A 57,671-nucleotide genomic window follows, 5' to 3' on the forward strand; every position below is an offset into this window, starting at 1 on the left:
TTCGTTTCTTCCTTAGGCTTTACTACTTCTTGGACTTTCGTTTCTTCCTTAGGCTTTACTACTTCTTGGACTTTCGTTTCTTCCTTAGGCTTTACTACCTTTTGTGTTTTCACTTCTTCCTTAGCTTTAACCGTTTTTTGGACTTTTGCTACTTGCTTCGTTTTCTCTTCAGCTTTTTTTTCAACTGGTGCTGTACTTGATAGGAAAGAAACATTTATATAAGCTGTTTTTCCTTTATACTCAAATTGCAGCCATCCGTCTTTTACTTGATGCGTTGATTCAATAACATCATCTTTTTTCAGTCTACCAAGTATTTCTGATTCAGTATTTGCATCAGAACGGACATTTAACAAATTCGCTGTTACATGATACACATCTTTTGTAAACTCTGAACTTACAAACACTTCTTTACCGTTTAAATCAATTTTTGACCATCCATCTTCGGTATTTATTACTTTTAACTCTTGTCCCTCTTTTACCTTTTCAACAACTTTTGATTCCGTTGTCGGTTTTTCACGTACGTTGAGTACATCTGCTGTTACGATCGTTTCTGCGATAGCAGTTGTGGTAAAAGCCCCCAACCCAAAAACAGTTGCTGTTGCTGCTCCAATTACTTTTTTCATATTAGCCTCCATTACGTTTTTTGTATTCTATGAAAAATTTCCATAAAACCAGGAAATTCCACAGCGTATCAAAACATTTGCAACAGTATATTAATACCGCTTAATATACTGTTTTTAAAACTTCCTACTTCAATAGTATCAAATTCTCATTTCTAATTCTATACATTATCAATCTCTTCATCTTCTATAAGCCCTTCATGCCCTTTTGCATACTAAATCGTTGTCGCAATTCCCGCCAAAAATAAACTTACGATTGCTAAAAATTTTGCGCCGACTATAGCACCTCTTAAATGAAACTTATAATCTTTATATCCCTTCATCCCCTCTGTACTAGGAATAACAACAAATTCCGGGGTAATCCAGCAAAAAATTAGCCAATCGATTATAAACAAATCAACTAAATTGAAGATCATTAAAATACCAAAAGTATGTAAATAGGCATCTATATACAATAATTTTTCATGTTTATGTAGTATATATGTAGAAACGAACGGAGTACCGAAAAGAATCGCATGATATGCAATATTAAAGTAGATTGTTTGCTTTTTTTCATAAATCGATTTTGGAAAAACTACCTTTTGAATATCTTTTGGATAATCAGTTAGCGAAAGACGTGGATTATAATATAAAGATCCTAAAATCATTACAGATAGTACAATAGACATGATGACACCAACGTACATCATTTGCTCAAATGGATTCATATACTTCATTCACCCTTTTCTGTAAAAACTATGTTGATTCTTTACTTACTTACACATTATATGCTCATATATAACCAATAATTAACAATCCTCTTTTACACCCAGTCAAAATTCTTGCAATGCAAAAACAATTTTTATAAAGTGAAAGCCTAATTAGTTAAGTTAGGGCTGGTAAAAATTATGAAAATAGAACATATTGCAATTTGGGTAAATGATTTAGAATTCATGCGTACTTTCTATACGAAGTACTTTAATGGTAAAGCAAACTCTTTATATCATAATGAAGCGAAACAATTCGAATCTTATTTTATTACGTTTGAAACTGGAGCAAGGCTTGAACTTATGCGCAAAAAAGGTATTGAAAATGAGCCTAATCTTAATATAACTGGCTATGCACATATGGCGTTTTCAGTAGGCAGTGAGGAACGTGTAAATGAAATTACTACAATCTTAAAAGATGCAGGTTATCCTTTACTAAATGGGCCACGTTTCACTGGAGATGGCTATTACGAAAGTGTAATAAGCGATCCTGAAGGTAATCAAATTGAAATTACGATTTAATGTCTCTTTTTCTTTTCTGAAGAACAATTGAAAATTGGTTCGGAGGAATATTATGCAAAAGGTGTATTTTACTAAATTTGAAGAAACAGATTTCAATTTATATTTTCAACTCGTATCACAAATGAACAAGTAATGGAACAAATTACTGAGCGCACTACTCCGTTAGAGGAAGCGCAAAATGAATTTACAAGTCTGTTAAAACGTAATGAAAACCATCAACTATTCAGCTACTATAAAGTGAAACTTTAATCAGTGGGGGTTTTTTCATCCCCCACTGATTATTAGCCCTCACCAATCGGACTTTTATGGGCAGTTGATTCCCCACCTAAATTCTTTGCTTTCGCTGAATTTTGAGGTGGGGGTCTTACTGCCCATTAAAGCGGGATAAAGTGTATGATTCTATTACAAATGAATATGTTGGTCTTGGACATGTTACGGTAAACGAAGATAATGTTAGAGAAGCTGAAATTGGTTATATGATTTTGCCAGAGCACTGGGGAAAAAGATACGGATTGCCTGGGGAGATTTTGAGTACAATTATTTAACTATATAAAAAAAGAAATGCTACACTTGAACTCAAAGTAGCATTTCTTTACATATTACGCCCTATTCAACCATCGAAAGTATAACTTTCTCAAGTTCTTTTTTAGAAAGCATACTACCATTTATATAGATTTGATATGCATTTTCACCTTCTTTTGCAGGCACCACTATTTTCATAGCTCTTACATTCGATTCTTTATACTCACCGAATGTTACGTCATAGCCATTTAATTTATATTTTTTTATATCTCCAGTAAAATTATGTCCTCTTTTAGATGGTTTATCAAATGGTCTATCAAGAAAATAATCTTTATATTCTCCCTCAACGATTTCTAATTGATGAATTGTAAAACCTAATTCTACATCTGAAGTATGTGGCTCTTTTTTTACATTACACTTTTCATATCTCATCGAAATCAACGGCATTGGTTTGTCTAATGTCGCTTCTGCTTTTACTTCTTCAAATACTAATTGATGTCCAACCGGAATATACGTTGGATGCTTGATTGGAAAACCAGTTATTTTTTCAGCCTGTTCAAATGTATAGGTAAATTGTTGATCTATTCTTTCTTCATATGTATTTAATTGTTCCATTACCTCTATATCTCTCTTTTCTTCATCAGCATTTAGACGATTTGTAGCTGTATATTGTCTCTCACCATTCTCTACGACACTTACTTTCTTATAAAAATGGTACGTTTCCTGTAATAAAGCTACATACTTTTCAAAGTCCTCTTCTGTAAATATACTTTTAGCAATTTCTATACGTTCCATTACTAAATTATAACTATCCTCAGTCATTCCGATATCTTGTCTTGCTTTTTCTGGTGTCCCAACAATTTTATCCATTAATGTGGTACCTGCAAAAGTACCAGTCGGGATTAAAATAGCTGCAGCTACAAAGCCAAGTAATAGCTTTTTCTTCATAGAAGTTTTCTCTTTATTTTTCATCTTTTCGTATTTATAAAAAGAAGCTTGTACTTTATCTTCCAGATTAGGAGAAGGCTCTAGATTCGCTGCCTTTCTTTTCAATTCATTCGTTACATATTTTTCAAAATCCATTTACTTCTCCCTCTCTTATGTCTGGCATATGCTCCATTTCAGCTCTTAATCGTTTTAGCGCAGTATGTAACCGGGATTTCACTGTACCAATAGGGATTTGAAGAAGTGCAGCAATTTCCTCCATACTATATTCATGGAAGTAACGCATAATTATTACTTCACGATGCTTATAAGATAATTTTTGTACAATCTCCACTAATTCATTACGCGTTTCCTTATGTAAAATATCTTCATGCATTACGTAAGAACGATCTTGTTCATACATTTTTTTCTTTTCAAAAATCCGAAACCTTCGCCACGATTTACGACGCCATTCCTGAACTTGCTTCACAACTAGTCCATGTAACCAAAAACGAAATGAACGATTCATATCATAGTTTGTTACCGACTTCCACATTTGTATGTACACTTCATTCACTATATCGTCTACATCTTCGTTTTGACTTCCTACTAAAAATACTACTGTTTTATAAATATCTTTACATGTGTACTCATAAATAACTTGAAAGGCTTCTTGGTCCCCAGACTCCATTTTATACAGCCATTCTTTTAATTGTACTTCATCCAAAATTACGTTCCCCTCTCATAATCTTTCACACTATATTCGCCCGTTTCTCACAAAAGGTTCATTTTACATGGAAATTTATTTATTACAATAAAAATATAAGTTATATTTTTAAGGAAAGGAGGATTTCAAGAATGAATATAGAGGATAAAATTCACGCTGAAAACGTGTTAAAAAATCTCTTCGTAGGAGCGCAAGTTGATGGATTACAATTTGGGATTTCTCCAGCAGCAATAAAGATTCATTTTACAAATTTTCACGATCATGCTCACTATGAGGGGCAATTATATATCAGTATTGAAACAAAATGGTGTTTATTTAATAAAACTCCCCATAAATACCCATCTAATGAAGATGAATATGACGATTATACTGAGGAAGAAGAATATAAGAGAATATTTGAAATGAGAAGACAAAAAATTATAGATATACAACTCGGAATAGAAAGACCTCATTTAATCATTACATTAAGGAATGGGCAAATTATTTTCGTAAATGGTTTTCATGATGATTATGAATGTTGGCAAGCTGGTGTTCAATGTGAAGATTGGCTTGTTGTTGCTGCACCGGGTAATAAAATCTCCACTTGGACTCCCGATGAGTTTCATGAAAAATAGCTAATGGTATATTCATATTAGCTATTTTTCATTTTGAAGACATACTAACAAAGCGTCTCCTTTCCAATTTCCAACTAAACCATCTCCCATGCCCTTCCGTTTCCCCAACCGTTTCACGATATTCGTTTCCGTTAATATAATAATCAATATGAAGATCCCGGTCCCACATGTTGTTATACAGGTGGAATACATCACGTTTTGCGCCGATTTCTTGCACTTGTTTCTCTAACTTACGTTTTACTTGTTCAGGTATTTGATTTGCGACGTGTGTATGGAAAATACAGATTACAGCATCTTCACTTATTTGTTCAATAATAGATGGTAATAGCTCCACCCCGTCTCCTTCTATTAATTGGACAGATTCATTTTTCACTAAAGATGCTGCTTGGTCAAACATTTCAAGTCGTTCTTTATGTTCTGGCCAAATGAGTGCACGTAGCCAAAAATAATCTTCATCACTATGTAAATCATTTACATGCAAATCTAGTCCGATTCTTTCTACGACAGATGGACTTTCTTTTAGAAAATGAGGTACATTCTCCCCTCTTATTTCAGAAGTTAAATGTACATTCGAATTTATATTTCCGTATGTTTCATCTGTTCCGTACGAATAGCTATATTGGTCCCAAAATAGTTGTAATCCAGAACTTGTCCCAATTTCGATTAACGCTAACGGCTTTTTCACTTTATTAAATATGTAGCAGAAACTTGGATATAAGTACGCACATCGCCTTACTTCATTCGTTTGAACGAGTTTCGTTTGTAACAAAGTAATGATATCTTCTCGGTACTTTTTACAAAAGTCTTTAAAATGATCAAACACTTGGTCTAAATTTGTATTCTTATTTTCAACTAAGCTACTATAATACGTTTTTAACTGATGTTCTTTCCCTGCAAGTAATAAATAATGTACGGCGCCTAATAATAAGTTTGGGACTGGTTGGCCTACTAGAGCGTAGGAAGATAGTGTAAGCACTTCCTCATCTTCAGCAATTTGAATTGATAAGTATTCATATAAGTCACTTGACCCTTTACATTCCTTTATTGAAAAATTTCGAAATAAGTTTGCGATTTGTTCTTGTGTACGCATTGGTATCCCTCCTTTTGTTTTTCACAGAATAATCTTACTATTTATAGTGCAAAAATCCCATAAAAAGGTACCCTTTCTACCCACTTTACGATACGTAAGCTTTTTCGAGATAATTTCAAACTGTAATTTTTTTCTATTTACCACCTTAAAAGAGCTTGTTAAATAAGATTTTTAGCGAATAAAACGTTAAATAGTTTAAAATTATCAGATAACACTAGATATTTTAGTCTATTAATTATTATAATAGAGTATGAGATGGTTATATAATTGAGACAAAAAAGGTAAATACCTAGGTGGGGCCTAGGCGGTGTTTTCTTTTTACGGCTTAGATATAGTGAACACCTACTCTTTTTTGCCAATATAGGGGATGGAGAGATTATCATGAGCAACATGCAGCAAAAAACAGACGTTATCTTAATTGGTGCAGGAATTATGAGTGCAACGTTAGGCTCATTACTAAAAGAATTAGCACCTGAATGGGAAATTAAAGTTTTTGAAAAACTCGCAAGTGCCGGGGAAGAAAGCTCTAATGAATGGAATAATGCAGGTACAGGGCATTCTGCGCTATGCGAACTGAACTATACTTCCGAAAAATCTGACGGATCTATAGATATTGGTAAGGCTGTAAAAGTGAATGAGCAATTCCAGCTTTCAAGACAATTTTGGGCATATCTTGTAAAAAGTAAATTAATTCGTAATCCACAAGATTTTATTATGCCTCTACCTCATATGAGTTTAGTACAAGGTGAAAAAAATGTTGAGTTTCTAAAAAACCGTTTTGAAGCGCTTTCAAAAAATCCACTGTTTCAAGGTATGGAATTTTCCGATGCTCCTGAAACATTAAAAAAATGGCTTCCACTCATTATGGAAGGACGTGCACCTAACGAACCAATGGCTGCAACGAAGATTGACTCTGGAACAGATGTGAACTTCGGTGCATTAACACGTATGTTGTTTGATTACTTACAAACTAAGAATGTTGAGCTAAACTACAAACATAGTGTCGAAAATATTAAACGTACGAAGAATGGCTTGTGGGAAGTAAAAGTACACGATATGAATAGTGGTAAAATTGAGCATCATACTGCAAAATTCGTCTTTATTGGCGGCGGTGGCGGTAGCCTACCTCTACTACAAAAGACTGGTATCCCTGAATCAAAACATATCGGTGGCTTCCCAGTAAGTGGACTATTTATGGTATGTAAAAACCAAAAAGTTGTAGAGCAACATCATGCGAAAGTATACGGTAAAGCTAAAGTTGGCGCTCCGCCAATGTCTGTACCTCACCTTGATACGAGATATATAGACAATAAAAAAGCTTTACTATTTGGACCGTTCGCAGGGTTCTCTCCTAAGTTCTTAAAAACTGGCTCAAACCTTGACTTAATTGGTTCTGTAAAACCGAATAACGTCTTAACGATGTTAGCTGCTGGTGTAAAAGAAATGGGACTAACAAAATACTTAATTCAGCAAGTTATGTTATCTCATGAAAAGCGTATGGAAGAATTACGCGAATTCATTCCGAACGCGAAAAGTGAAGATTGGGATATTGTAGTTGCTGGGCAACGTGTGCAAGTAATTAAAGATACTGATGCTGGCGGTAAAGGTACACTTCAATTCGGTACAGAAGTTGTTAGTGCGGCTGATGGATCAATCGCTGCGTTACTAGGTGCTTCACCAGGTGCTTCTACTGCTGTTCACGTCATGCTTGAAGTATTAGAAAAATGTTTCCCAAGCCGCATGGTAGAATGGGAAGGAAAAATAAAAGAAATGATCCCTTCTTACGGCATTTCATTAACTGAAAATCCAAGATTATTCCAAGATCTTCACACTTCGACTGGTCGTACGCTTGGATTAAATGAAAAAGAAACGGTTCATAACTAAAGAAAAAACGTCCGATATATTCGGACGTTTTTTTGTTTATCTGGCGAAAAAGTATTGTGAATGAAATTATATCGACCATTTCTTATATCATATCGACGATTTTTTCAATATATCAACGATTCGACAATGAATATCGACTTACCGACAAAAAAAGACAAATAAATATCAGCTCTCAACTAAAAATTATCCTCATCAATAGAACTCTCCTTACTTTAAAGCTTTCCCCTACCCATAAAGACTTTGTACACTTTTTTCACTTGTATTAACGTTCAGTACGACTCCCATTTCAATATACATCTTGGCCAAAGAAGTAAGGTGGGAGTCAGACTATTAATCAACGGTAATAAATAAAACCCCCACCTATTCAATTTTCAACTGGAATAAACAAAATATACGGCACATATGTTTAAGCATTGGTCAATTGTTGAAAGGGATGACGAGTATGACACAGCTGAACTTTGAAGAGAATTTATTAACTAAAGTAGCTTGGTACTATTATAAAGATCAATTAACACAACAAGAGATCGCTTCACTTCTTCATATTTCTAGAAATAAAGTCGTCCGGTTATTAGATAAGGCACGCAGTGAAGGTATCGTTACATTTCACGTAAAAGGTACTGGTTTGCACTGTTTAAGTATTGAACGTGACCTAATGAAAAAATTCCACTTAAAAGATGCTTTCATAATCCCTACTCCAGTAAACAATTATCACGCTTCTCTCGGAAAAGCTGCTGCACAATATTTAGAAACTCAGCTCCAGCAAGGTGATTTACTCGGAATTGGCTGGGGAGAAACAATTAGCAAAATGCTAGAAAATATTCATTTTGAAAGTTCCATTAATCTTTCAATCGTAACGCTAACTGGCGGAGTAAATCACTATCTCCCGAGAAAACAAAACTATTTACACTACATGCAAGGTGATCTTCATATTATCCCTACGCCGTTTCTAGCATCCACAACCGAAATGGCACAAAGCATTTTATCAGAACCAAGTGTAAAGGATATGCTTCATGTCGCTTCACTTGCTCATACGGCTGTTGTTGGTATTGGAGGATTATCTCAAGACGCTACGATTGTAAAAGAAGAAAAATTAACACTATGTGAGATGACATATATTCGTAGTCAAAACGGGGCGGGCGATATTTTAGGGCAGTTTTATAATACAGATGGGGATTTATTAAAGCTCCCGCATCACAACCGCCTTATTGGTACACCGCTCTCTATCCTTCGCAAAATGAAGCATGTCATTGGTGTTGCTGGAGGTACAGAAAAGATAGATGCAATTTTTGGTGCTTTAAAAGGAAAGTTCATTCATACATTAATTACCGATGAGGAAACGGCTCTCTCCTTATTACGAAAGGATGGTGATTGTTAATGTCTCATTTATTAGCTTTTGATGCTGGTACAGGAAGCATTCGAGCTGTTCTTTTTGATTTACTAGGTAATCAAATTGCGGTCAGTCAAAAAGAATGGATTCATAAAACGGATCCTCGTTACCCAGGTTCTATGAATTTTGATGTCATTGAAAACTGGCAACTTGTACAACAATGTACGAAAGAAGTTCTGCAAAGAAGTAATATACCTCCCTCTTCTATTCAAGCTATTAGCGCTACTAGTATGCGAGAAGGTTTTGTTTTATATGATAAAGCTGGGCAAGAAATATGGGCTTGCGCAAATGTTGATGGGCGCGCATCCGCTGAAGTTAGTGAACTAAAAGAAATTCGGTCACATCTTGAAGAAGATTTATATACAAGATCTGGGCAAACTTTTTCATTAGGTGCTTTACCCCGCCTACTTTGGATTAAAAAACATGAACCAGACGTCTATAGCAATATTCATTCTTTTACGATGTTAAACGATTGGATTTTATATAAATTAAGCGGCGTACTGCAAATCGATGCCTCAAACGGATGTACGTCCGGTATTTTTGACTTACAAAATAGAGTGTGGGATAACGATGTCGCTAAGGAGTGCTGGATAACGTTGCCATTTTCACCAACAGTAAATGAAGCTGGTACCGTTATCGGCAACGTTACAAAAGAGTGTGCAGTATTAACTGGATTACGTGAAGGAATTCCTGTCGTCGCCGGGGGCGGAGATGCTCAAATGGCATCGCTCGGAACAGGAGTCGTGAAGCCTAATCAAACATTAATATGCGGCGGTAGTTTTTGGCAACAAGAAGTGAATATTACAGAGCCGATAACAGATCCACAAGCTGCAATTCGGGTAAATTGTCACGTCGTTCCGAACCTTTGGCAATATGAAACAATCGCCTTTTTTCCAGGTCTTGTTATGCGCTGGTTTCGAGACGCTTTTTGCCAAGAGGAAAAAAAACTTGCTGACAAACTCGGGGTAGATGCTTATGCATTATTAGAAGAACAAGCAAAAGACGTACCTGTCGGTTCACATGGCATTATCCCTACTTTTTCAAACGTTATGAACTATATTTCTTGGCGTCATGCTGCACCTTCTTTTTTAAATTTAAGTTTAGATGCTGACAAATGCGGAAAAAAGGAACTGTTCCGTGCTATTGAGGAAAATGCTGCCTTCGTTACACTTGGTAACTTAAAATTAATAGAAAATCTCACAGGGATATTCCCTTCTGAAGTCATTTTTGCTGGCGGTGCTGCTAAAGGAAAACTATGGCCACAAATTTTATCAGACGTACTCGGTATTCCTGTAAAAGTACCAGTTGTGAAAGAAGCAGCTGCTTTAGGAACTGCGATTGCTGCTGGAGTTGGCGCTGGCATATATTTATCTATGGAAGAAATTGCTGAACAGTTTGTACAGTGGGAGCATACATTTGAACCAGTTACTGAAAATCATGAACTATATAAAGAATTCTATGAAACATGGAAAACTGTGTATGACAGTCAGCTCGCTTTAGCTGATAAAGGGCTCACCTCACATATGTGGATTGCGCCTGGTGCACTGTAACACATTACATAAAGGAGTGAAAAGTATGTTAAAAGCGAATGAAAATGACTTTTCCTATCGCTTCGGTGATAACGGGCCGAAATATTTAATACAAGGTCCGAATATTGATCTTGGCCTTGTTGTCATTCAGCCTGGGCAAGAGTTTCAAAATCACTATCATACAACTTGTGAGGAAGTCTTTTATGCTTTAGAAGGTGAAATTGATTTCTATGTGAATAACGAAAGAGTTCCGATTAAACAAGGCGATGTATTGCAAGTTCGCCCTCATGAATCTCACTATCTTATTAACCATTCTGACAAACCTTTTAAAGCAGTTTTTATTAAGTCACCACATTTACCCAATAAAGATACGGTACAAACGGAAAATCCAACATTAACGAAGGAGTGATTTTAAATGACTTGGGGATTTAAAAATCGATTAAATACAATTTTACCTGATGGCAGAGCGGTTATGTTAGCGATAGATCACGGCTACTTTTTAGGGCCCATTCACGGGCTAGAACAACCACTTGAAACAGTTAAATACTTACTTCCTTATACAGATTCCCTCTTTTTAACGCGCGGTGTACTTAGCTCCTGTATTCCTGAAAACTGCAGCACACCGATGGTTATGCGTGTTTCAGGCGGAGCTACTGTCGTCGGTAAAGATTTAGCGAATGAAACAATTGTTACACCTGTAAAAGAAGCAGTGAAACAAAACGCAATTGGCGTCGGTGTTTCTGTTTTCGTTGGATCAGATTATGAAACACAAACAGTTTCAAATCTCGCAAATGTAGTTTCAGAAGCTCACGATTACGGTCTACCAGTACTCGGCATTACTGCTGTTGCGAAAGAACTGCAAAAACGTGAAGCACGCTTTTTAGCACTCGCTTCCCGCGTATGCGTTGAAATGGGAGCTGACATTATTAAAACGTATTACTGCGAAGGGTTCGAAAAAATTACAAGTACTTGCCCTGCTCCAGTCGTAATCGCTGGTGGACCAAAACTAGATTCAATTGAAGACGCATTAAACATTACGTACAATGCACTGCAAGAAGGCGCAATCGGCGTAGACATGGGCCGAAACATATGGCAATCTGAACATCCTGCTGCCATGATTCAAGCGATTCATGGCATAGTGAAGAATGGATTGAATGTGAAAGAGGCTCTCCAATTATATGAAGATGTAAAAAATTAAAACAAACGACAGACTATTACACTTACATATATACAAAATCAATATTTACTATAAGGAAAAGCCTCTATGTTAGATTACTAAGTAATCTAACATAGAGGCTTTCTTTTTCATTTTTTGTTCTGAATTGGGTCAAATTTCTACAGATCGCGTACGTTCCACACAATCTCACCGCGCTCCCCCCACGTACTGTGATGCCGCTTAAACCCTATCTTTTCTAATACTCGGAAAGACGCCGTATTCCAAGCACCTACAGTAGACCAAAGTCTATGACGATCCGTAGCAATTGCAGCCTCAAGCACAGCTGATGCTGCCTCTGTCGCATAACCCTTGCGATGAGCACTTTGGAACAACTCATATGCAATTTCCGGCTCTTCAAGCGTGGACCGACCGATGATTAAGCCACAGTATCCGATGAAATCCCCTTCTTCTCTCCTACGAATAGTAAGAAGAGAAATACCATTTTCAGTTGCTTTCTTGCGCATTTCGATAAGAGAGCTACGAACCGATTCAATAGTTGGCATGTCCACGCCACGTTCACCAATTAATTTTCTCAGCCAAACCGCATCAGATTCTTCCCACATATTTAGGTCGAGTCGTTCCGTTTTTAGCTGGAATGCCATATCTTTAAATACAGCTGTCATAGCGATAACCTCCTATTCATATCACTGTACTACTTATAATAATTTCGTACTTTACCATATGGGAAACCTGCTTGATTCATACATTATTATTATTATTTTATGCATAATCAATTCCTCTGCAAAATAGACCTTGTTATCAGACTTCATTTTAAATCTACAATATTCGAGTTATGAATGATCTTACATTTAAAAATGTATCGTCCTTTCTTTTTTGTTAAAATAAAGAAAAGGAGGAATGATTATGAAACGCATGACTTTTGAACGCCCTACTGATTATTACGATGAAAAATTATATACTATCGATGAAAAAATTTGTGCACTATTAAAAGAACGGAAAGAACTTTCAGGTAGTGATCCAGGCTTTCCACATGATGAAGCGATTTACAAATGGGCAAAGCAATTCGGTTTTTATCCAGACTATTTAAATTCACTATTCTCTTCCATGATGGACGAAGGTGAATTTAAACCTCGCGTTGAACCAACTACATTCCAAAAACATATACCGGTTTTTAAAACGTATGAACATAACGGTATCATGTATACGGTAACTTTTATTCGGCAATATGCAAATGCTAGTGTAGTTTATTTATATAGTGATTGGGATTCCACTGATGAAGTTTTTAATGAAAATAAGCCTCATAGTTTTTTCCAATTATCAATAGATGATACATATGATTGCTGGCCAGAAGGTGGTGGCGGCACTGATGGACATTTTAGTCATCATTTCGTTATATCTCCTGCCCTTCCTAATAATTTGTCTGGAATAAGCTTACGATTTAAAGAACTTAATATACCGTTTAGGAAAGATCAAGTTGTGCTTGAATTTGAGATTCAGATAGATTAATAAAAAGGCTGTCTCACAAACCCTTTTCCTGACTAAAATTCGTTTGTTTTTACTTTTATGTCCCTTAAAATGATCAAGCCCCTTTCCAAACTGGATAAGGGGCTATATTTACAACATTCAACAATTACTCTTGTTGGTTGCTATTGAATTTTCTTACCATCTTTATAGTCAAGGCAAGACACTTCAATTAACAATCCATTAAACATTGTAAAATAAAAACCGTAACTACTACCTCTCATAGAATACGGTGCCTTTTCTATTTCAATACCTCCAGCTACTAAACGATTATATGCTTGATCAACTTCATTTGAAGTATCCACTAAAAAACCAATATGAAAAGCTTCAGGATACATAACTTCCTTATTCCCCTTAAATGCTTTGGGGTCGCTTAGCACAAGTAGAAATCCACTCTCGTCACTCATCACTACTAGTGCCTTTCCCTTTTGCTCCAAAAATTGAAAATCAAAAAATGCTTCAAAGAAATGTCTCGCTTCTGATAAATCATCGACGCATAGATTCAAATGATTTAACTTCATTCACTCATCTCCTTTTAACCACAGGGTATGTAGACTCATTTTCGTAACACTTAAATATGTAAGGTAAGATTTTCAAGCGTTCCATCTAAGACTATGCTTTATAGTCTAATACTTTTCTCTATGACCTAGAACATTTTTTAATGAATGCAATTACATGAACCATTCAACGTGAAATATTAATGTACTATATAAAATAGCCACATTATTTAATTTTCAAATTATGTAAAACCCACTCAATCAAGAAAATTGCTGAAGAGGTACGTTCTTTCGTAGCACCTAAAAATAGTTTATGAAGTAATACCTCCAATTGAATTGGTTTATTAGGCAACGCTTGAATATACTTTAAAACAGAGCCCGCTGGCGGCGTGGGTTGGTTATTAATAGCCCATATCCCTTCTAACAATGTCCACGTTGACGTATGAACGATGTATGAAGCTTTTAACTCATCATTTGCTTTCAAAGCAGACTGAATTTTAATGAGTGAACTATGCAACCAATGAGAAATACCTTTCACTTTGCCACTAAAAACACGATAGTTTTCAAATTCATAGGTAGCTATCTCCTTTAACCTTTTCAACTCGCCGCTTTTATCAAATAAAATTTCCCCTTCTAAAAATGAGTATAGTTCCATCGGATTGTTTTTAAAGTTTACTAGTATTTGATTAACGCCTGCATACTTATATTCAACTAAAATTTCTTCCCTCGTTTCAGAATGAAACTTCTTCTTTTGTCCGTCTTCTAACAGAATATATAAGTCTAAATCCGAATCAGGATATGCATCACCTCTTGCGACAGATCCGATAAGCATACATCCAGTTATCTTATCTATTGATAAGATTTCAGCTACTATTGTTTGCACTAATTTTTTATGTTGTTCATGTTTAATAGATGTTTGTGCTTCAAACATTTGTAACCTCCAAATATTTTATTATGGGGTTAGTCCTTACCTAAATATATTGTACTTCTCTTACAATCTTCTATACTTATTCAACAATTGTCAGTTCATATACAATTGCGTCTTTACTGCTTTTTGTTTTATCTTGAATTGTAACAATATCTCCAGCTTTTATTTTCGAAGCATTCACTACTTTTACCATCTCAGGCGGAACATATCCTCCATTGTTCTCTTTATTTAGCGGAAACCACTTTACTGATTTATTAGTTGCTTCTAAAATTTTATATTTAATTGTACCATCATACTTTATTTCACCAACAAGATCTTTTACTAATGTAGGTGTATATTTATCCTCTTCTTTTTCCAAAGAAATATGATCACCTATATCTGGGATACCGTTTCTTACAGGTGCCTCCCATTTTGTTGGATTTAAATCATTTAAACTTACTTTCATACTATCTTCTTTATTTGAGCTAGCATCTTTTAGAAATATTTCATTATAATTCTTATCAATAATAATATACTCCTTCTGCTCTACTATTTTTGCACTAGTTTCACGTTTATCTTCCTCATTGTTAGATACTTCTTCTTTCACATTATTATTACTACACGCTGATAATAATGTCGTCGCTAAAGTTGCCATTAGTAATATTTTTTTCACTTCATTTACCTCCATTTATAACGAAACAATAAAACATATATCACATCCATATTTTACTATAAATCAAAAAAAGAGGATATTTGTTTATTACTAAACAAATATCCTCTACCTTTACATATATATTACGACTGTTGATAAGCCGCTTTCGATGATTTTACATAATAAACTGCGTGATCAACGTTAATGATATGATCTGGTTTTGGTTTCCCACGACTCGCTCTATGCCCTGCTAAATGTTCTTCACTTGTTTCCCAGTTTTTCCATGCTTCTTCAGATTCCCAGCGAATCATAACGACAACTTCTTCATCTCCGCGTCTTACTTTTTTCACAAGAACACTTAAGTCGATGAAGCCTTCAAATTTTTCAATAATACCTTCTCCAGTGAAACGTTCTACAACTATATTTGATGTACCTTCTTTTACTGTAAATGTTTTCGTTTCAATAAACATATATTCCACTCCCTCTTTTTAATACGAATACTAGTATTCTTCTATTATAGTTGATTATGATAATTATTTTAAATTAAAAAGTTTTAATTATTTGAATTATGCTGTTTTCTCTTCAACAGCTTCATCTAAAAATTTGAAATACGGAAGGAATAATCCTATTAAAGAAGTAACACATATAATCACACCGATAATAAAGTATAGTGCTCTTATTCCCCACATTTCACTTAATATGCCTCCTAATAACACACCTAACGGCATAGCGGATCGTATGAAAAATAAACGCACTGAAAATATTTGTCCTATCATATTGTTTGGTACTGTTTGTTGGCAAATTGTTGTGTTATGAACATTGAAAAATGAAATACAAATGCCTGCAACTACTTCAATGAACACCGCAATTACTATACTATGATTGAACCCTAGAGAAATGTATGTGAGTCCTCCTATAAACAATCCACCAAGCATAAGTATACGCCGGCTTTTATATGTTACTTTTCCGACTAGTATAGATCCAATTACATAGCCAAACGGGAAACCAGCCATAAAATAACCAAACTCCGCATACCCTGCTGACAGCTCATCTTTTATATAAGGAAGGTTTGTAACCAGCGTTACCCCCACCCCAAATTGCACGAAAGTAAGAAAGACACCGAGCCAAACGATAACTGGTTTTGTGAAAAAATATGTAAAACCGTGAAGAAACTGTTCTAGCCACGTTTTCCGAATGGATTGTGTTGTTCTCTTTTCTTTTATATAAAGTAAAAAAGTGCCACTAACAAATAGACAAATACATACGAAAGATATTGTAAGTTCTACTCCAATCAAATGAATGGCCACTCCCCCTAATATTGGTCCAAGAAACATCATAAGTCGAGCCATGCCATCAATATATGCATTTGCGTCTTGAAGTTGTTCTTCACTTACAATGCTCGGTGTAATGGCTTGACTTGCAGGTGTATACAGCGGCGTAATAAGCCCGATTATAATTTGTACGAAATACACATGCCAAACTTCTATACCACTAGTAAGTAACATGACTAACGGTAGTAAGAAAACCGAAGCTCGCACCCATTGTGAAAATATCATAATCCACTTCCGGCTCCATTTATCAATAAACGGACCACTTATAAGTTGCAGTATGAGCGATGGGATAAAGTATAGTAACCACATACTACTTAATGCTGTTTTTGACCCTGTTAATTCGTAAACAAGAATCGAATTACATAACGTTCCGAAAGCCCCGCCCAATTCTGAAATCGCGCTTCCAATCCACATGAAAAAAAACGAACGATTTTTCAACACATTTTTCAATTTCATACACCAACTTTTCTCTTAAATTCCTCCCTTTATGTACATTCTAGTTGCATATTATCTATTTAAAAACGCATCTAATTCTTTCGCTAACGACTGTAGTGCTTTCTTTCTTAATACATATTTCCCGTCATGTATATCAACTAACTTCGCTGCACGCAACAATTTCAAATGATGGTGTACAGTCGATTTACCGAGTTGCAGTCTTTCTGTAATTTCCTGCAATGTTCGTTCTTTTTCGAACAACATTTTTACAATGCGTAATCTCGCTTCATCCCCAAGCGCTTTATGTTTTTGAACTAAAAAATAATTCGGTTCATACAGATCTTCAGGATGGATGCTTTCGTTTGCGACTGGGTAATGAAATACTTTCGTATCTTCAATATCCGCCTCAATATTCCACGGTCTGTATATCATTTGCGGGATGAGAAGTACGTAATGAACACTTGGCTCTGGCATATAGTTCACACCGCCGGTCGCCCACTCGACAAACTCTTCTGGTTTCATCTTTTTATTCATTTCATTTTTCGCTTCATAATCTCTTTTTAATATAGATAATATTTGCTCTTCCTCTTTCTGAATAACACTCTCATACCATCCTGTCATAACAGCGATTAAATGCGATTTCAGCACTTGTACATGAACATCACATATAAAACGAATATACGCGGAGAAAAACTGATGATCATGTGTCAGTTCCATTAGTTCATGTATTGCAGTTACGTCTCCACTTGCCGCTAAATGTCTTTTCTCTTCATACTTCTCACCTAAAAACGGTAAACATATATACTTCAAATCTTCTTCCGAAAGCGAATCGATTGTAGCATGAAACTGTGATAAGTCCTGAAACTCTCCTTCATACAATAACTGAAGCAACGCTTTCCACGTATTATGTTCTTCTACAAATTGTAGGTGCTCTCTCATTTCTTCTGTTAATGATTCCTTAATCTCTGCCCATTCATTTTGACTCTTTTCAAGAGTATCGATTAACCTTTTATGAGTAATTGCCGCAATGCCTAGTGCACATTCGAAAAGTATGGAATATTTCACTTGAACATGATAAGTTTCCCTCTTTCTACTCGTTATGTGATAGACCTCCATTTTTATCCCCTCCTTGTTTGTTATATATTAAATTCTATTTTTATCGAATTTATCCTTCTATATTTTTAGAATTTATAAAAACATGAGTTCAAATACATTCATTCTAAATTAAGAAGAATAGGAGCTTTTTTATATACAAATAATAACTCTCAAGGAGTTGTTGAGATGCATTTCATATTAAATATGTTAGGGATTTTTGTTGTAATATTAATCGTTTTCCTATGTTCGCCTAATAAAAAACAAATAAAATGGAGACCAATCGTTATTCTAATCATATTGGAGCTCTTTATTACATGGTTTATGTTAGGCACGAAGCTGGGCAGTATTATCATTAATAAAATTGCGTCATTTTTCAGTTGGCTACTATCATGTGCGAATGAAGGTATTCGGTTTGCATTTCCTTCCGCTATGGAAAATCAAACCGTTGATTTCTTCTTTAGTGCTTTACTTCCTATCATTTTCGTTATCACGTTCTTTGATATTCTTTCTTATTTTGGAATCTTAACTTGGATTATTGATAAAGTAGGTGCAGTTATTTCAAAGATTTCTCGTTTACCAAAGTTAGAAAGTTTCTTTTCGATTCAAATGATGTTTTTAGGAAACACGGAAGCACTTGCCGTTGTTCGTGATCAATTATCTGTCTTAAAAGAAAATCGTTTATTAACCTTTGGAATTATGAGTATGAGTAGCGTTAGCGGATCCATTCTTGGCGCTTATTTATCAATGGTTCCGGCAACATATATTTTCAGTGCTATCCCTTTAAACTGTATTAACGCATTAATTTTGGCCAATGTATTAAATCCTGTGGAAGTTACGAAAGAAGATGATGTCGTATATACACCTTCAAAAGATGAAAAAAAAGATTTCTTTTCTACTATTTCAAACAGTATGTTAGTCGGGATGAATATGGTTATCGTTATTTTAGCTATGGTAATTGGTTATGTAGCATTAACTGCCTGTTTAAATGGGCTATTAAGCTTTGTCGTATCAGGTTTAACAATACAAAAAATCTTCTCTATTATTTTTAGTCCCTTTGCTTTCTTACTCGGTTTATCAGGTAATGATGCTATGTATGTAGCTGAATTAATGGGGATCAAAATAACGACGAATGAATTTGTTGCAATGATGGATTTAAAATCGAATCTAAAGTCGTTACAACCACATACGATTGCGGTTGCAACGACATTTCTAGCTTCTTTTGCTAACTTTAGTACAGTAGGCATGATTTACGGAACTTACAATTCATTATTTGGCGGAGAAAAATCATCCATAATCGGTAAAAATGTTTGGAAGCTTCTTGTTAGCGGAATGGCTGTATCCTTATTAAGCGCTATGCTCGTTGGATTATTTGTATGGTAAATAAATAAAAGACACCCAAGGTAATTGAGTGTCTTTTATTATTATCGAATCTGCCCATTTCCACGAATCACATATTTTGTAGAAGTTAATGCAGGAAGTCCCATCGGTCCCCTTACATGTAGCTTTTGTGTACTGATGCCAATTTCTGCGCCGAATCCGAATTCAGATCCATCAGTAAAACGAGTTGATGCATTATGATATAGTGCAGCCGCATCTACAGCTGTGAAGAATTTACCGACGTTTTCCTCGTCTTCTGTAATAATTGCTTCAGAATGCATAGATCCATACGTATTTATGTGATGAATCGCTTCTTCTATAGAAGAAACTACTTTCACTGCCAGCGTGAGTGATAAAAATTCAGTACCCCAGTCTTCTTCTGAAGCAAGTACAATTGAAGAATCAATCGCCAGTGCTTTCTGATCACCACGTAACTCCACGCCTTTTTCCTTCAATGCTGAAAACAATTCGCTACCAAATTGCTGTGCCCACTTCTCATGAAGTACAATCGTTTCAATGGCATTACATACAGATGGACGCTGCGTTTTTGCATTTATAATAATATTAACTGCCATTTGTTTATTCGCTGTTTCATCAATGAAAATATGACAATTTCCTGCACCCGTTTCAAGTACTGGAACAGACGCTTCTCTCACTACAGTATCAATTAATTGTTTGCCACCTCTTGGAATAAGAACATCTAGGTAATCGTTTAATGTAAACAACTGCTTTGCGCTATCCCGCGTTGTATCTTCTATAAGCTGTACACTTTCTGGAGGCAAGCTTGTTTGTTTGAGCGCTCGGTGAATAACAGCAACGATAGCTTTGTTAGAATTGATAGCTGAAGAACTACCACGTAATACTACTGCGTTTCCTGTCTTCAAACAAATTGTAGCAGCATCTACTGTTACATTCGGCCTTGCCTCGTATATCATACCAACAACACCCAGTGGTACACGCATCTCCTGAATAAATAATCCATTTGGTCGCTCCCATTCACTTACACATTCTCCAACAGGATCACGTAATTCAATTAACTGCTGAATCCCTTCTGCCATATCAATAATACGCTGTTCATTCAACATTAGACGATCTAGAAGTGAATCAGAAAACCCTTTTGCCTTACCTTCTTCTAGATCCAGTTTGTTTTCCTCTAAAATATAAGCTACTTCTACTCTTAACTGATCCGCAATAGCAGCAAGTGCTTCATTTTTTTGATTTGTAGATTTTAGTACAAGTTCTCTAGCAATTTCTTTCGCTTTTTTTCCTTTTGCCAACACTTCATTCATTTTTATTTCCTCCTTTTTAACATCACTATTCTTAAAGTGAAACCCAATAATCTCTGTGAATGACTTCATAATTATGCCTATCGCCTCTTGCTTGAATATCTTGGCTTTGCATACCTTTTACCACTCTTAATTCCTCTGCGCTATATGTGCATTGCCCTTTTCCAATGACGCGCCCTTGTTGTGTCATAACTTCTACGACTTCGCCAACTTTGAAAAATCCTGACACATTTGTAACGCCAGCAGGAAGAAGACTCTTACCATGCTGAATAATAGCAGTAGCTGCTCCAGCGTCTATTTCAATTTGTCCGCTAACAAGCGAATGCAAAGCGATCCATTGCTTGTTCATCTTCATTTCTTTTTGAGGAGCATTTCCGACATACGTTCCATCACCTTTGCCCTTCAAAACATCTACAAATTTCTCTTGTCCACGCCCTGTTCCGATAAATACACTCACGCCAAGAGAAAGTGCCGTCTTCGCAGCATCAATTTTTGATTTCATACCGCCAGTCCCAAGTTTGGACCCAGCATCTCCTGCAAGAGAAGCGATTTCTTCTGTAACTTCAGGAAGGAAATAATACTTTTTCGCATCCGCATTTTTCTGAGGATTTTTGTCGTATAAACCGTTCACATCCGTAAAAATCATTAGCATATCTGCTGAAACAAGCCCGCTTACTAAAGCTGACAGCATATCGTTATCACCGAACGTTAGCTCTTCTAATGAGATGGAATCATTTTCATTAATGATTGGAAGAGCAGAACGGTTTAGTAACTCTCCTAAAGTAGCGTAAGCATTACTATATTGTTCTTTTCTTAAAAAATCACTTCTCGTCAGCAATAGTTGCGCAGTAACGATGCCATATTTACGAAATTCCTCCGTATACGCCTGCATTAACAAACTTTGTCCGACAGCCGCAGCAGCCTGTTTTCCTTTAATTGTCACAGGTCTACTAGGATACCCTAGAGCAGAAAAACCTGCAGCGACGGCCCCAGATGTAATTAACAAAACTTCATGCCCTTCTTCTTTCAATCGAGCCAATGCGGCAACGTGATCTGAAAGTTGTTCTTTAGAAATGCCTCCGTGACTATCTGCCAAGGAACTGCTCCCAATCTTTACAACAATTCGTTGTTTTTTCACTTTTATATCCCCCAAGTCTAAAATCAAAGTTTTTTATAGATTACACTTTTATTCATTCGGCTTGCAGCGACTTCTATTCTTACCAATGCTGCACCTAGCCTATTAAAGAGCAAAATAAAAATGACCGCTTCGCCCTTAATAAAATAAAAAGGACGAAACGGTCATTGTTCCGCGGTACCACCTTAATTGATATACATAGATATCCACTTGGCGCCTATAACGCAGGCGAACGCCTAAACTTTCATTTAAGACTCAGGGATAGGTTCGATATATTCTATACGAGGAATCTTTCAGCCGGTGAATTCCACTCTCTTTCGCAAGAAGACATATGTACTATTTCCCTTCAACGATTTTCGGTTTAATTTTTTATATTATGCGATATAATTTAATTTGGTGTCAAGAGGTATTTTAAAAATAAATAGAGCGGCAAATTATTTGTATGAGATTATTACCCTACTGAATGAAAATACAAATCGATATAAAGTGAAACTTTAATCAGTGGGGGTTTTCTTCATCCCCCACTGATTATTAGTTGAACCAATCGGACTTTTATGGGCAGTTGATCCCCCACCTAACTTCTTTGCTTTCGCTGCATTTTGAGGTGGGGTCTTACTGCCCATTAAAGCGGGATAAATTTAACTCAGATTCATCAACATAGTACCTTAAATTAAAGTGTATATATTTACATAATGTCGAATATAATTGATTTTTAACTTTTGGTGTTGCAAAAAGAAATATATTCTCTTAGAATGTTTCTTTATATTGCATGTAGATGTTATTGTTATTTTAAGATAATAATTTCAAAAGGATATAATTTATTATAAAAGGAGCAAGATTGAGTAATTATGGACAAACAAATTGGATTCATCGGATGCGGAAATATGGGGATGGCTATCATTGGCGGGATGCTAAACAAAAAGATAGTGTCTGCAAATCATGTTATTTGTTCGGATTTAAACACTACGAATTTAAAACACGCTAGCGAAAAATATGGGCTAACTACGACTACTGACAATAATGAAGTAGCTAAAAATGCTGATATTTTAATTTTATCAATTAAACCAGACCTATACGCATCAATCATTAACGAAATCAAAGAAGTAATCAAAAAAGATGTTATCATCGTAACAATCGCTGCTGGAAAAAGCATCAAAAGTACAGAGGAATCTTTTAATAAGAAATTAAAAGTTGTACGTGTAATGCCTAATACCCCTGCTCTTGTTGGAGAAGGAATGTCTGCATTATGCCCTAATGAAATGGTGACAGAAAAAGATTTAGAAGATGTGCTAAACATTTTCAATAGCTTTGGTCAAGCAGAGATCGTAAGTGAAAAATTAATGGATGTTGTTACATCAGTAAGTGGTTCTTCACCAGCATACGTATATATGATTATAGAGGCGATGGCAGATGCCGCTGTACTAGACGGTATGCCAAGAAATCAAGCATATAAATTCGCAGCTCAAGCTGTATTAGGCTCTGCCAAAATGGTACTAGAAACAGGAATACATCCAGGTGAATTGAAAGATATGGTTTGTTCTCCTGGTGGAACAACGATAGAGGCTGTAGCAACATTAGAGGAAAAAGGCTTACGAACAGCCATCATTTCAGCTATGCAGCGCTGTACACAAAAATCTATTGAGCTGTCTGGTCAAACAAAAAAATAAAACGATAAAAGAGATCACATTTGCTATGAATTTAGTTAAAAAATAGTGGATTACATACTCTCTCGCTTTCACTAAATGATAAACGGACAAACTCATATATACTTGAGTTTGTCCGTTCTTTTGGTTATACTGAGATAATTTTATTTATATCTTCTTTTGAGATTTTAGTTTTAACTCTTCTCTATTCCCTACTATGATTGTGTAATTTTATTAGAAACAAGTAATCTTTCAATGCATTTCGGTAACATATCTAATAGCGTTTCAAATGCGTAATTTACATCTAAACGTTCTGTCCATTGATGTGCATCTTTTCCTACCGGCCCCATATTTAATACTGGAACGTCAAACTCTTCTAGTTCCTGAAGCGGAATCGAGTAACCTTTATCCCATAATGGCATATTGTCTACCAGTGAACTCATTGAATGTAGTGGATTCTGTAAGCCCACATAGCTCAAATCTGAAATCCCTCCAAAATAATTTTGGTTTTCAAATGTAATGTTATGATTGTAGTGTGCATACTTTTCCATTTCCCTAACTACTTCTTTAATTAACGGGTTGTTGCGTGAACTTACAGCTGGATAATATGGTGGAGCAAAGAAAAGTACAATCATCGGCGCCTTTTCTTTACATAAAATAGATAGTTTATCTACTAAATCAATCGTTACCGCACGATCATCTTTATCTTCTCTATTTTTTATTATACTAGATTGAATATCTTCTATTTTCTCTTGCCCATGTTGTTCAATTGCATAAGCAATAAGCTCTTCATACGTTAATACATTTACTTTCATATTAGGCGGTATAAACGGATTATATTTAGAAAAACGATATGCTTGCTTTTCATATGATTCTTCTATTTTCTCTGCTACTTTCGTTACTTTTTGACGTAACAATGAAACGACATCTGTCATTGATTTTTCTAGTAAAAACAAATTAAATAATGTAACGGCACGATGCGGAATTTGGACAGAATAATCCTCCTTTAAGTCCCTTTGAAGTAAGTTAGTTGGCGGAGGACTCGCTTCCCCTTCTACAATATCACAAAGGTCTGTATTCAACTCTAATTCTGCTGTTATTAATGAAGCCATATAACTCCCATTTAAGCCTGCAAAAGGTTCACCTACATGTGTCTCTTTTCCGTAGCAAAGAAATCCAGGTAACACTTTACCAATAGTACCAGTATAAATATACTTATTTTGGTCACCAGGATGTCGTGAAAACATAGGCTCTGAATTTAATACCGTTTTATAATCCAAGTTATGTTCTCTAGCTAACTCTAGTAGTCTTGGAACAGCAGCTCTCATCCCTACAGAGTTCACTTCTTCATCTGGAACAGCTAATAAAAGGACATTCCCGTCAAATTTCCCTTCACAGGCTTGCTCAATCATTGCCATTTGTAACGTAAGGCCGCATTTCATGTCCATTGTTCCTCTACCAAATAGCCAATCTCCTTGTTCTATATCTTCACGTACATGGTTTGGTAGTTCATCTTTATGAGAATAAAACATAGACGTTAACTTTTTAGGATTGAATGCATCTTCTTTCCACACTCCATAATCTTGTACATCTACAACATCAAAGTGACTAACTAGAATTACTGTATTTTTTGTACTATCGCTTTTCTTTACGAGGGCTGTAACAAAATATCGTCCGTCCCCCGTCGGATTTTTGTGCAAATGATGCGGGTTTTCTTTGAAGTACTGTAAATCAGATAATTGTTCCACAACAAAGTCTGGCAATATTACTTCAGCTTCTGTACCTGTAATACTAGGAATTTCAACAAGACTGCTTAATAATTGAATCAATTGTTCTTTTGATTGCCACTTTGACATATAAATCCCCCTATTTTTCCGCATTATGAAAATGAATTCCAGTATATGAATAAAAAATGACGACAGTTATCAAAATTATAGTTCTGATGTACTGCCGATTTTTATTGATATTTCATGAGCTGCTTGTTTTACCTTACTAATAAGAAAAGATAGTCGATCATCATTAATGCGATGACTAATTAACCCAACACTTAATGCTCCTACTACTTTATGATTAAATCCAATAATCGGTGCAGCTACTGAAGCCGTCCCTTCAGTTTTTTCACCATAACTTACCGCATATCCTTCATTTCTTATTTGCTTTATTTGCTCTAAAAGAATGCGCTTTTGTTCTGGTAAAGAAGACAGTAAATGTTCTACAATGTGTTCCATTTCATTCGTTTTCATATTGGCAAGCATCGTTTTATTTGCAGCACCAATTGAAAGTGGAATCTGTTCCCCTAAGTTATCGATTACTCGAATTTTTAAAGGGCTATCAATTCTTTCAATGATAATAGAATGCGTTCCATTTGGAATGTTTAAGTACACACTTTCTTCCACTTCAGAGGCTAACCGCTTCATCACTTCTCTTGCTACAGATCTGTAGTCTACTTTTTCCAATTGACGTAATCCTATTTCCATCCACATTGGCCCAATTTTGTACTGTTTCGTTTCTGAAATTTGCGTAACTAACCCATGCTCGATTAGAGAATTAAGTAATCTATGTACTGTACTAACTGGGAGATGTGTTCTATCCGCTATATCAGAAATAGCCCAATACTCTTTTTCATTAGTAGAATTTAACAACTTTATAATACTTATTGCTCGATCAATGGACTGTACCATAACTCACCTCAACTTGACTTGTAATATGTTAGTACGCTCAATTACCTATCAATTTAACAAAAATTCAAAATGAAATCAATCCATTTATTCAATTTTCTAAAAATAAAAATATGTCGCTAATAATAATTTGAAAGCGCAAACAAAAAAATATTGACTTTTCTTTTTAATTATCTGAAAATTATAACAAGATTTCACATCACGGAATACATTCCACAATACGGAAAACATCAAACTTTATTCTATCAACTACGAAAGTGAGGAAAACAATGTCGCAAGTAAACAATACAAACAATGAATTAAAACGTACGATGAAAAGTAGACACTTATTCATGATTGCACTCGGTGGTGTGATTGGAACGGGGTTATTTAACGGATCTGGCTTTATTATAAGTCAAGCTGGACCTGGTGGATCCGTGCTTGCCTTTATGGCTGGTGGATTATTAATGTATTTCGTTATGCTTTGTCTTGGTGAACTTGCTGTAGCTATGCCTGTTTCAGGTTCCTTCCAAGAATATGCCACTAAGTTCATCAATCCTGCAACTGGCTTTACGATCGGATGGTTATATTGGTTAAGCTGGGCGAATACGACCGGTCTTGAATTTACAACTGCCGGCATTACAATGCAGCGCTGGTTTCCTGATATTCCCGTCTGGGTTTGGTGTTTAATATTTGGCGTTACAATCTTCACTATTAACGCATTATCTGCTCGTAGTTATGCAGAAACAGAATTTTGGTTTTCAAGTATAAAAGTATCTGCCATTATAGCTTTTATTATCCTTGGCGGCGCCGCTATGTTCGGTTTTATTGATTTAAAAGGTGACGAACCAGCCCCGTTATTATCAAATTTCGTAAATCACGGCGGTTTATTTCCAAATGGACTTGCAGCTATCCTATTAACAATGGTTACAGTTAATTATTCCTTCCAAGGTACAGAACTTGTCGGAATCGCAGCAGGTGAAAGTGAAGATCCAGCAAAAACTTTACCACGTTCTATTAGAAATATTATATGGCGCACGATGTTTTTCTTCGTCTTAGCAATTTTTGTTCTTGTTGCTTTAATTCCTTGGGAAGAAGCAGGATTAACAAAAAGTCCATTCGTTGCTGTATTTGATAATATCGGTATTCCATATGCAGCTGATATTATGAACTTTGTTATTCTTACTGCTGTTCTTTCTGTCGCAAACTCTGGACTGTATGCCGCAACTCGCATGCTTTGGTCATTATCAAAAAATGAAATGGCTCCTGCCTTTTTAAAGAAATTATCATCACGAGGAATACCTCTAAACGCTTTAATTTTGACAATTTCTATTTCTGCTTTTTCTCTTTTAACAAGCGTTGTAGCTGCTGAAACAGTTTACTTATGGTTAATTTCCATTTCTGGCGTCATTACAATCATTGTTTGGATGTCAATTTGTGTCTCTCAATTCTTTTTCCGTAAACATTATTTAGCAGACGGTGGAAGATTAGAAGACTTAAAATTTAAAACACCACTTTATCCACTTGTACCAATTCTTGGTTTTGGATTGTATGGCATTATATTAATCAGTCTTATCTTTATCCCTGAACAACGACTTGGAATTTATTGCACTGTACCATTTATCATCTTTTGCTACACTTACTATCACTTTAAAGTTAAGAAAAGAATTGCGACTAACACTCGTAGTGAAACTAAAATTAGCGAGACTATGTAATATTATACTTATATATAAAAGACCGCACATAGCTTTCACTTTATGTGCGGTCTTTTATCCTTTTCACTTTTTCTTTCGTTCCCTCATTTCCCTTTACTTTTGGAAGACGATTCAGTATTTCTATACCCTTTTTCTTTGATTTCAAGTTATGTGAAGAATGATATTAAAATCATTTCAACAGTCAATGCTACTAGCAATTTTGATTTCTTACTGTTTATCCCGCTTTAATGGGCAGTTAATCCCCCACTGATTAAAGTTTCACTTTATAAGTTAATAATTTTCCTTACTATTACTGTTTTGATATATTGAATATATAATGCCAAAAAATTTCAAAATAGACAGGGGTTATGTACGATGATAAAAGGTTTCGGGGGAATATTTTGGAGAACTAAAAATATCGATGTTCTAAAAAAATGGTACAGTGAAGTGTTGAAAATTGAAATAGACAATTGGAATGGGACTGTGATTAAACCGCAATTAGGAAATGAAACTATTTTTTCTTTCTTTACCGAAGATGATAATTATTTTCCAACAGAACAGCAAGTGATGTTAAATTTCCAAGTACATAATATGAATGAGACTATTCAGCATCTTGAACATATTGGCGTACCTCTTGAAAAGAAAGAAGAAATTAGTGAATTCGGAAATTTTATTTGGATTAAAGATCCTGAAGGTCGTCTAATTGAGCTTTGGGAAAAATAGACGGTAATAATCATTTGCTATTAAGCTAATGATTACTTTCGTTTCACAAAATAAAAAAGTCGATTTCTTAACTCCACAGGAAATCGACTTTTTTTCGTATCCCATCGCCATAAAAGGAAACTACTTCCCTTGATTAGATTGTTTGCGAACATAAGATGCGAAAAATAGTTTTTTCTGGCTGCTTATTTACCCCTTTTAATTCGCTTTAAAATTATATAATGGCTTAATAATGTGCTTTATATCTATTGTTTCTTTCGTATTTTCGATAATTTCATCCATTGGCTTGTAAACCATTGGTGCTTCATCAATTGTGCTTTCTACTACCGATGTAGTCCACACTTCTGTCATCGTATTTTGAAATTCCTCTAGACTCAATAATTCTTTAGCCTTCTTACGACTCATAATACGTCCTGCCCCGTGCGGACCAGAAAAGTTCCAATCTGGATTCCCTTTACCAAATGCAATAATTGAACCATCTCTCATGTTAATGGGAATAATGACTCGTTCATCTTTCTGAGCTGAAATAGCACCTTTTCGTAGAATCATATTTTCTATGTCAATATAGTTATGTATTGTAGTAAATTGATCCGTAATTTTCCAGTCCATTTTCGTAACAATTTCATCAATCATTGCTTTACGATTTAACGCAGCATACTTTTGGGCAATATTCATGTCATTCATATAATCTTTGAATCCTTGCCCTTCTAAATAAGCTAGTTCTTTACGAATCTTAGGCTTCTGAATACCTCGTAAAGTTTCTTGTATTTCTTTTGCTCTCCCTTCTTCAGTTAATCTCTTAATAATCTCATCTTTCATTGATGTAACATCAATTAATTGTTCATATGCGAAATTTTGGTAATACTCTGCTATTTGTTTACCTAAATTACGAGAACCACTATGAATGACAATATATACATTCCCTTTTTCATCTTCATTTAATTCAATGAAATGATTTCCACCTCCAAGAGTACCTATACTTTTTTGAGCCCTTTGTAATGTATATGGCGCCTTCACACCATCAAAATCAATCATTTTTGAGAATCGATGTTCTTTATCTCGGATACGAAAACCATTTGGAACAAATTTACGAATTGTTTCGTCTAAGCAATCGAAATTAATTTCTTCTTTTTTCTTATCAATCACAACAACTTCCATTCCACACCCAATGTCTACTCCTACAAGATTAGGAACAATTTTATCCTGTATTGTCATTGTTGTCCCAATCGTACAACCTGCTCCTGCATGTGTATCTGGCATAATACGAATTTGACTATCCTTTACGAATTCTTGGTTACAAAGATCAATAATCTGCCCAGTCGCAGTCTCATCAACGTTATTCGTAAATACTTTCGCTTCATTGTATTTCCCTTGTAATTTCAACATCTTTCATTTCCCCTTCCTTTTGAAAGAATTATTTTATTACGTTGTATGTGTTCTTATATTTACTATCATCTACCTTCTGCTTTCCATTATATATGTACGATGTCCTTCACAATAATAAAAATTATGATGATTCACCTTATTTACATAATAAAATTACCGTCTTCTTAAATTTATACCTACACATGAGTATTCCACGCCCTCGATATCTGTTATATATAGCAAAAACTCCCCTTACATCGAAAATGATTAAGGGGAGTTTTATATAAGATAAAATTATAGTTCAGATTTCACTCGAACAGAAACATTGTTTTTAATTATATTTTTGAATTCTTTAAAGCTAACAAAATTGTTACTTTTCTCATCCCATAGTCGGAAGCGAAGTGAACGCAAGCTTGTAGCAAGAGTAATCGTAGGTACATTTTTTAACGGAAGCGTATTATTGTGTGCCTCTTCTAGTTTATAGTTAGGTACCCTTGGGCTTAAATGATGAACATGATGGAATCCAATATTACCAGTTAGGAATTGCAAGATTTTTGGAAGTTTATAGAATGAACTTCCTTCCACTGCAGCTTTCACATATTCCCAATCTTTATCCTCTTCAAAATAAGAATCCTCGAATGTGTGTTGTACGTAAAACAGCCAAATCCCTACTGAACCTGCTATTAAGAATATCGTACCGTGTACTAATAAGAACGATTGCCATCCAATTGCCCAGCAAAGTATAGCGATTAAAGCAACAATTATAATATTCGTCAAATAAGTATTCATACGTTCTTTCTGTCTAGCACCTTTTCGGTTAAATCTATTTTTAAGCAAGAAAACATAAATCGGCCCTAATCCAAACATAACGAATGGATTGCGATATAAGCGATATGCTAAACGAAGTCTAAATGGCGCAGCTGCATATTCATCCACAGTAAGCGTCCAAATATCTCCTGTACCTCGCTTATCCAAATTACCACTTGTAGCGTGATGAATAGAATGTTCATGCCCCCATTGATCAAATGGGAATAAAGTTAAAACACCCATACATGTCCCTACTATTCTATTTGTACGACGGCTTTTAAAGAATGAATAGTGAGTACAATCATGAAAAATAATGAAAATTCGCGTCATAAAACCAGCGGCTAACAGAGATGGAACTACTGATAACAAATAAGAAACGGACAAACTTTTATAAGCAAGGTACCATAAAATAATGAATGGCACAATTGTGTTAAAAAGTTGCCACACACTTTTTTTAATCGTTGATTTTTCATACGGAGCAACTTGTTTTTTTAAATTTTTAGTATTTTCTAATGTCATTGGTCTAATTCCTTTCCTTTATGTTGCTAATTCACATTATAGCATACTATTAGTATCAGGTGTTAAAAGTAGCTGTAATAAATATTATATAATATAAAAATCTCTTTTTTCTTACTCATTACTTACAAATTCCTTACGGTCAAAAAACCTTACATAATCGGACTGATGGAGCATTTTAATTATAAAAGAAACATCTATTTTTTCCAATAAATATATAAAAAAGCAGAGGACTTTTTCACTTCTGCACATCTTTTCATTTTTTAAATGGTAATTTTTTTCGATTTGTATTTATGTAACAGTTTTTTCTCACAAGATGAAAAGAGCTGCCACAAGTCAGATTTCACCGACTTATGACAGCTCCTTTTCATTTTATTTTAGCGATGGATCCAAACTGCACCTGCAGACTTATCATCAGCTTGACCTACTACTTCAAACTTCAATCCTAGTTTCGGTAACTTACGTCCGGCATCTGGAATAACACTATTGATGTATTGCTTAGAGTCATCAAATTTCGCAACGCCTGGTAATCCTTTATAATCAAAGATACCGCGAGTTGGTGAATCTACTCTCCATGCTGGCGTTTGCTCAAATGAGAATGCCGCATCGGCAATTTGATAACGTGTACTGCTCTTCACAGTTGGTTGACCGTTTAATGTTCCTACGATTGCCTCTGGATGAGAATCTACTACCCCAAGGAACCCTTCGCCTGGGTGAACGCCTACCCAGTTATCTGTAAAGCTTTGATCCGCATACCATACAACCATTCCTGTATTAAATACTGGACCACGTGCATGTTGTAACGCCGTGTCAGATCCAGCATAATTTCGCCACTCAATATAGTAGTTATTTTTTTTCTGTTCAAATCCGTTTGACACAGTAAATCCTTTTAGCGTCATTGCTGGCTGTCCTTCTGCATCATCAGAGAATACAACTTTTCCATCTACAGTTAATGCAGCATTGTCTAACGCAAATCCTTTATAAGCTACTGCAATATCTGTTACATACTCAAACTGTAGTTTTACTTTCTTTCCTTTGAATTGACTTAAATCGTATGACTTATCAACCCACTTACCATCGGTTGTATCTACGCCGGCTTTTACATCTTTTTCGCCCATTCGATCAATACGTGTCTTCGTTCCATCTTCTGCAATCGCATTTACGTCAAGGAAATCATACTTCGCTTCCAGTTCATAAAATGCCTTATAATTAAACTTAGCGTCTTTTGCATTTGTTAAGTCAAATACTGGAGTCTCAAGTGTTGTATGAATATCATTTCCTTTTGTGCTGTAATAAAACTTCTTACCAAATGCCGATTCGATATTTTTTATATCTTTGTCTGGTAAGTTAACTCGAATGATTCCTGGTCGTTTTGATTTTGTAACACTTTGATCTAAATATGTTGCAGTACCGATTCCTGTGCGAAGTTTATCATAATCTACCTCAACGATATTCGCCCAGTTACCCTGCATATTCTTTTGGAAAAATTCTTTATTTTGTGGTGAGAAACTTGTTGGCTCTGTTCCTGCAATTTTTCCAGCCCAGCTACCACCACTCATTATAGACCATGATTCAACAGGTTCACCTTGTCCAGAGTACTTTGTATCATATTCATCCGGCAATCCTAAATCATGACCGTACTCATGGGCAAACACACCAACTGCTCCATCTTCAGGCTCAATTGTATAATCGTATGCAGCCATCTTGCCGCCCCAGTTCGAAACAGAAGATTTCGTACCATCAATCGCATATGGTTTTGATCCTAGTTTTGAACGATGAGACCAAATCGCATCATCTTTTAATTTACCACCGCCAGCTTCTTGACCCACGCCCGCATGTACAACCATTAAGTGGTCAATAATTCCATCTGGCTCGTTTTTATTTCCATCACCATTTTGATCGTATTGATCAAATTGATCATAATCTGCTAAATTGATACCTTTTGCGACAGCTGCTTTTAATGCCTCTTTCACAAGATCACGTGGCCCTAAAGGACCTTTGTTATCATGACCAGTTCCCGCATCCGCACCATAATCTGATGCTTTTCCTGGAACAGTAAGCCATTCTGTTACAGTTCCATCAACTGTGTAGCTACCGCCAGATTGTTCTTCATAATACTGTTTAAATGTATTAATCTTCGATCCATCAAATAACGTAAATGGCTCATCACCAAATAACATTTTTTGATAATGTTCACGATTAAAGTCCTTAGAATACATGTAACCTGGTTCTTGATCAATATTATTATGCTTAAAATCGCTAAATTCTACGAGTAAAACAAGTACTTTATCTTTTCGAACAGCTCCATTGTACTCAGCTTGCTTCGCTGGTGTAGTCGGTACTTTTCCATTTAATTTTCCAGGGTTCAATCCTGCACCTTGTCCAGCTACTGGTCCTACTTCGGGCTGCTGCGCCTGTTCATTTCCCTTCATTTTTGCATCTTTTACTTTTTTCATAAAATCTGAAGCTTCTTGCGTAAGGTTATCTCCTGTCATGATTTCTTTTCCAGGATTTTCGCCTTTCTTTTTCTCAACATAATTTTCGACAGCCTTTGATATCTCAGCTTGTGATGCAGATTGATCAATTACTCCCCTTTGTTTCAGCGCTTCTGCCAAACGCTCATCAGGTATTAAATGCTCATCAATTGGTAGAGATGGTGGCGTATCAGCATACGCTGCATGACTTCCAAAAGCAAACGTACTACTTAGCACTGCCGCTGTTGCTAAAACTGATAATGGTTTTAACTTCTTATTCTTTTTCAATGCTTTTCCTCCCCAGTGTCTGCAAATTATCGTTTTTTTTGCCGATAGGAACATAATATTCGTTATAATACGAATATTCAATCTTTTTAAAGAGCTAAAATGTTGAGAAATATTTTTTAGGGTGAAAAATATAAGATAAATAAATTTACAAGAAGTCCTTTTTAGAAGTTGTGATCCTCTTTACTCTTGTTTTCAAGTGAAATTTTAGCTACACAAAAAATGCCAATTCCTAAGTATTAGCTAAGGAATTGGCATTTTTTTAACGAGAATGCTTTATGAATAAACGGATTGCTTCTTCTGGTACATAGAACTTGCCATTACTTTCTACAACTACACTACCTAATTCATATTCTTTATTCTTAATACGAATTATATTTTTATTTACAAATAATTGAGCTTTTACATGATTACGTTTTACTATGAGCACCGGGTTTGCTGTATCAGTATTATCTATAGTGACTGTTGCATCGTTTTGTTTAAAAGCTGATTCACTATCTACAAATAATTTGTTTGTTACTTCTTCTAAATTAAAGCCCATTGCTTTCGCCATCGTCTTCGCAACGTCTGTGTTTTGGATCAAACCATATGGTTTTTGAGGACCGTAAGAATATAAAAACACATCCTCACCTGTATGCCCTCCTGTTGTGAAGCCAATATTTGCACGGTTAGCTAGTAATGTAGTAAGTATTGGACCAATATCCGATTTCTTTTGTACAACTTTTAATTTTTCCTTTTCAGCTTCCGTTAAGTTATTTAAACCGTAAAGTGCAGCAACTTCTACTATATTTGATAAATCATTATTTATTTTTTGGGTTACCCCTTCAATTGTCATTTTCGCTTTTTTTAATGGATTAATGTATGCAGAGACCGGCGTAGTATTATAGCCTTTTGTTGTATTCGCATTCCCAATAGAAATCCCGCTATTACCATGATCAGTTAAAGCGATGAGCAGTGTATTCTCATCATTTTTGGCAAATTGTAATGCTTTTGCTACCGCTTTATCAAATGCTAATACATCACTAATCATCCCCATCGGATCATTCACATGAGCTGCCCAGTCTGGTTTACTTCCTTCCACAAATAAAAAGAAACCATCTTTATCTTTTGATAACGTTTGAATTGCTTTTTCCGTCATTTGCGAAAGTGTTGGTTGCTCCGGATTTGTTGCTTCACGATCCATATCGAACGCTAAAGCGTTATGTGAAAAAGAGCCCCAAATCTTCTTAGATTTAGAGTTCAATAATGCATTTTTCGTTTCAACAAAATCGTACCCTTTGTCATGAATCACCTTTACTAAATCCTCACCATCTTTTCTTTTTATAGGTAGCAGTGCTGCTTTTCCCCCGCCTAATACGACATCTATATTTTGATATACTTGTTGCTTTGCAATTACGTCAAAATGCTTGCGGTTTACATGGTGAGCAGAGAATCCGGCCGGAGTAGCATGCTGAATTTCAGCTGTAGCAACAATTCCAGTTGCGCGACCAGTGTGTTTAGCACCTTCTAGAACATTGGCAACTGGCCGTAACTTGTCCTCTTTTTTCATTGGTTTTAAACCAGGTGAACTTACAATAGAAGGTAATACACCTACATATCCTGAATTCGATTTATTCCCAGTCGCTAAAGCTGTTGCTGCTGGGGCTGAGTCTGTTATAGCTGATTCCGCCGAATATGTACGAACTCCTCCTGTTACCATTTCATCTAATGCAAGTGGTTTCCCTTTATACAAACGAGCTAATGTCGTTGCTGAAGAACTCGTTCCGTCCATAACCATTATGATTACATTTTTCGGTTGCCGTTCTACTTTTTTCACTTTCGCTTCCACCGAATAATAATTCATCATGCTTTCAGTACATAACATACTTAGTGTGATTGTTCCTACTAACAGTAACTTCTTCATCAGTAAACCCAAATTCGACATTGTTGTTCCTCCGTATGTTTTACATTCATTTATATATGTTTTATTAGTCCCCAATTTTCATGAAGCTAACAATCATTACCTTCACTTTCTTTTATTAGTAAGGCAACGAACGCTACCTATCGCTACCTATCATAGCTTTTTATGTTCAAATAACTTGGGACCACACCTATTTTATAAAACCGTCTTATCATTCTCTTCCCTAAAATTTATTTATCAATAAAAATCCGATTAAAATAAATAAGAATTTATTGTTAAACGATAAATTTCATGTTAAATTAAAAAGATAATTTAAAAATGAGGTGCTTTATATGAAACAAGGATCAACACTCTTTTTAAAGACAGCAATCATCCTTATCGGTATTCCTGTTCTTGCTTTGTGTATATTTTTAATTCCTAATATCGGGAATTATGCAGCGAAATTGTACCCGGATATCGCATATATAAAATATCTTGTTTTAATCAATCTATATGCAACAGTGATACCTTTTTATTTTGCTCTATATCAAGCCTTTAAACTTGTAAGCTACATTGACAATGGTAACGCCTTCTCAAAATTATCTGTTAGAGCTTTAAAAAAGATAAAACAATGTGCTGTTACAATTAGTATATTATATGCAGTAGGCATGCCGCTTTTCTATCTTGTAGCAGAGAGAGATGACGCGCCAGGTATTATAATAATTGGCATGATCCTTATCTTTGCTTCAATGGTTATCGCAGTCTTTGCTGCCGTTCTCCAAAGACTTTTAAAAGATGCGATAGATATAAAATCAGAAAATGATTTAACGGTCTGAGGTGAATAACATGGCAATAATAATTAATATTGATGTAATGTTAGCGAAACGAAAAATGAGTGTAACTGAACTTTCAGAGAAGGTTGGAATTACAATGGCTAACCTTTCTATATTAAAAAATGGAAAAGCAAAAGCAATTAGAATTACAACTTTAGATGCTATTTGTAAAGCGTTAGAATGCCAACCAGGGGATATTTTAGAATATCAACCGGAAGACAGCGAATAAAAAGAGTCCTTCATACGAGAAGGACTCTTTTTATTGCACATTACGGCGCAAAACTAATTTGACCAGTAAATAATAATATAATCGTGATCATCCAAAATATAAGTAATGATAAGGACAGTATTATTGAAATAATAGCAATCCCCTTCTTCTCCGTTTGTTTCGTCATCGTAATGCTAGAAAGTATGATACCTGCAACTGTGAGGGCAACTGTAATATAATCTCCCACTACATTACCTACATTTGCTATCCTTGTCGGTGTAATAAAAACGAACAGAAAACATAAAATACCGATTAGTAAAGATATGTAACTTATTATGCTGTACTTCTTTTTAGGAACTATTTCAGTTTTCATACTAACCCACCCCTTCTATACAGCTATAAGTTCATATTAGCACAAATAACCATAATTTGGTTATAATAAATAGCAGATAAAATGGACACAACCATCTTATCTGCTATTACATTTCTACCTAATTACTAACCCAGCTATTTCTTCTTTATCGTTATAAGTTACGATAAAGGTACGTTGTTCTTTACTATACCTCGCTACAAGAATAACAGTATATAAACCATCTTTTTCTTCAATCGATTTTTTCTCAATTTTTTCGAATGTACCAGCTTTTTCAATTATAGGAGTAAGTTCTTTCATTTGCTCTTCTGATAAGGCTGATTTCATTTTACTATCAAATTTTTCATGCACGTCTTTATACTTCGCCTCATTTAATAATGTTACAATTTCTTCCGCCTTAGGAATAAACTTTTTTGACGTACTTTCATCTACTTTATTACCGGTACATGCTGCAAGCGCGAACGCCGCGATAGCACTTATAATAATAAGTAACATTCTTCTCATTTTCATACACCCTTTCTTTTTAAAATGAAACTATAACTAAAAACGAGTACAGCACAAATTGCTATTGAAACTTCTGACATAATGATCCCACTTTTCCCTGGTACATATAGCGATATAATGCTAGCTATTGCATTTGCAGTCCCATGGATGAGAATTGCATATACAACATAACGAAATTTCTTTTGGACGACAGCTTGCAATACAATGATGGAAAGTCCAATATGCAATACCATCGCGACGATACGCTCCATACCGCCGAAATAGTAACTGTCACCATTTTGAATGAATGTTTGTGACAATAATAGAGATATTACCGGAACTCCAACTATCAACACTGCCTCAATACCACCATGCCCTGCTCCAAATAAAAAACCAGACTGCCAATCTCGTTGCTTCATAAAATAACGCATTGCAATAAAACGAGCTATCTCTTCAAAAATTCCAGCTGATAAACTAAGCAAAAGTACAAATAGTACAGGCTGCATAACAGAAAACATTTGAAAATTTGTGCTAGTTCCACTTACATAATTCAGTATTGGTATGCGGATCAATATTTGTGATACAACAAAAGCCAATACACCTAACATATATGGAATATAGCGTTTCTTCCAAAAAGCATATAAAAGTGCTACAAGCGGTAAACCAAAGCTAATCATTGTTGTAAAAATAAGACCATTCATCTCGCTTCACCTCTTACTTGAAGTGTATAAAAACGAGTAAAGGAAGTATGTAGTTCTTTCCTATTCGGTTTCATTTTCATCATAGATGGTCATTTCATCTCTTTTAATATGAGTGTTTGTGTGAAATAAGGACTTACATAAGTTGTCTCTAACGTCGCGTTATTTGTTTTATTCATAATCCGTTTTAACGAAAATAACCCATATCCTCGAGCTCCGTCTTTACTTGAATGGTTTTTCTCATAAATTTTTTGCAAATCAATCGCTTCACTCTTTGAACTATTACGCGCGATAAAATATTGTCGGGAATCCATTTCAAAGAATGCGATTTGCAACATCTTTTCCTCACTATGTACTGCTTCTTCAATTGCATTGTCTACTAAAACTGAAATGATGCGAATAAATGAAATGATCGTCATCGAAACACTTTCGATGTTCTCTGGTATATCGAGCATTACTTTTATTTGTTGGTGCTGGGCAGTGCTAACTTTCGCCCTTAATACACTTCTCACTTCAGGAATATGTATGCGAGATAATTTCGCAATATCAAGTTCATGATCATTTATTGTTTTTAATGTAGGAGCTATCACGTCATAATACACTTGCTCAATTTCTTTCACATTTTTTGTACGTATGCCCTCCTCTAACGATAGTAATACATTCATATAATCATGACGGAAACTAGCAAGCTCATCGTGCATATCCTCTAATTTCTCTACATAATCTAATAACTCTTTATCTAAACGTTTCTCGTGTTCTTCTTGTAACTTTTCTTTCGATAAGTGTGAGCTTATTAACACCATGATTAGTAATAATAAAAATATAATAATCGCTGAAATATAACTTACTTCACTGTATTGTTGATTTAATTGTGCTAATAACGCAGAAGATGGCTGAGTTAAGATTAGTTCAATAATAAATCCGGCAATTAATAATATATAAGTTACATAGTATAGCGGACTACCTACTATATATTGAGCAATTTTTTGGATTCTTTTGCGAGCTACAAAAATACCGATAAAAGTAAGTGTCGATACGGTAAGATGAATCAAGCTACCTGTCCATAAATATAAATTGAATGGCGTTAACATAAAGATTTTCATTCCTAAATCAAATAGCAACATTTTCACTAACGTTATTATCACCATACTCACTAGTGCAAAATATACATTATGCTTAAATTTCAATTCATTTTGCATTAATCCTAAACTTATTAGAAACAACACAATGGTACTATTCAATTCTGGATATCTCGTTACTGTTACGACAATAGCAAGTAAAATAATGAATACCGCACTTAAAGCTATTAACATTCTAACTGACAATCTATTGTACCGGATTAATTGAATGTATAAAAACGTATGGCTTATACTAGTAAGCAGTATTGCAAATAAATCATAAATATACATTACATCTCACCCTTTAACATGTTTCGTACTTTACTCACTAAACGACGTGATACCGGAATACGTTTCCCGCTTTTTAAAACTATCATTTTTTGCTTCGCATCGTAAAAAGACAATTGCTTCGTATTCACGATATATGATTGATGACAGCGAAATAAACGTTCATCTATTATTTCAATCTCCTTTAATGTTCCATAATAATAAACGATACGATCTAACGTCACTAACGCTAAACGGTGTGGTTCATCGGTCATAACATATTCAACTTCATGAAAAGGAACCCGCACAGTCGCATTACTGTTTTCAACGATAAAGTCATCGGACGGAATGATATGCTTATTACGCGCTTCATATTGGAGTAAACATTGTTCAAAAACGTTACGCCTCTCTTCATATGGCAACCCTTTATCAATAAATGTTAAAGCTGATACCATGTATTGATACGAAATAGGTGCAAATTCAGAATGCGTCGTTACAAACACAATAATCCCTTGCGTATCATACTTTCGTATCTCTTGTGCCACTTGTAATCCTTTACGCTCTTCTCTTTTAATCTCTATATCTAAAAAATAGATTGGAACATACTTCGCCTTAGGAATGTTGGTAATAATGTTTTCACTTTTACTAGTCACCTCTATAAAATCAAAAGGCAACATATATTTCTCGCAAATCTCTTCAACTAGCCGTTTCATTTGCTGTGCTTGTATGACATCATCTTCTAAAATGAAAATACTCATGTGATCACTCGCTTTATAGAAATCTTTTTATTTATAGATTTATCTATAAATATATAATTCAAATCGTTATACCGATCCCCTTCTAAATATTTGAAAGTATTAATTTTCTATCGTTTTTATAAAGCATAGAAAATAACCTCTACTTTCAAGCAAAAAGTAGAGGTTTTATTTCATTCATTTATAAAATAACCTCTTTATCAATTACTACCTTAAAAAATTCCGAGTAATGCGATAAAGAATAATCCGCTACATCACAATTCCCTTGAAACATACATGTTGGAATACCTAATTCTTTTGCAGGTAATAAATCTAATTCTCTATCACCAATAGCTAGATCAATATTGTGCTTTTTATGCAGATGATTATAAGATAAAGCATTCGGTTTTCGGGGGAAACCATCGTCAATTGTAACCATGTCTACGAAGTATTTGTCCCAGCTGTAATATTCTAAAATTTCCATAACTCCCGCCCTATGTTTATGGGTCATAATCACATTTTTATCCGCATATTTCAAAATCTCTTCGACACCTGCAAAAGGTTTCATATCTCTTGGAGTGAATTCCCCCTTCAAAATTTTAATCTTTTCTTCCTGTTCGCATGAAATATTATAATGCTGAATTGCATGAGAGTATGATATTTTTAAGTTTTTGTATATTTCTTGTTCATCTACACTATCACCCAATATTTCAGATAGCATCATTGTATATGCAGGATACGTATCAAATAACGTCCCATCAAAATCCCATAAAATATTCATTCTGTTCACCTTCTATTTTCTAATCATTCTATAATTAAATTCGCCCGTTCCTTCGGCAATTCCGTTTCTAAGTAATAATCCTCTGCTTTCCAATACCTATTCTCAAACTTTGAAAGGTTTTTCTGCGTTTCCTCACTCTCGCGCAGAAATCTTGTCTCTCTTGGACAATCCAAGTACACCATATAATGAAAGAAATCTCTCCATTCTTTTCGCTGTAAAAAAACACCTTCAATTACGATTACACCTACTATAGGGATCTGTACTTTTTTCATTTCACTTGAGTCTATCCCATCATAATAGAACGGTAATGTCAGTTTTGTTTCAGTTTGTAACTTTTGAAAAAACTTCTTCTGCAAGTATGCAATATCCCATTGTAAATAATAATACTCATACCATTCTTCATAGCCAGTATGATACCGTTTATTACGTTCTACTATATGATCATCAATATGAAAAATATGGAACGGAATACCTTCTTGTTTCATGTTTTCTTTTAAATTTGCAACGAATGTCGTTTTACCAGATCGACTTAAACCATCTATACCTAGAATGAACCTATTTTCTTTATGTTTCTTCATTATATTTATAAGCTCATTTGTACTCATTATTTCTTCCACTCTTCTTTTAATAAAGAATATAAAATCGTATCATGAGCAACTTCATTTTGAATCATATGTTTTCGAAGTAATCCTTCTTCTTGAAACCCAGCTTTACTTAATAATTTTTGAGAAGCTTTATTTTCTACATATACAACAGCTGCAATTCTTATCAGTTGCAGCGTTTCAAATCCGTAAGTTAAAATTGCCTGTAATGCTTCCGTTGCATACCCTTGTCCCCAATATGTATCGTCTAATTCATAACCAATTTCAGCTCGCTTATGATGATTATTTATTAAATGAAATCCGCACGTTCCGATTAATTGGCCCGTGCCCTTTTTCTCAATTCCCCAGCGAAATACTGTTCCCTCTTCATAACGATTTTTAAACGTTTGAATTGTTGTTTTCGCTTGCTCAATATTTTCGAAAGAATCCATTCCGAAATAACGTATAACAGATTCTTTCGAAAAATAACGGAACATCGTTTCTGCATCTAACAGTGTTAGTTCTCTTAATAATAAACGTTCTGTTTCTAGTTTCGGAAACCCCATCTCTTTTTCTCCTTCTATTCTAATGAACTGCAAATTTCAATATAATTTCCATCTGGATCGGCAATGTATGCAATTGTTTGTCCCCATGGTTTCACAATTGGTTCAACTAAAATCTTAATTCCTTGCTCTCTAAATTGTTCGATTGTTTCTTGTACATGATCAACAACGAACCCCAATTCAAAATGAGAAGATTGTAACTCGCCTACTGTAAGTGGTAGTCCTGTTAATTCTTTCACATCTTGCCTCGTGTTCATCGCTAAAATTGTAGAACCAGTATTAAACTCAATATATGTACCATGCTCTGCTTTTATAGGTAACTGTAATACATCTTTATAGAATCTTAGACATTCCTCAAACCTTTCTACGTATAAAATGATATACTTCATTTTTATATTCATTTTACATCCCCCCTTATATCTATCCCTAAAATTTCGACAAAAGTCTCATAAAAACCTTGTTTCCTATAGTAATGAGCACAAAAAAATGAGGCCGATTTCTCGGCCCCCCAGCTTATTGGCATAAAACAGGAGATTTGGTTTGGACATAACCAGTTCGTACCCTTATTATATTTTATTTTTTCTGAATTTTAAATACTTTAAATGCCCATTTATATTGAGAAAGTTTTTTTGCTTGCATAAAATTAATATGTTTAAGAAATGCTACAAATGGAGGTGTATACATATGGAACCAATGCTATGTCCAAGCTGTAAAACGAACCGTACTCGCTTTAATATTCTTGAGCAACAAGTAAAACCAGTCAAGTTAAATCCACAAACTGGTCAAGTAGAAGAAGAATACACAAATGAAACGATGAATGCTTTTCATATGTCCTATCAAGGACCAACATACAGAGTCCAATGCGCTGTATGCGGACTTGTTGAAAACCCGGAACAATTTATTAAACCTGCGCAAAATCAGTCTTTTTCTTAAACATTTTTATTCCCCCCTATGGAATTTTTGTAGGGGGTTTTCCATTTAATATGTTAATCAAAAATGTTTTTCTTCCTTATTATAAGTTACACCCCACGCCTTTTTAGTCATTTTTTATTTTTTGATCTTCGATATAAATCTTTTTTACTTCATTTATTAATTTCGGGTGTGGTTCTTCGTAACAGTTATTTTTGCGCCTTTATATAATTTTTTATTATATAAAAAAGAGTGAACAAAAACACAATAATATAGAGAAAAAAGAAGTTGATCCCGATAATTCGCCCTACAAAATCAACTTCTTTTTAACTTTGCTTATTATTATAATATTTCACTTTTTAATTTCTTAATTTTCCAAGTGAGTCTTATAAAGAAGTATATCCACATACAACCTGTAAGACCCGTCATAGCTTTCGCCCATATTGGCACTCTTGATTCCATCGGGCTTATAAATAGATTGTACATTGACGGTAATATACTTGCTGAAATAATAACAAGGAATAGCAATAACTCATTTAGTTTTTGTACTCTCGTCTCCTTTTCTGAGTAAATATCAGGCAATTCATTTACCTCTTCTACTTCTTTACAAAAATAATTCCATCTCGTGAAACTTGTTACGCGTTCCCAACCTGACATTTCGTATATTTCGAAGTACTCTTGTTGTTGTTCTTTTGAATCCCTATAAACCAATCTAAAATCAGCTTTATATATTACATCTTTTGGCTCAGTTTTCTTAAACGTATACATTAAATTGTATTTTTGTAATGCCCAACCTTGTTGATGCATATTTCGTAAAAAAGCTTCTTCTTTTTCTAAATTCCATGCCGTAAAAAATTTGAATACCCTTTTTGTCTCCATCTTCCATTCACTCCCCTAATATACTATTCCCATTTTTAACCGAACGCTGTAATCTGTTGTACTCTAGCTCCAACACTTCTCTCCCAAACGGAGTTAATTCATAGCACTTTTTTCTATCTGTAGAAGCCACTTCAACTATTAACTTCTCTTTTAGTAACTTTGTCGTATTCCCGTATAAAGTACCTGGACCGAGCTTTACTTCCCCATTTGTCATTTCTTCTACCATTTGCATAATTCCGTATCCGTGCATTGGTTTCACTAGTGATAACAATATGTAATATGTCGCCTCTGTTAACGGAATATATTTTTTCGCTTTCGTATTCATTATAACCACCTCCGATACATCGCCTTGTGATATATCGACTAACGATACATCGTATATCGATATTGTATAACTACATTCCAAAATATGCAAGTATAATTTAATAATTGGATATTTATTTCTTCGAATTAAAAAATCATATCAATTTTCTGAATAATTTGTTAAAATATAGAAATATCCGTTTTTATTTTGAAAGGAATGATACATATGATAAATACATTGAAAGAAAACATAGGATCAGTTTTTGTCGGTAAAGAAAATGTTATTGATTTATTACTCGTTTCATTGCTTGCTGATGGACATGTACTGCTTGAGGATGTGCCTGGTACGGGGAAAACGTTACTTGCGAAAACACTTTCTAAAAGTATTGGTGGTAAGTTTTCTCGCGTCCAATTTACACCGGATGTACTTCCGAGTGATGTAACAGGTATTGAATATTTCAATCCGAAAACGAGTGAATTCGAGTTAAGACTTGGACCAGTTATGACCAATATTTTGCTTGCAGATGAAATTAACCGCGCTATGCCTAGAACACAGTCTAGCTTATTAGAATCGATGGAAGAACGACAAGTAACGCTTGAAAAGCAATCTACTCCTCTTCCGAAACCGTTCTTTGTTATTGCGACGCAAAATCCAATTGAATCACAAGGAACGTTTCCTCTACCAGATGCACAGCTTGATCGTTTTTTAATGACAATTTCAATTGGTTATCCATCTCCAGAGGATGAACTACAAATGATGCGACGTTTTCGTAGCGATGTACCGTTAGAAAGCGTCAAATCTGTTATTTCTTTAGAAAACATTTTAGAGGCACAGAAACGAGTAAAAGAAATTTTCGTATCAGAGCCGTTAGAACATTACATTATTAAACTTGCTCATGCTACAAGAAATCATGATTACATCGCTAACGGTGTAAGTCCACGTGCCACACTTGCTTTAGTGCGCGCAGTACAGGCGTTAGCCTTTTTACGCGGCAGAGAATATTGTACGCCTGAAGATATACAATTTTTAGTTCCTTATGTTTGGAATCACCGTATCGTCCTATCAATGGAAGGCGCATTACGTACGACAAAAAATGAAATTATGCAAAGAATTTTAAAAGAAATTGACGTACCAGTGGAGATTGAGCAAGCATGAATGGACAGCGCGTTGTAACTGTACCGTTATTTTTCCAACTTCATATTATTCAATTAACTGTCCCAGGCGCTATACTATTTACATTTTTTATGCCGCAACGAATTATTATGTTTCTCTTTTTCTTCTATTATTTATTTGCGATTTTCATTTATAAATATGTCGCTTATATAGAGAAAAGGTTTCAAGTAATAAACGAGAAACAAATAACTCGGTTATTCCCTAATGAATCTGGACAGTTTTTTATTCATTTAAAAAATGGTGCAAATATACCACTCGTTAACGGTGTTTGTTATTTTCATTTAAATCCGTCACTACTACCACAAAAAGATCAAGGAATTGAACAAATATCAAAAACACTATTCTCTTTCCCGTTTTCACAACCTGCTCATTCGGCGCAAAAATGGGATTTAACATTAACCGCAACGAAGCGTGGTGTATTTCAAATTGAACAATTCGAATGCGTTTTGAAAGATCCTTTTCATCTTTTAACTGTACATTTACCCATTTTTGATAAATTACGGACTGAAATTATTGTGTACCCTTCTCCAAAAGAAGTGGCAGGTTTGCAAGAACTTCAGCAACTTTTAACGGGATCTTATCGAACGAATTTTTCTTTTTACAATGATGAAACATCTATTATCGGCGTTAAACGATATGAACGTGAGTCTTTCCGTTCTATTCATTGGAAAGCATCTGCTAAAATGCAGGCATTACATGCAAAGCAATATGAACCTGTAAAAAATTATAGTTGGACGATCTGTCTTTCTTTAGCTGCTGATCGCGGATTTGGTTGGAAGGATAATATAGAAGATCTTATATCATTTGCAACATACATTTGCCAATACGCAACGAAGCATCAAATACCATTTGAATTATTTATTAGTGTACTAGCTGAAGGTGGTCCTCTGCACTTACCATTAAATGACGGACACACACATTACGGAATATCTTTAGAGGAATTAGCGCGTATTTCAGATGATAGTACGTTACTTCCAAAACAAGGATTCCTTCACTACGTAGAGAGAAAAAGGGAACGATCTTCTACAATGATATATATTGGTTTACAAAGAAACGAACTCCCTCTTCACCCTCAGCCTACGTTTCTCATTAATAACGAAGGGATGGTGGAAAAGCTTGAAAACTTGGCTCTATCACGTTCATGACTTTATTCTGCTGCTCCTCCTTTCGTTATTAACAGAAAGGGATGAACTTATTGCTATTGCTATATTTTTAGCAATAGGCTATATGGGTGTATTTCTTATTAATAAATTTATGAAGAAAAGAACAACAGGATTTGTCATACTGTTAATTACTCAAATAATCGGTTGCTCAATCTTTCTCCCTTTCTCTCTATTTGGCACAATTATGTTACCGCTTTTCTTCTTTATCGTACATGTAGTCGGTCCTGGATATCCAGTTCAAAAGTCATTAGGTGGTATTGTATGGTTCGTCTTTTCAGCTATATTTTATGCACCTTTTCCACCATTATGGAAATTGTTACTATTAGTCTTACACATTATGATTGCATTTTGGTTAACAGGTTCCAATCGTAATCAACAGTTATTACGTTTTACTTCTATTATTACAATTGGAACATTTAGTGCTTTACTTATTCTAGTATTTCCTTATGTACGTCTTATTTTTTCTTATATTGTCCAAGTAGTTGCATTAGGATTCGGATATGCGATCAATCCGTTATTTTCAGCAGCTGAATCAAAAGAGACAGACGATTTTTGGTCGAATAAAGGAAATCTAAAAGACCCTCAAATTAAGGAGGAATTTGGACAGCGTGATTTTGATCCAACTCTCATAAATAGCATTACAATTATAGTATGTACAACTATTGCTATTTACGTCGTTTGGAAAATAATAAAAAGACGAAAACAATTTAGTTTACCAAATATGCCTGCCTTCGAATCTACTATTATCACTGATAAAGAAGGAATGAGCCAAAAACGTTTGAAACGAAACAAACCGCCACATAACGAAATTAGAAAAGAGATTTTTAAGCTTGAAAGTAAGTTAACTCCCCCTTTAAATAGAAATCGAGGAGAAACTATTGAGGCATGGTTAGATAGAATAAATAGTGAAGAAGATGTAAATATTGAGAGTCATATTATTATAGATGCTTATAATACAGTGCGTTATTCTAATGGTGAGAATATGATGCTACTTCAGGAATTTAAGGAAGAGGTTCATAAGCTTTATGTGTATCAGAAGAGTTTGAAGAAAAGAATGAAATAACATAACAAAAAGACTCCTATTTTCATAGGAGTCTTTCTATACTTCTACGTTACTTTTTAAATTGAAGCGTTTTTCCCTGCTTCAATTTCTAATGACTCTTCATGCCACCAAAGTGTTTCTTCAGGGTCTTCTTTAGCAATTTGGTGTGCTTCTTTTTTCGATTCTACTGTAGGATATGAACCTTTTAGCGCACGTCCTGATGTTGTAACGAATAATACACTAAATACGACTAATCCAATAACACTAACACCTGCTAAATAAAATGCTGGTGCAAGCGGGTTACCGGTTGCATGAACTAAGTATGAACATACGAGCGGCGTTGTACCACCGAATATCGATACAGAAATATTAAAGGAGATCGAAAGTGCTCGATAACGTACATCAGTGAAAAATAGTGATGGTAATAATGAAGGTAATGTTCCTTCATATACGCTTAGGAAGAATCCTAAAATGAAAATACCTGCAAATATAGCTGCAATATGTCCGTTACCTATTAGTAAAAATGCTGGAATTGCAAATACTGTTAAACCGAGTAAACCAATTTGCACGACGCGTTTATTACCAATTTTATCACTTAATTTACCGAAATATAGTGCTAGTGGAATCATAAGTGCCATCGTAATAGAAATAATTAATAAGCCAGTTGTTTCTTTGACTTTAAGTACTTGAGTTAGATAAGAAGGAATATACGAAAGAATCATATAGTTCGTAATATTAAAGAAGGCGACAATTACTGTGCTTAATAAGAAGTCTTTTTTGTGATATTTTAATATATCCATAAATGAAAATTGTTCGTTGTCTTCAGATTCCTCTTGTGCTTTTTCCATCTCTTCAAAGATGGGAGATTCATCTAAATGACGGCGTAAATATAAACCGACCAAACCAATTGGTGCAGCTATTAAGAAAGGAATACGCCAGCCCCAGCTGAGCATTTGTTCATCTGTTAACAATAACGTCAAAATGGTAACAATTACCGATGCAGCAATGTAACCTGAGAGTGTTCCAATTTCAAGACCACTACCGAGTATACCACGCTTTTTATCTGGAGAAGATTCTGCGATATAAACCATTGCACCTGAATATTCGCCGCCTGTAGAGAAGCCTTGAATCATTCGGGCAACTAAAAGTAGTATTGGTGCCCATACACCAATTTGTTCATAGGTTGGTAGTAATGCGATGAATAATGTAGAAAGTGCCATTAAAATAATAGTAGTACTTAACACGATTTTTCGGCCGTACTTATCTCCTATTCTACCAAAGAATACACCTCCGATTGGTCGAACGAGAAAGGCTGCTGCAAATGTACCGAATGTAAGTACAAGTTGCAATCCACTATTATCAACACCTGAGAAGAATAATTGACTTAAGATAACCGCTAAATACGCGTATAATCCGAAGTCAAACCACTCCATTGCATTCCCTATACCAGTAGCAATTACTGCTTTCCTGGCTTGTTTAGGATTGACAATATTAACGTCTTGAGGTTCAAAATTTAAATCATTATTTTGTTGCATATAATAAAACAGCTCCTTATTTAATTTAACTTCTTTAAGCACACCTTCTCTTATTGAATAAAATTAATTCGAAGCACTTAAGGAAAATTAATGTCTCCTTATCTGTTATTATTGTTTCACATAATTAATTATTTGTCCAATGAGATGCTCCCTAGGTTAAGTAATTTGTTAAAAATAAAAAGCTGAAGAAGGCGCTATATGAGTACCTTTTTCAGCTTTTTATTTTAATTTTTAAATTTATTTTTTTCACCCTTATTTTCTTCCTATTTGAATAGAAAAAAGGTACTTTTTCATTAAAGTTTTTAAACACTTGTAGCTGCTAAACTATGCATACAAGAGATAAACTCCTTAACAAATACATCAATTTCTTCTTTAGTAATTATATATGGAGGAAGTAAACGAATGATGTTCCCTTGTGTAACATCAACTAACATCCCATTCTCCATTAGCTCTACCTGTAATTTCTTCACATTTTCATTCGTATCATTTAAACTAATTCCAAACATCATGCCAGCATGACGTACTTCCCCAATATAATACGCATTTTCTTTCTGAATTTCTTGCAATTTATCATTTAAATATAGTGACGTTTCATACGCTTCTTGCATTAGACCATCGTCAATCAATGTGTTTAATACTGTTAGCCCTAAAGCCGTTCCCATTGATGAATGAGCGAATGTTGTGCCGTGATCTCCTGGTGCAAATACATCACATAACTTTTCACCTACAATGATTCCACCTAGCGGTATCCCGCCCCCTGCCCCTTTACCAATTTGAATAATATCTGGTGTAATATTAAAATTTTGATAAGCAAATAGTTTACCAGTTCTCCCCATACCACTTTGTACTTCATCAACGATAAGTAGTACATTATATTTCTCACATAAGTTTTGAACACCATGTAAATATTCACCTGATAAAGGATAAATACCCCCGCTTCCTAAAACCGGCTCTAGCATAATCGCAATTGGATTTTCTTTAACAATTATTTCTTCTAATTGCTCTATATTCTCGCGCTCTACTTCATAAACCGGAATCGATGTTTTAGGGAAATTTTGATATACATTTTCTTGTCTCGTAAAATGAAGTGCTCCTAATGTTCGCCCGTGGAAACTATTTTTCAGCACTACAATTCCTTCACGCTCTTCACCCATATTAGCTCTATATTTATCAATTAATTTCAACGTTGTTTCTGTTGCTTCCGTACCTGAGTTTGTAAAAAAGACCTTTCCGTTTTTTAAAGAGCAATCAACTAATTTCTTTGCATATTCAATCGCAATTGGGTTTAAAAAATGAAACGGCAGATGCAACGATTTTGTAACTTGCTCCATTGTCGTTTGCACGATTTTCGGGTGATTATATCCTAATACATTCACTCCGACACCAGAAAATAAGTCTACATACTCTTTACCATCCACATCATAAAGCTTGCATCCTTCTCCTCTTTCTATCGCAACCTTCGTACGACAGTAAGTAGGCATCATATATTCTTTATCTAATTGAGACCAATCCGACATTTTAAATTCCTCCTAGTTATTTTCCCTGTTTATTTATGTTCATTTTCTATAGAGTCATGTATAAATTCATTTTTAAGATTGAAATTTTAATAGTAATTTTCTTCACGATATTCATTTTTCCATAATTTCTTCTATTCCAACAGGTCCACTACATACTCGTTTTTTTCATCTAGCGGTCTGTAGCTATTTTGAACTTTGCGTGTCATTCATAATCAACGCTATAAAATCATATTTAGTAACAATGGACAAAAAAGATTTGGAGGCTATATCGATGGATGAAAACTATGATAAACAGGGGCAATCTTTACTAGGGAATGACTTTAATGAAGATAGTGAACGTAATGAACAAGCTACACTTCACTCTCAAACAGTTGGTTCGCGTGGACCTGTTCTAGAGCAAGATAGTGTACTTCACGAGACGTTACAAGAATTTATTCACGAAAAAATTTTAGAAAGACCTGTTCATGTAAAAGGATTTGGTGCGTTCGGTTATTTTCAAACGATCTATCCCATGTCTGAACATACTACACTAAGCTTTCTACAAAATTCTAATGAGAAAGTTCCTGTTATGGTGAGATTTTCATTAGCTGTTAGTACAAAAGGCACACCTGATACTTCTAGAAATGTACGCGGTTTTTCCACAAAGTTCTATACGAAAGAAGGTATTTTCGATCTTTTATGTAATCACATTCCTGTCTTTTCTGTTCGTGATCCGATGCGCTTCCCAGAAACGATTCAAGCGTTGTTACCTTCACCTATAAATAACTTACTAGACCCGAATAGATTTTGGAGCTTTGTCGCTAGAGCACCTGAATCCATTCATTTCGTTGTCCATTTATACTCTGATGCTGGTACGGCCAAAAGTCTGCGCCACATCCCAGGACATAGTGTAAATACATATGTTTGGAGAAATGCAGAAGGTAACCGAAAGTATGTAAAGTATCATTGGTACCCATTTGAAGGTGTACAATTCATTACTAATGAGGAAGCGAATACACTGGCTGCTGAAAACCCTGATTATAGCGGGAAAGATTTATATGATGCAATTGCAAATGGTAAACCAGTGGAATACGGTCTATATGTCCAGCTCATGGACCCGAAAGATGAAGACCATCTTTCTTATGACCCTTTAGATGATACAAAAGTATGGGATGAAAAGTCGTACCCTCTTATACCAGTAGGCAAAATGGTATTAAATAAAAATCCTGAAAATTATATGGAGCAAGTCGAAAAAATCGCCTTCTCCCCTTCTAATTTACTAGACGGTGCAGAACTATCAGATGATAAAATGTTGCAAGGGCGAGCTAACATTTATAGTGATTCTCAAAGAAGAAGAATTGGACCTGAATTCCGCAAATTAACGATTAACCAACAGCAAAATTGGACACCTGCTAATCAAATAACGAGCGGTGACGGAAGATATGTTGAAGGTAAACTTGAAAGAACTTCTATTTCGAAACAAGATGACTTTACGCAGCCTGGTGAATTTTATGCGAAGTTAAAACCGATTGAAAAAGAACATCTTGCCGAAAATTTAGCTGGTGATTTGAAAGTTATCTCCGATGATATTAGAAAGGTCGTTTTAGGGTATTTTCATAAAGTGTCAGCTGATTTAGCACAGAAAATTGAAACCGAAATTAAAAAGTGACATACATCAACTTTTATCCCGCTTTAATGGGCAGTAAGACCCCCACCTCAAAATTCAGCGAAAGCAAAGAAGTTAGGTGGGGGATGAAGCCCCCCCACTGATTAAAGTTTCACTTTATTTGAACAAAAGAGCCCTTCACCTAATCTGTTTTGATTAGGTGAAGGGCTCTTTTCATTTTTTCACAACATTATATCGTTTAAGGACGACTCTACCAAATTGATTAAATATGCGATCCATAAGGAATCCCATTAGCCCAAGGACAACAAGACCGACAAAAATCCAGTCCGTTTTGAAATATAATCGCGCATTCCAAATCATATAGCCAATTCCTTCATTTGCTGCAACCATTTCAGCGCCAACAATGGCCATGAAAGATGATCCCATCGCAAGTTTTGCGCCGGTATAAATATACGGAAGTGCAGCAGGTATGATAACATGGAACATAATTTGCCATTCCGATGCTCCCATACTTCTCGCTGAACGAATTTTATCTTCTTCAACAGCTTGCACACCGGTAATCGTGTTAATCGTTACGATAAAGAAAGTTGCATACATAATGAGGAAAATTTTTGATTGCTCCCCAATACCAAACCAAAGCATAAATAATGTTATAAATGCAAGAGGTGGAATAAAGCGGATAAAATTGATGACTGGATCAAAAAGCGCTCTTAACCATGGTATTCGACCAATTAATAAACCTATTGGAATAGCTACAAGATTTCCTAAAACCCACCCTGCTATTACTCTTAAAAAACTAACTCCTATATATATAAATAAGGATCCATTTTGACTCAGTTCAATTGCCCCATACAAAACTGCTATCGGACTTGGCAAAAATTGCGGGTCAGAAAAACTTGCTACAACGCTCCATATTGTAAGGATAAGGATCCAAGCGATAATCCCGCTTTGTAATAGCTTCTTTTGTAAATCAATTTTGACTGCCTTTTTTTCATAAATTGGCTGTTTGTTTACAATCTCATTTTTCAATGTACTCATATTCGGACTTCCTTTCAATCAAAGTGTGATTGAATCATTTGATAATAGTAATTAAATTCTTTATCTGTAAATGTTCTTGGATATGACAGTGGAATATCATATATCTTTTCGATTTTTGAAGAAGGTCCTTTAGACATTACCCCAATTCTTTGCCCAAGTAATAGCGCTTCTTGAATATCATGAGTGACAAAAATAATCGTTTTGTTTGTTTCTTTCCAAATTCGAATTAGCTCTATTTGCATCGTTCTTCGAGTCATTGCATCAAGTGCTCCAAACGGTTCATCCATTAATAAAAATTCCGAATCATTGGCTAAAACACGTGCTAATTGAACTCTTTGTTTCATTCCTCCAGAAAGTTCTCTCGGATATTTCCCTTCATGCCCATCTAGACCAACTAGTTTTATATAGTGAGAGGATATTTCATTCCTGTTGTGTTTTATCATTTTTTTCATTTTCAAACCAAATTCAACATTTTCTTTAATTGTTAGCCATGGAAAAAGAGCTGCGTCTGCTTGTTGAAAAACGACACCGCGATTTCTATCTGGCTTTTTTATTTCTTCATGATTAACCAAAAGTTCTCCTGATGTTTTTTCAACAAATCCAGCAATCATACTGAGTAACGTAGATTTTCCGCATCCGCTTGGGCCAAGTAATATGAAAAATTCACCATTCCCAATTGTTAAATTAACATCTTCTAAAACAAACTGTTCATTATTAAATGATTTAGATAACCGAGAAATAGAAATGGCTACAGGAGATTTCAATACTTCTTTTTCACTTACTGTACTCACCATACTTCACTCCTATTCTATTTATAAGTAACAGATTCAGGGAATGCTTTCTTTAGTGATTCAAGATTAATTTTATCTTTTAATTCATATTTATCTTTCAGTTTCCCTTTCTCTTCTAACCATACTTTCATATCTCCTAAATGTTTCGCGTCCTCCTCTGTAAATCCAAGAACATAGTTTTGTCTTTCAATATCTTTTAACGCATCTTTCTCCGGTAATTTTAATTGTTCAAAAGCAAGCTTAGCAGTTTCTTTTTTATTGTTATCTACATATTTAATTCCTTCAGATAGAGCCTTAAGTGTATTTTCAACAGCTTTTGGATTCTTCTCAACAAATGATCTTTTTGCTAGTAGATAGCTGTCAATTGTGACACCCGCACTTTCTAAATCACCTAGTTTTGTTACACCTTTTATATTTTTAAATTTATCCTTTAATGCACCAGAACTCCAAACAGCATCTATATCACCATTTTTCATTCCTACAATAGCTTCGTCTGGTGTACTATATGGAACGAAGGTAATATCCTTTTCATTAATATGTTTTGCTGCCAAATACTTCGCCCAAACATACTCCGTTACTGTCCCTTTAGGTACGCCTAACTTTTTACCTTTTAAATCATTTTCTGTTTTAATACCCTCTCTAACTAGAAGCTCGTTATCTTTTGATGATTTTTCACTCCCTCGAGTTAGCGTTGAAATTACGACCATATCCCCTTTCCCTAAAGAGTTTAAAAGCGCATAATCAGCAGCAAGACCTGTATCAGCCTGTTCAGTTAATACCGCATTCACTGTATCAATGCCATAAGCAAAATTTGATAGTTGAGCTTTAATACCATTTTTCTCAAAATAGCCTTGTTTCTCAGCAGCTCTAAACTGAAAAGATCCGCCCGCAGCTGTATCTATAGCCAATTTTACTGTGTTCGTTTCTTTCCCATTACTTTTTGTCGTTCCTGCACTTTCATTCGAGCATCCTGCGACAGCTAAACTAGTAATCATTGATAAGCTTAAAAATAAAGGCTTTAGTTTCACCATTTATCATTCCTCCATAACAATTTGTTCAAACTTGAAGCAGAATGTGCTTCACCAAAATATTACGTTAAATTATTACATATAAAGAAATGGCAACATTTTGTCGTATAACAAACCTATCAAGTTAATTTTTAAAAGTGTGGGAAATTACTCTTCCCCACACTTTTAACCCATAGCATTAATCTCGTTTTTTATTTGTTTCATCTAATGTCGCTACACAAAAATCTCCAGTTCCGTAAGATTGTGTCCCTTCAACTGTCACAACAGATTCCGTACCAGCTTCCGCTGCATTTGGCACTCTAAATGCAGCTATATCAAGAGGGATGATTTCTTTCTCCTCTGGTTTTTCTAATTGAGGCACCCACTCATACGGAACACGATACGCACGGTACACCATATTTGAGTTCCTTTTGTTTTTATAAGGGGAAATATATTCCCATACAATCTCATGCTCACGAGTAACTTCAAAAATTCGACCATCAGCACCTTCTGTAATTAATGTGTTTCCGTTTGGTAGCCTTTGGGCTGAGCTAATATACGGACTGTAAAATCGGTACGAATCTAAAGGAGCCTGATATCCCGCTTCGGTTGGCGAATATTGCCATTCAATTTCTAAAGTTACTGGGTTAATTTCTAAAATTCTCGAGTGATCACGAACAGCATTTTTGGAACCGTATGGAGATGCTGGGTTTGGAAGACCATATCCTGCCCAACCACCATTATCAAATACGAGTAAATTCCCTTCTCCTGGCAACCCTTTCGGAATGATATGTGCATGATGTTGTCCAATGATCCATCCTAAATGCTTAACATCAGGACTTGAATAATCCGGACCAAGTTTCCAAACTATATTTCCAGTCTTTTTATCGATAATAGCAATGATATTTGATTCCCTAGCATCCCAAATAATATTATCTGGATGAAAACGTTCATCTCCTTGATCATGAAACTTATTCGGACCAATTGTAGACATAGAATTTATATGCATCCAATCTCCATCAGAATTCGCACCAAAGGACCTTACATTCGGATTACGGAATAGTACATTTTTAGCACTTTCATCAAATCCAAGTTCTTCAAAATGATCATTGACAGCCCATTCCCAAATAATATTTCCTTCCCAATCTACTTCAATAATTACATCATCTAATAATGGCTTATCAGAGATATTTGGATTATGTACATTTTTATGGGCTAAGATTAACGTATTTCCACTTTCTGTTTTTGGCTCTAATCCTGGTGCATAGTAACCGACAGGATTTCCTTCACGTTGGTAATCATGATGAGCTCTAGCCATCCACTCAGGAGCATGACCTGGGTCTTCAATATGTTCCAGACGGTTAAATTTCCAGACGATGTTTCCTTCCCAGTCAACTTGAACTAAATCGACTTCATCCTGAAAACCATACTCAGGATCTCTTTGTGCTGTATGACCAAACACATATCCGCCTGGTAACACCTTATTTGGAAACCCGCGTAGTCCTTTCCATAAGTGTACTTCCTTCCCATTCATATCAATTAATAAAGCACCATGATCTGCAGCTTGATAAATTGTATAACCACTCCAAGCTTTCCCGGGATTATATACTGTTGCTCCTGTTGGATAAATTGTTGGATGTCCCATTCTTTCCACTCCTATTCATATCATTAATATTTTTCGAATTTTCCGATCGGAATAACTAGAGTAATAACATTCTTTGTTACTCCTCCGTATTCTCATTACTTTGTTTCATAATCGTATGAGAAAGATGTTCTAAATTATGGGCTAAGCGTTTAAAAACTTCGATCTGCAATTGTAATTCTTCTGGTGAAAATCCATCAAATAAAACAGACATAAAGCTCGTTCTTATATTATGATTTCGCTTTATAAATTTCAGGCCATTTTCAGTAATATCAAGTAAAACGATTCGTCTATCTTCCTGATGACGCTTCCGAATAGCCAATCCTTTCTCTTCCAACTTATCGCATAATGCTGTAATCGCTCCTGATGTCAAATCAAGTTCTTCTGCTAAATCAGTTAGACGTTGCTCAC

The 57,671-nt window shown here is 35.0% G+C and carries 57 protein-coding genes, 2 pseudogenes and 1 other annotated feature (1 of these 60 running past the window's edge); of the genes and pseudogenes, 21 read left to right on the top strand and 38 right to left on the bottom strand.

Going from position 1 to position 57,671, the window contains the following annotated elements; all coding sequences use genetic code 11:
- Nucleotides 1-623 (bottom strand): SH3 domain-containing protein (locus tag FOT98_RS19890; protein ID WP_260851106.1); only part of this gene is annotated, 623 nt, incomplete at its 3' end.
- Between the two features lie 212 nt (nucleotides 624-835).
- Complete coding sequence (locus tag FOT98_RS19895; protein ID WP_063259472.1) at nucleotides 836-1,327, bottom strand: hypothetical protein; 492 nt, start codon at nucleotides 1,325-1,327, stop codon at nucleotides 836-838.
- A 180-nt stretch (nucleotides 1,328-1,507) separates the two neighbouring features.
- On the opposite strand from FOT98_RS19895, the gene FOT98_RS19900 reads away from it, so the two are divergent.
- The 3 genes and pseudogenes from FOT98_RS19900 to FOT98_RS19910 all read left to right on the top strand — a co-directional run.
- On the top strand, nucleotides 1,508-1,888 hold the full coding sequence (locus tag FOT98_RS19900) for a VOC family protein (RefSeq protein ID WP_063259471.1): 381 nt from the start codon (nucleotides 1,508-1,510) through the stop codon (nucleotides 1,886-1,888).
- Nucleotides 1,889-1,940: 52 nt separating this feature from the next.
- Nucleotides 1,941-2,135, top strand: a pseudogene (locus tag FOT98_RS19905) (GNAT family protein); the annotation flags it as partial.
- A gap of 139 nt (nucleotides 2,136-2,274) precedes the next feature.
- Nucleotides 2,275-2,400 (top strand): annotated as a pseudogene (locus tag FOT98_RS19910) (GNAT family N-acetyltransferase); the annotation flags it as partial.
- A 94-nt stretch (nucleotides 2,401-2,494) separates the two neighbouring features.
- Here FOT98_RS19910 and FOT98_RS19915 read toward each other — a convergent pair.
- Together FOT98_RS19915 and FOT98_RS19920 are read right to left on the bottom strand one after the other, a co-directional pair.
- Nucleotides 2,495-3,493, bottom strand: coding sequence for a hypothetical protein (locus tag FOT98_RS19915; protein WP_063259470.1), 999 nt, complete (start codon nucleotides 3,491-3,493; stop codon nucleotides 2,495-2,497).
- Nucleotides 3,483-4,061 (bottom strand): sigma-70 family RNA polymerase sigma factor, encoded by a 579-nt coding sequence (locus FOT98_RS19920; protein WP_063259469.1) that lies wholly within the window; start codon nucleotides 4,059-4,061, stop codon nucleotides 3,483-3,485. Before FOT98_RS19920 ends, FOT98_RS19915 begins: the two co-directional genes overlap by 11 nt.
- Nucleotides 4,062-4,192: 131 nt before the next feature.
- Here FOT98_RS19920 and FOT98_RS19925 point away from each other — a divergent pair, with 131 nt between their 5' ends.
- The gene (locus tag FOT98_RS19925; RefSeq protein WP_063259468.1) at nucleotides 4,193-4,675 is read left to right on the top strand and encodes a hypothetical protein; all 483 of its coding nucleotides are present in this window, start codon (nucleotides 4,193-4,195) and stop codon (nucleotides 4,673-4,675) included.
- Between the two features lie 28 nt (nucleotides 4,676-4,703).
- Here FOT98_RS19925 and FOT98_RS19930 read toward each other — a convergent pair whose 3' ends face one another.
- Nucleotides 4,704-5,765 (bottom strand): DUF2332 domain-containing protein, encoded by a 1,062-nt coding sequence (locus FOT98_RS19930; RefSeq protein WP_063259467.1) that lies wholly within the window; start codon nucleotides 5,763-5,765, stop codon nucleotides 4,704-4,706.
- A 381-nt stretch (nucleotides 5,766-6,146) separates the two neighbouring features.
- On the opposite strand from FOT98_RS19930, the gene FOT98_RS19935 reads away from it, so the two are divergent.
- The 5 genes from FOT98_RS19935 to lsrF all read left to right on the top strand — a co-directional run bounded on the left by FOT98_RS19935 (nucleotide 6,147) and on the right by lsrF (nucleotide 11,763).
- Nucleotides 6,147-7,649 carry a malate:quinone oxidoreductase gene (locus FOT98_RS19935; protein WP_063259466.1) on the top strand — a complete coding sequence of 501 codons (1,503 nt, stop codon included), beginning with the start codon at nucleotides 6,147-6,149 and terminating at the stop codon, nucleotides 7,647-7,649.
- A gap of 442 nt (nucleotides 7,650-8,091) precedes the next feature.
- On the top strand, nucleotides 8,092-9,024 hold the full coding sequence (locus FOT98_RS19940; RefSeq protein WP_063259465.1) for a sugar-binding transcriptional regulator: 933 nt from the start codon (nucleotides 8,092-8,094) through the stop codon (nucleotides 9,022-9,024).
- Nucleotides 9,024-10,586, top strand: a complete 1,563-nt coding sequence (gene lsrK / locus FOT98_RS19945) for an autoinducer-2 kinase (RefSeq protein WP_063259464.1) — start codon at nucleotides 9,024-9,026, stop codon at nucleotides 10,584-10,586. Before FOT98_RS19940 ends, lsrK begins: the two co-directional genes overlap by 1 nt.
- A gap of 25 nt (nucleotides 10,587-10,611) precedes the next feature.
- Nucleotides 10,612-10,974 (top strand): cupin domain-containing protein, encoded by a 363-nt coding sequence (locus FOT98_RS19950; RefSeq protein WP_000909986.1) that lies wholly within the window; start codon nucleotides 10,612-10,614, stop codon nucleotides 10,972-10,974.
- A gap of 6 nt (nucleotides 10,975-10,980) precedes the next feature.
- The gene (lsrF, locus tag FOT98_RS19955; protein WP_063259463.1) at nucleotides 10,981-11,763 is read left to right on the top strand and encodes a 3-hydroxy-5-phosphonooxypentane-2,4-dione thiolase; all 783 of its coding nucleotides are present in this window, start codon (nucleotides 10,981-10,983) and stop codon (nucleotides 11,761-11,763) included.
- Between the two features lie 137 nt (nucleotides 11,764-11,900).
- Here lsrF and FOT98_RS19960 read toward each other — a convergent pair whose 3' ends face one another.
- Nucleotides 11,901-12,404: a GNAT family N-acetyltransferase gene (locus tag FOT98_RS19960; protein ID WP_063259462.1), complete on the bottom strand. Its 504-nt coding sequence runs from the start codon at nucleotides 12,402-12,404 to the stop codon at nucleotides 11,901-11,903.
- 241 nt (nucleotides 12,405-12,645) lie between these two features.
- Here FOT98_RS19960 and FOT98_RS19965 point away from each other — a divergent pair, with 241 nt between their 5' ends.
- Nucleotides 12,646-13,248, top strand: coding sequence for a hypothetical protein (locus FOT98_RS19965; protein ID WP_063259461.1), 603 nt, complete (start codon nucleotides 12,646-12,648; stop codon nucleotides 13,246-13,248).
- Nucleotides 13,249-13,388: 140 nt separating this feature from the next.
- On the opposite strand, the gene FOT98_RS19970 is transcribed toward FOT98_RS19965, so the two are convergent.
- From FOT98_RS19970 to FOT98_RS19995, 6 genes are all read right to left on the bottom strand, one after another.
- Nucleotides 13,389-13,784 (bottom strand): VOC family protein, encoded by a 396-nt coding sequence (locus FOT98_RS19970; protein WP_063259460.1) that lies wholly within the window; start codon nucleotides 13,782-13,784, stop codon nucleotides 13,389-13,391.
- A 202-nt stretch (nucleotides 13,785-13,986) separates the two neighbouring features.
- Nucleotides 13,987-14,691 (bottom strand): nucleotidyltransferase domain-containing protein, encoded by a 705-nt coding sequence (locus tag FOT98_RS19975; RefSeq protein WP_063259459.1) that lies wholly within the window; start codon nucleotides 14,689-14,691, stop codon nucleotides 13,987-13,989.
- 76 nt (nucleotides 14,692-14,767) lie between these two features.
- The gene (locus FOT98_RS19980) at nucleotides 14,768-15,355 is read right to left on the bottom strand and encodes a hypothetical protein (protein WP_080467427.1); all 588 of its coding nucleotides are present in this window, start codon (nucleotides 15,353-15,355) and stop codon (nucleotides 14,768-14,770) included.
- A 107-nt stretch (nucleotides 15,356-15,462) separates the two neighbouring features.
- Nucleotides 15,463-15,789 carry a heme-degrading monooxygenase HmoA gene (hmoA, locus tag FOT98_RS19985; RefSeq protein WP_000469503.1) on the bottom strand — a complete coding sequence of 109 codons (327 nt, stop codon included), beginning with the start codon at nucleotides 15,787-15,789 and terminating at the stop codon, nucleotides 15,463-15,465.
- A gap of 96 nt (nucleotides 15,790-15,885) precedes the next feature.
- A complete protein-coding gene (locus tag FOT98_RS19990) occupies nucleotides 15,886-17,106 on the bottom strand; it encodes an MFS transporter (protein ID WP_063259457.1) in 1,221 nt (406 codons plus the stop codon).
- A 51-nt stretch (nucleotides 17,107-17,157) separates the two neighbouring features.
- Entirely contained in the window at nucleotides 17,158-18,201 is a 1,044-nt protein-coding gene (locus FOT98_RS19995; RefSeq protein WP_063259456.1) for an ArsR/SmtB family transcription factor, read from the bottom strand.
- Nucleotides 18,202-18,366: 165 nt separating this feature from the next.
- Here FOT98_RS19995 and FOT98_RS20000 point away from each other — a divergent pair, with 165 nt between their 5' ends.
- Nucleotides 18,367-19,560, top strand: coding sequence for a NupC/NupG family nucleoside CNT transporter (locus tag FOT98_RS20000; RefSeq protein ID WP_063259455.1), 1,194 nt, complete (start codon nucleotides 18,367-18,369; stop codon nucleotides 19,558-19,560).
- Nucleotides 19,561-19,601: 41 nt separating this feature from the next.
- Here the strand turns inward: FOT98_RS20000 and FOT98_RS20005 are convergent, their stop codons facing one another.
- Both FOT98_RS20005 and proB read right to left on the bottom strand, forming a co-directional pair.
- The gene (locus tag FOT98_RS20005) at nucleotides 19,602-20,846 is read right to left on the bottom strand and encodes a glutamate-5-semialdehyde dehydrogenase (RefSeq protein ID WP_063259454.1); all 1,245 of its coding nucleotides are present in this window, start codon (nucleotides 20,844-20,846) and stop codon (nucleotides 19,602-19,604) included.
- A 31-nt stretch (nucleotides 20,847-20,877) separates the two neighbouring features.
- A complete protein-coding gene (proB, locus tag FOT98_RS20010) occupies nucleotides 20,878-21,981 on the bottom strand; it encodes a glutamate 5-kinase (protein ID WP_063259453.1) in 1,104 nt (367 codons plus the stop codon).
- Nucleotides 21,982-22,126: 145 nt separating this feature from the next.
- Nucleotides 22,127-22,337 (bottom strand) — a binding site (T-box leader).
- 489 nt (nucleotides 22,338-22,826) lie between these two features.
- Here proB and proC point away from each other — a divergent pair.
- The gene (gene proC / locus FOT98_RS20015; RefSeq protein WP_063259452.1) at nucleotides 22,827-23,645 is read left to right on the top strand and encodes a pyrroline-5-carboxylate reductase; all 819 of its coding nucleotides are present in this window, start codon (nucleotides 22,827-22,829) and stop codon (nucleotides 23,643-23,645) included.
- 191 nt (nucleotides 23,646-23,836) lie between these two features.
- Here the strand turns inward: proC and FOT98_RS20020 are convergent, their stop codons facing one another.
- Both FOT98_RS20020 and FOT98_RS20025 read right to left on the bottom strand, forming a co-directional pair.
- Nucleotides 23,837-25,477, bottom strand: coding sequence for a M20/M25/M40 family metallo-hydrolase (locus FOT98_RS20020; RefSeq protein WP_063259451.1), 1,641 nt, complete (start codon nucleotides 25,475-25,477; stop codon nucleotides 23,837-23,839).
- A 75-nt stretch (nucleotides 25,478-25,552) separates the two neighbouring features.
- Complete coding sequence (locus FOT98_RS20025) at nucleotides 25,553-26,302, bottom strand: IclR family transcriptional regulator (protein WP_063259450.1); 750 nt, start codon at nucleotides 26,300-26,302, stop codon at nucleotides 25,553-25,555.
- Between the two features lie 266 nt (nucleotides 26,303-26,568).
- On the opposite strand from FOT98_RS20025, the gene FOT98_RS20035 reads away from it, so the two are divergent.
- Together FOT98_RS20035 and FOT98_RS20040 are read left to right on the top strand one after the other, a co-directional pair.
- Nucleotides 26,569-27,993, top strand: a complete 1,425-nt coding sequence (locus FOT98_RS20035) for an amino acid permease (RefSeq protein ID WP_063259449.1) — start codon at nucleotides 26,569-26,571, stop codon at nucleotides 27,991-27,993.
- A gap of 354 nt (nucleotides 27,994-28,347) precedes the next feature.
- Nucleotides 28,348-28,695, top strand: coding sequence for a VOC family protein (locus FOT98_RS20040; RefSeq protein ID WP_063259448.1), 348 nt, complete (start codon nucleotides 28,348-28,350; stop codon nucleotides 28,693-28,695).
- 195 nt (nucleotides 28,696-28,890) lie between these two features.
- On the opposite strand, the gene FOT98_RS20045 is transcribed toward FOT98_RS20040, so the two are convergent.
- The 4 genes from FOT98_RS20045 to FOT98_RS20060 all read right to left on the bottom strand — a co-directional run bounded on the left by FOT98_RS20045 (nucleotide 28,891) and on the right by FOT98_RS20060 (nucleotide 36,063).
- The gene (locus tag FOT98_RS20045) at nucleotides 28,891-30,078 is read right to left on the bottom strand and encodes an RtcB family protein (protein WP_063259447.1); all 1,188 of its coding nucleotides are present in this window, start codon (nucleotides 30,076-30,078) and stop codon (nucleotides 28,891-28,893) included.
- A gap of 273 nt (nucleotides 30,079-30,351) precedes the next feature.
- Nucleotides 30,352-31,383: a Delta(5) desaturase DesA gene (gene desA / locus FOT98_RS20050; protein ID WP_061679885.1), complete on the bottom strand. Its 1,032-nt coding sequence runs from the start codon at nucleotides 31,381-31,383 to the stop codon at nucleotides 30,352-30,354.
- A 374-nt stretch (nucleotides 31,384-31,757) separates the two neighbouring features.
- Nucleotides 31,758-34,142: an immune inhibitor A domain-containing protein gene (locus FOT98_RS20055; RefSeq protein ID WP_080467426.1), complete on the bottom strand. Its 2,385-nt coding sequence runs from the start codon at nucleotides 34,140-34,142 to the stop codon at nucleotides 31,758-31,760.
- A 259-nt stretch (nucleotides 34,143-34,401) separates the two neighbouring features.
- Nucleotides 34,402-36,063 (bottom strand): alkaline phosphatase, encoded by a 1,662-nt coding sequence (locus FOT98_RS20060; RefSeq protein WP_063259445.1) that lies wholly within the window; start codon nucleotides 36,061-36,063, stop codon nucleotides 34,402-34,404.
- Between the two features lie 308 nt (nucleotides 36,064-36,371).
- Between FOT98_RS20060 and FOT98_RS20065 the strand changes: the two genes are divergently transcribed.
- Both FOT98_RS20065 and FOT98_RS20070 read left to right on the top strand, forming a co-directional pair.
- Entirely contained in the window at nucleotides 36,372-36,854 is a 483-nt protein-coding gene (locus FOT98_RS20065) for a DUF2975 domain-containing protein (protein ID WP_000809090.1), read from the top strand.
- A gap of 10 nt (nucleotides 36,855-36,864) precedes the next feature.
- Nucleotides 36,865-37,080, top strand: a complete 216-nt coding sequence (locus FOT98_RS20070) for a helix-turn-helix domain-containing protein (protein ID WP_002084833.1) — start codon at nucleotides 36,865-36,867, stop codon at nucleotides 37,078-37,080.
- Between the two features lie 40 nt (nucleotides 37,081-37,120).
- Here the strand turns inward: FOT98_RS20070 and FOT98_RS20075 are convergent, their stop codons facing one another.
- From FOT98_RS20075 to FOT98_RS20115, 9 genes are all read right to left on the bottom strand, one after another.
- Entirely contained in the window at nucleotides 37,121-37,432 is a 312-nt protein-coding gene (locus FOT98_RS20075) for a hypothetical protein (protein WP_061676889.1), read from the bottom strand.
- A 114-nt stretch (nucleotides 37,433-37,546) separates the two neighbouring features.
- Entirely contained in the window at nucleotides 37,547-37,933 is a 387-nt protein-coding gene (locus FOT98_RS20080; RefSeq protein ID WP_063259444.1) for a DUF3887 domain-containing protein, read from the bottom strand.
- 2 nt (nucleotides 37,934-37,935) lie between these two features.
- On the bottom strand, nucleotides 37,936-38,613 hold the full coding sequence (locus FOT98_RS20085; RefSeq protein ID WP_063259443.1) for a YhfC family glutamic-type intramembrane protease: 678 nt from the start codon (nucleotides 38,611-38,613) through the stop codon (nucleotides 37,936-37,938).
- 89 nt (nucleotides 38,614-38,702) lie between these two features.
- Nucleotides 38,703-40,019 carry a GHKL domain-containing protein gene (locus FOT98_RS20090; RefSeq protein ID WP_063259442.1) on the bottom strand — a complete coding sequence of 439 codons (1,317 nt, stop codon included), beginning with the start codon at nucleotides 40,017-40,019 and terminating at the stop codon, nucleotides 38,703-38,705.
- Nucleotides 40,019-40,753 (bottom strand): LytR/AlgR family response regulator transcription factor, encoded by a 735-nt coding sequence (locus tag FOT98_RS20095; RefSeq protein ID WP_063259441.1) that lies wholly within the window; start codon nucleotides 40,751-40,753, stop codon nucleotides 40,019-40,021. Before FOT98_RS20095 ends, FOT98_RS20090 begins: the two co-directional genes overlap by 1 nt.
- Before the next feature lie 178 nt (nucleotides 40,754-40,931).
- Entirely contained in the window at nucleotides 40,932-41,510 is a 579-nt protein-coding gene (locus tag FOT98_RS20100) for an HAD-IA family hydrolase (protein ID WP_063259440.1), read from the bottom strand.
- A gap of 23 nt (nucleotides 41,511-41,533) precedes the next feature.
- The gene (locus tag FOT98_RS20105; protein ID WP_088029913.1) at nucleotides 41,534-42,115 is read right to left on the bottom strand and encodes a kinase; all 582 of its coding nucleotides are present in this window, start codon (nucleotides 42,113-42,115) and stop codon (nucleotides 41,534-41,536) included.
- Nucleotides 42,115-42,657 carry a GNAT family N-acetyltransferase gene (locus FOT98_RS20110; protein ID WP_061676896.1) on the bottom strand — a complete coding sequence of 181 codons (543 nt, stop codon included), beginning with the start codon at nucleotides 42,655-42,657 and terminating at the stop codon, nucleotides 42,115-42,117. Before FOT98_RS20110 ends, FOT98_RS20105 begins: the two co-directional genes overlap by 1 nt.
- A 14-nt stretch (nucleotides 42,658-42,671) precedes the next feature.
- Nucleotides 42,672-43,055, bottom strand: a complete 384-nt coding sequence (locus tag FOT98_RS20115) for a VOC family protein (protein WP_063259438.1) — start codon at nucleotides 43,053-43,055, stop codon at nucleotides 42,672-42,674.
- A 283-nt stretch (nucleotides 43,056-43,338) separates the two neighbouring features.
- Between FOT98_RS20115 and FOT98_RS20120 the strand changes: the two genes are divergently transcribed.
- A complete protein-coding gene (locus FOT98_RS20120; RefSeq protein WP_048547666.1) occupies nucleotides 43,339-43,587 on the top strand; it encodes a hypothetical protein in 249 nt (82 codons plus the stop codon).
- 318 nt (nucleotides 43,588-43,905) lie between these two features.
- Here the strand turns inward: FOT98_RS20120 and FOT98_RS20125 are convergent, their stop codons facing one another.
- Nucleotides 43,906-44,442, bottom strand: a complete 537-nt coding sequence (locus FOT98_RS20125) for a DUF2812 domain-containing protein (RefSeq protein ID WP_063259437.1) — start codon at nucleotides 44,440-44,442, stop codon at nucleotides 43,906-43,908.
- Nucleotides 44,443-44,449: 7 nt separating this feature from the next.
- Nucleotides 44,450-44,767: a PadR family transcriptional regulator gene (locus FOT98_RS20130; protein WP_048565484.1), complete on the bottom strand. Its 318-nt coding sequence runs from the start codon at nucleotides 44,765-44,767 to the stop codon at nucleotides 44,450-44,452.
- A 204-nt stretch (nucleotides 44,768-44,971) separates the two neighbouring features.
- On the opposite strand from FOT98_RS20130, the gene FOT98_RS20135 reads away from it, so the two are divergent.
- From FOT98_RS20135 to FOT98_RS20145, 3 genes are read left to right on the top strand one after another with little or no spacing between them, the layout of a single operon-like run.
- Nucleotides 44,972-45,901 (top strand): AAA family ATPase, encoded by a 930-nt coding sequence (locus FOT98_RS20135; RefSeq protein ID WP_063259436.1) that lies wholly within the window; start codon nucleotides 44,972-44,974, stop codon nucleotides 45,899-45,901.
- The gene (locus FOT98_RS20140; protein ID WP_063259435.1) at nucleotides 45,898-47,064 is read left to right on the top strand and encodes a DUF58 domain-containing protein; all 1,167 of its coding nucleotides are present in this window, start codon (nucleotides 45,898-45,900) and stop codon (nucleotides 47,062-47,064) included. The genes FOT98_RS20135 and FOT98_RS20140 overlap by 4 nt, the downstream gene beginning before the upstream one ends.
- Nucleotides 47,036-48,145, top strand: coding sequence for a DUF4018 domain-containing protein (locus FOT98_RS20145; RefSeq protein WP_063259434.1), 1,110 nt, complete (start codon nucleotides 47,036-47,038; stop codon nucleotides 48,143-48,145). Before FOT98_RS20140 ends, FOT98_RS20145 begins: the two co-directional genes overlap by 29 nt.
- A gap of 56 nt (nucleotides 48,146-48,201) precedes the next feature.
- On the opposite strand, the gene FOT98_RS20150 is transcribed toward FOT98_RS20145, so the two are convergent.
- Both FOT98_RS20150 and FOT98_RS20155 read right to left on the bottom strand, forming a co-directional pair.
- Nucleotides 48,202-49,659, bottom strand: coding sequence for an MFS transporter (locus tag FOT98_RS20150; protein ID WP_001186929.1), 1,458 nt, complete (start codon nucleotides 49,657-49,659; stop codon nucleotides 48,202-48,204).
- A 302-nt stretch (nucleotides 49,660-49,961) separates the two neighbouring features.
- The gene (locus FOT98_RS20155; RefSeq protein WP_063259433.1) at nucleotides 49,962-51,176 is read right to left on the bottom strand and encodes an aspartate aminotransferase family protein; all 1,215 of its coding nucleotides are present in this window, start codon (nucleotides 51,174-51,176) and stop codon (nucleotides 49,962-49,964) included.
- Between the two features lie 271 nt (nucleotides 51,177-51,447).
- Between FOT98_RS20155 and FOT98_RS20160 the strand changes: the two genes are divergently transcribed.
- Nucleotides 51,448-52,824, top strand: coding sequence for a catalase (locus tag FOT98_RS20160; protein ID WP_063259432.1), 1,377 nt, complete (start codon nucleotides 51,448-51,450; stop codon nucleotides 52,822-52,824).
- A gap of 171 nt (nucleotides 52,825-52,995) precedes the next feature.
- On the opposite strand, the gene FOT98_RS20165 is transcribed toward FOT98_RS20160, so the two are convergent.
- The 5 genes from FOT98_RS20165 to FOT98_RS20185 form a co-directional block, all read right to left on the bottom strand.
- Complete coding sequence (locus tag FOT98_RS20165; protein WP_080467425.1) at nucleotides 52,996-53,820, bottom strand: ABC transporter permease; 825 nt, start codon at nucleotides 53,818-53,820, stop codon at nucleotides 52,996-52,998.
- Between the two features lie 14 nt (nucleotides 53,821-53,834).
- Nucleotides 53,835-54,614 (bottom strand): ABC transporter ATP-binding protein, encoded by a 780-nt coding sequence (locus FOT98_RS20170; RefSeq protein ID WP_063259431.1) that lies wholly within the window; start codon nucleotides 54,612-54,614, stop codon nucleotides 53,835-53,837.
- Nucleotides 54,615-54,628: 14 nt separating this feature from the next.
- Complete coding sequence (locus tag FOT98_RS20175; RefSeq protein WP_080467424.1) at nucleotides 54,629-55,642, bottom strand: ABC transporter substrate-binding protein; 1,014 nt, start codon at nucleotides 55,640-55,642, stop codon at nucleotides 54,629-54,631.
- A gap of 175 nt (nucleotides 55,643-55,817) precedes the next feature.
- Complete coding sequence (locus FOT98_RS20180; RefSeq protein ID WP_063259430.1) at nucleotides 55,818-57,263, bottom strand: aryl-sulfate sulfotransferase; 1,446 nt, start codon at nucleotides 57,261-57,263, stop codon at nucleotides 55,818-55,820.
- Between the two features lie 76 nt (nucleotides 57,264-57,339).
- On the bottom strand, nucleotides 57,340-57,671 hold the 3' portion of the coding sequence (locus tag FOT98_RS20185; protein WP_063259429.1) for a MarR family winged helix-turn-helix transcriptional regulator. It continues 148 nt past the right edge of the window; the window shows 332 of its 480 coding nt (coding positions 149-480); the start codon falls outside the window, past its right edge — the gene reads right to left on this strand; its stop codon occupies nucleotides 57,340-57,342.

Source organism: Bacillus sp. HY001 (assembly GCF_007558965.1).
Lineage (GTDB): Bacteria > Bacillota > Bacilli > Bacillales > Bacillaceae_G > Bacillus_A > Bacillus_A mobilis.

Coding starts and splice junctions, on each gene's coding strand:
- FOT98_RS19895 (WP_063259472.1), bottom strand. CDS start 1,327: ATGAATCCATTTGAGCAAATGATGTACGTTGGTGTCATCATGTCTATT.
- FOT98_RS19900 (WP_063259471.1), top strand. CDS start 1,508: ATGAAAATAGAACATATTGCAATTTGGGTAAATGATTTAGAATTCATG.
- FOT98_RS19915 (WP_063259470.1), bottom strand. CDS start 3,493: ATGGATTTTGAAAAATATGTAACGAATGAATTGAAAAGAAAGGCAGCG.
- FOT98_RS19925 (WP_063259468.1), top strand. CDS start 4,193: ATGAATATAGAGGATAAAATTCACGCTGAAAACGTGTTAAAAAATCTC.
- FOT98_RS19930 (WP_063259467.1), bottom strand. CDS start 5,765: ATGCGTACACAAGAACAAATCGCAAACTTATTTCGAAATTTTTCAATA.
- FOT98_RS19935 (WP_063259466.1), top strand. CDS start 6,147: ATGAGCAACATGCAGCAAAAAACAGACGTTATCTTAATTGGTGCAGGA.
- FOT98_RS19940 (WP_063259465.1), top strand. CDS start 8,092: ATGACACAGCTGAACTTTGAAGAGAATTTATTAACTAAAGTAGCTTGG.
- lsrK (WP_063259464.1), top strand. CDS start 9,024: ATGTCTCATTTATTAGCTTTTGATGCTGGTACAGGAAGCATTCGAGCT.
- FOT98_RS19950 (WP_000909986.1), top strand. CDS start 10,612: ATGTTAAAAGCGAATGAAAATGACTTTTCCTATCGCTTCGGTGATAAC.
- lsrF (WP_063259463.1), top strand. CDS start 10,981: ATGACTTGGGGATTTAAAAATCGATTAAATACAATTTTACCTGATGGC.
- FOT98_RS19960 (WP_063259462.1), bottom strand. CDS start 12,404: ATGACAGCTGTATTTAAAGATATGGCATTCCAGCTAAAAACGGAACGA.
- FOT98_RS19965 (WP_063259461.1), top strand. CDS start 12,646: ATGAAACGCATGACTTTTGAACGCCCTACTGATTATTACGATGAAAAA.
- FOT98_RS19970 (WP_063259460.1), bottom strand. CDS start 13,784: ATGAAGTTAAATCATTTGAATCTATGCGTCGATGATTTATCAGAAGCG.
- FOT98_RS19975 (WP_063259459.1), bottom strand. CDS start 14,691: ATGTTTGAAGCACAAACATCTATTAAACATGAACAACATAAAAAATTA.
- FOT98_RS19980 (WP_080467427.1), bottom strand. CDS start 15,355: ATGGAGGTAAATGAAGTGAAAAAAATATTACTAATGGCAACTTTAGCG.
- hmoA (WP_000469503.1), bottom strand. CDS start 15,789: ATGTTTATTGAAACGAAAACATTTACAGTAAAAGAAGGTACATCAAAT.
- FOT98_RS19990 (WP_063259457.1), bottom strand. CDS start 17,106: ATGAAATTGAAAAATGTGTTGAAAAATCGTTCGTTTTTTTTCATGTGG.
- FOT98_RS19995 (WP_063259456.1), bottom strand. CDS start 18,201: ATGGAGGTCTATCACATAACGAGTAGAAAGAGGGAAACTTATCATGTT.
- FOT98_RS20000 (WP_063259455.1), top strand. CDS start 18,367: ATGCATTTCATATTAAATATGTTAGGGATTTTTGTTGTAATATTAATC.
- FOT98_RS20005 (WP_063259454.1), bottom strand. CDS start 20,846: ATGAATGAAGTGTTGGCAAAAGGAAAAAAAGCGAAAGAAATTGCTAGA.
- proC (WP_063259452.1), top strand. CDS start 22,827: ATGGACAAACAAATTGGATTCATCGGATGCGGAAATATGGGGATGGCT.
- FOT98_RS20020 (WP_063259451.1), bottom strand. CDS start 25,477: ATGTCAAAGTGGCAATCAAAAGAACAATTGATTCAATTATTAAGCAGT.
- FOT98_RS20025 (WP_063259450.1), bottom strand. CDS start 26,302: ATGGTACAGTCCATTGATCGAGCAATAAGTATTATAAAGTTGTTAAAT.
- FOT98_RS20035 (WP_063259449.1), top strand. CDS start 26,569: ATGTCGCAAGTAAACAATACAAACAATGAATTAAAACGTACGATGAAA.
- FOT98_RS20040 (WP_063259448.1), top strand. CDS start 28,348: ATGATAAAAGGTTTCGGGGGAATATTTTGGAGAACTAAAAATATCGAT.
- FOT98_RS20045 (WP_063259447.1), bottom strand. CDS start 30,078: ATGTTGAAATTACAAGGGAAATACAATGAAGCGAAAGTATTTACGAAT.
- desA (WP_061679885.1), bottom strand. CDS start 31,383: ATGACATTAGAAAATACTAAAAATTTAAAAAAACAAGTTGCTCCGTAT.
- FOT98_RS20060 (WP_063259445.1), bottom strand. CDS start 36,063: ATGTCGAATTTGGGTTTACTGATGAAGAAGTTACTGTTAGTAGGAACA.
- FOT98_RS20065 (WP_000809090.1), top strand. CDS start 36,372: ATGAAACAAGGATCAACACTCTTTTTAAAGACAGCAATCATCCTTATC.
- FOT98_RS20070 (WP_002084833.1), top strand. CDS start 36,865: ATGGCAATAATAATTAATATTGATGTAATGTTAGCGAAACGAAAAATG.
- FOT98_RS20075 (WP_061676889.1), bottom strand. CDS start 37,432: ATGAAAACTGAAATAGTTCCTAAAAAGAAGTACAGCATAATAAGTTAC.
- FOT98_RS20080 (WP_063259444.1), bottom strand. CDS start 37,933: ATGAGAAGAATGTTACTTATTATTATAAGTGCTATCGCGGCGTTCGCG.
- FOT98_RS20085 (WP_063259443.1), bottom strand. CDS start 38,613: ATGAATGGTCTTATTTTTACAACAATGATTAGCTTTGGTTTACCGCTT.
- FOT98_RS20090 (WP_063259442.1), bottom strand. CDS start 40,019: ATGTATATTTATGATTTATTTGCAATACTGCTTACTAGTATAAGCCAT.
- FOT98_RS20095 (WP_063259441.1), bottom strand. CDS start 40,753: ATGAGTATTTTCATTTTAGAAGATGATGTCATACAAGCACAGCAAATG.
- FOT98_RS20100 (WP_063259440.1), bottom strand. CDS start 41,510: ATGAATATTTTATGGGATTTTGATGGGACGTTATTTGATACGTATCCT.
- FOT98_RS20105 (WP_088029913.1), bottom strand. CDS start 42,115: ATGAGTACAAATGAGCTTATAAATATAATGAAGAAACATAAAGAAAAT.
- FOT98_RS20110 (WP_061676896.1), bottom strand. CDS start 42,657: ATGGGGTTTCCGAAACTAGAAACAGAACGTTTATTATTAAGAGAACTA.
- FOT98_RS20115 (WP_063259438.1), bottom strand. CDS start 43,055: ATGAATATAAAAATGAAGTATATCATTTTATACGTAGAAAGGTTTGAG.
- FOT98_RS20120 (WP_048547666.1), top strand. CDS start 43,339: ATGGAACCAATGCTATGTCCAAGCTGTAAAACGAACCGTACTCGCTTT.
- FOT98_RS20125 (WP_063259437.1), bottom strand. CDS start 44,442: ATGGAGACAAAAAGGGTATTCAAATTTTTTACGGCATGGAATTTAGAA.
- FOT98_RS20130 (WP_048565484.1), bottom strand. CDS start 44,767: ATGAATACGAAAGCGAAAAAATATATTCCGTTAACAGAGGCGACATAT.
- FOT98_RS20135 (WP_063259436.1), top strand. CDS start 44,972: ATGATAAATACATTGAAAGAAAACATAGGATCAGTTTTTGTCGGTAAA.
- FOT98_RS20140 (WP_063259435.1), top strand. CDS start 45,898: ATGAATGGACAGCGCGTTGTAACTGTACCGTTATTTTTCCAACTTCAT.
- FOT98_RS20150 (WP_001186929.1), bottom strand. CDS start 49,659: ATGCAACAAAATAATGATTTAAATTTTGAACCTCAAGACGTTAATATT.
- FOT98_RS20155 (WP_063259433.1), bottom strand. CDS start 51,176: ATGTCGGATTGGTCTCAATTAGATAAAGAATATATGATGCCTACTTAC.
- FOT98_RS20160 (WP_063259432.1), top strand. CDS start 51,448: ATGGATGAAAACTATGATAAACAGGGGCAATCTTTACTAGGGAATGAC.
- FOT98_RS20165 (WP_080467425.1), bottom strand. CDS start 53,820: ATGAGTACATTGAAAAATGAGATTGTAAACAAACAGCCAATTTATGAA.
- FOT98_RS20170 (WP_063259431.1), bottom strand. CDS start 54,614: ATGGTGAGTACAGTAAGTGAAAAAGAAGTATTGAAATCTCCTGTAGCC.
- FOT98_RS20175 (WP_080467424.1), bottom strand. CDS start 55,642: ATGGTGAAACTAAAGCCTTTATTTTTAAGCTTATCAATGATTACTAGT.
- FOT98_RS20180 (WP_063259430.1), bottom strand. CDS start 57,263: ATGGGACATCCAACAATTTATCCAACAGGAGCAACAGTATATAATCCC.